General features: G+C 59.5%; 57 protein-coding genes, 1 tRNA gene and 2 pseudogenes (2 of these 60 running past the window's edge). 41 read left to right on the top strand and 19 right to left on the bottom strand.

Annotation, left to right across the window (positions count from 1 at the left end; all coding sequences use genetic code 11):
• Positions 1-446, bottom strand: partial view of an alpha/beta hydrolase gene (locus tag WDN46_22545; protein MEJ0096086.1) — the beginning only. The gene continues 448 nt to the left of window position 1, outside the view; only the first 446 of its 894 coding nucleotides appear in the window; its start codon is at positions 444-446; the stop codon falls past the left edge of the window.
• 47 nt (positions 447-493) lie between these two features.
• Entirely contained in the window at positions 494-1,372 is an 879-nt protein-coding gene (locus tag WDN46_22540; protein ID MEJ0096085.1) for a type 1 glutamine amidotransferase domain-containing protein, read from the bottom strand.
• A 174-nt stretch (positions 1,373-1,546) separates the two neighbouring features.
• On the opposite strand from WDN46_22540, the gene WDN46_22535 reads away from it, so the two are divergent.
• Entirely contained in the window at positions 1,547-2,161 is a 615-nt protein-coding gene (locus WDN46_22535; protein MEJ0096084.1) for a TetR/AcrR family transcriptional regulator, read from the top strand.
• Positions 2,162-2,265: 104 nt separating this feature from the next.
• Here WDN46_22535 and WDN46_22530 read toward each other — a convergent pair whose 3' ends face one another.
• Positions 2,266-2,562 carry a hypothetical protein gene (locus WDN46_22530; GenBank protein MEJ0096083.1) on the bottom strand — a complete coding sequence of 99 codons (297 nt, stop codon included), beginning with the start codon at positions 2,560-2,562 and terminating at the stop codon, positions 2,266-2,268.
• Between the two features lie 337 nt (positions 2,563-2,899).
• Between WDN46_22530 and WDN46_22525 the strand changes: the two genes are divergently transcribed.
• Together WDN46_22525 and WDN46_22520 are read left to right on the top strand one after the other, a co-directional pair.
• Positions 2,900-3,214 carry a hypothetical protein gene (locus WDN46_22525; protein MEJ0096082.1) on the top strand — a complete coding sequence of 105 codons (315 nt, stop codon included), beginning with the start codon at positions 2,900-2,902 and terminating at the stop codon, positions 3,212-3,214.
• A 4-nt stretch (positions 3,215-3,218) separates the two neighbouring features.
• Entirely contained in the window at positions 3,219-3,434 is a 216-nt protein-coding gene (locus WDN46_22520; protein MEJ0096081.1) for a hypothetical protein, read from the top strand.
• Positions 3,435-3,504: 70 nt separating this feature from the next.
• Here the strand turns inward: WDN46_22520 and WDN46_22515 are convergent, their stop codons facing one another.
• Together WDN46_22515 and WDN46_22510 are read right to left on the bottom strand one after the other, a co-directional pair.
• Positions 3,505-3,720, bottom strand: coding sequence for a hypothetical protein (locus tag WDN46_22515; GenBank protein ID MEJ0096080.1), 216 nt, complete (start codon positions 3,718-3,720; stop codon positions 3,505-3,507).
• Between the two features lie 64 nt (positions 3,721-3,784).
• A complete protein-coding gene (locus tag WDN46_22510) occupies positions 3,785-4,438 on the bottom strand; it encodes a cation transporter (GenBank protein MEJ0096079.1) in 654 nt (217 codons plus the stop codon).
• 76 nt (positions 4,439-4,514) lie between these two features.
• Here WDN46_22510 and WDN46_22505 point away from each other — a divergent pair, with 76 nt between their 5' ends.
• The 8 genes and pseudogenes from WDN46_22505 (at position 4,515) to WDN46_22470 (ending at position 10,239) form a co-directional block, all read left to right on the top strand.
• A complete protein-coding gene (locus tag WDN46_22505; GenBank protein ID MEJ0096078.1) occupies positions 4,515-4,916 on the top strand; it encodes a helix-turn-helix domain-containing protein in 402 nt (133 codons plus the stop codon).
• A 90-nt stretch (positions 4,917-5,006) separates the two neighbouring features.
• Positions 5,007-5,177, top strand: a pseudogene (locus WDN46_22500) (transposase).
• Positions 5,144-5,767 carry an IS5 family transposase gene (locus WDN46_22495; GenBank protein ID MEJ0096077.1) on the top strand — a complete coding sequence of 208 codons (624 nt, stop codon included), beginning with the start codon at positions 5,144-5,146 and terminating at the stop codon, positions 5,765-5,767. Before WDN46_22500 ends, WDN46_22495 begins: the two are co-directional and overlap by 34 nt.
• Before the next feature lie 842 nt (positions 5,768-6,609).
• A complete protein-coding gene (locus WDN46_22490; protein ID MEJ0096076.1) occupies positions 6,610-6,825 on the top strand; it encodes a hypothetical protein in 216 nt (71 codons plus the stop codon).
• Positions 6,822-7,085: a hypothetical protein gene (locus tag WDN46_22485; protein MEJ0096075.1), complete on the top strand. Its 264-nt coding sequence runs from the start codon at positions 6,822-6,824 to the stop codon at positions 7,083-7,085. Before WDN46_22490 ends, WDN46_22485 begins: the two co-directional genes overlap by 4 nt.
• A 262-nt stretch (positions 7,086-7,347) precedes the next feature.
• Complete coding sequence (locus tag WDN46_22480) at positions 7,348-7,503, top strand: hypothetical protein (GenBank protein MEJ0096074.1); 156 nt, start codon at positions 7,348-7,350, stop codon at positions 7,501-7,503.
• Positions 7,504-7,843: 340 nt separating this feature from the next.
• Positions 7,844-9,049, top strand: coding sequence for a succinylglutamate desuccinylase/aspartoacylase family protein (locus tag WDN46_22475; protein MEJ0096073.1), 1,206 nt, complete (start codon positions 7,844-7,846; stop codon positions 9,047-9,049).
• 236 nt (positions 9,050-9,285) lie between these two features.
• Positions 9,286-10,239, top strand: coding sequence for a phage portal protein (locus WDN46_22470; GenBank protein ID MEJ0096072.1), 954 nt, complete (start codon positions 9,286-9,288; stop codon positions 10,237-10,239).
• Positions 10,240-10,555: 316 nt separating this feature from the next.
• Here the strand turns inward: WDN46_22470 and WDN46_22465 are convergent, their stop codons facing one another.
• The 3 genes and pseudogenes from WDN46_22465 to WDN46_22455 form a co-directional block, all read right to left on the bottom strand.
• Positions 10,556-11,866, bottom strand: a complete 1,311-nt coding sequence (locus WDN46_22465) for a TAXI family TRAP transporter solute-binding subunit (protein ID MEJ0096071.1) — start codon at positions 11,864-11,866, stop codon at positions 10,556-10,558.
• A gap of 303 nt (positions 11,867-12,169) precedes the next feature.
• Positions 12,170-12,391, bottom strand: coding sequence for a hypothetical protein (locus tag WDN46_22460; protein MEJ0096070.1), 222 nt, complete (start codon positions 12,389-12,391; stop codon positions 12,170-12,172).
• Positions 12,392-12,605: 214 nt separating this feature from the next.
• Positions 12,606-13,293, bottom strand: a pseudogene (locus WDN46_22455) (hypothetical protein).
• Between the two features lie 37 nt (positions 13,294-13,330).
• On the opposite strand from WDN46_22455, the gene WDN46_22450 reads away from it, so the two are divergent.
• The 3 genes from WDN46_22450 (at position 13,331) to WDN46_22440 (ending at position 14,389) form a co-directional block, all read left to right on the top strand.
• The gene (locus WDN46_22450; GenBank protein ID MEJ0096069.1) at positions 13,331-13,546 is read left to right on the top strand and encodes a hypothetical protein; all 216 of its coding nucleotides are present in this window, start codon (positions 13,331-13,333) and stop codon (positions 13,544-13,546) included.
• A gap of 308 nt (positions 13,547-13,854) precedes the next feature.
• A complete protein-coding gene (locus WDN46_22445) occupies positions 13,855-14,088 on the top strand; it encodes a hypothetical protein (protein ID MEJ0096068.1) in 234 nt (77 codons plus the stop codon).
• The gene (locus WDN46_22440; GenBank protein MEJ0096067.1) at positions 14,075-14,389 is read left to right on the top strand and encodes a hypothetical protein; all 315 of its coding nucleotides are present in this window, start codon (positions 14,075-14,077) and stop codon (positions 14,387-14,389) included. The genes WDN46_22445 and WDN46_22440 overlap by 14 nt, the downstream gene beginning before the upstream one ends.
• 154 nt (positions 14,390-14,543) lie before the next feature.
• On the opposite strand, the gene fdhF is transcribed toward WDN46_22440, so the two are convergent.
• The 4 genes from fdhF to WDN46_22420 form a co-directional block, all read right to left on the bottom strand.
• Positions 14,544-17,303 carry a formate dehydrogenase subunit alpha gene (fdhF, locus tag WDN46_22435; GenBank protein MEJ0096066.1) on the bottom strand — a complete coding sequence of 920 codons (2,760 nt, stop codon included), beginning with the start codon at positions 17,301-17,303 and terminating at the stop codon, positions 14,544-14,546.
• Positions 17,300-19,012, bottom strand: coding sequence for an NAD(P)H-dependent oxidoreductase subunit E (locus WDN46_22430; GenBank protein MEJ0096065.1), 1,713 nt, complete (start codon positions 19,010-19,012; stop codon positions 17,300-17,302). The genes fdhF and WDN46_22430 overlap by 4 nt, the downstream gene beginning before the upstream one ends.
• Before the next feature lie 284 nt (positions 19,013-19,296).
• A protein-coding gene (locus tag WDN46_22425; GenBank protein ID MEJ0096064.1) for an IS5 family transposase occupies positions 19,297-20,054 on the bottom strand; the annotation gives its coding sequence in 2 pieces (ribosomal slippage) (positions 19,297-19,715 and positions 19,715-20,054; 759 coding nt in all).
• Positions 20,055-20,936: 882 nt separating this feature from the next.
• Positions 20,937-21,251 carry a hypothetical protein gene (locus WDN46_22420; protein ID MEJ0096063.1) on the bottom strand — a complete coding sequence of 105 codons (315 nt, stop codon included), beginning with the start codon at positions 21,249-21,251 and terminating at the stop codon, positions 20,937-20,939.
• A gap of 105 nt (positions 21,252-21,356) precedes the next feature.
• Between WDN46_22420 and WDN46_22415 the strand changes: the two genes are divergently transcribed.
• Positions 21,357-21,563: a hypothetical protein gene (locus tag WDN46_22415; protein MEJ0096062.1), complete on the top strand. Its 207-nt coding sequence runs from the start codon at positions 21,357-21,359 to the stop codon at positions 21,561-21,563.
• 568 nt (positions 21,564-22,131) lie between these two features.
• Here WDN46_22415 and WDN46_22410 read toward each other — a convergent pair.
• Positions 22,132-22,208, bottom strand: a tRNA-Met gene (locus WDN46_22410).
• A gap of 10 nt (positions 22,209-22,218) precedes the next feature.
• Positions 22,219-22,377 (bottom strand): hypothetical protein, encoded by a 159-nt coding sequence (locus WDN46_22405; GenBank protein ID MEJ0096061.1) that lies wholly within the window; start codon positions 22,375-22,377, stop codon positions 22,219-22,221.
• Between the two features lie 165 nt (positions 22,378-22,542).
• On the opposite strand from WDN46_22405, the gene WDN46_22400 reads away from it, so the two are divergent.
• Positions 22,543-23,427, top strand: a complete 885-nt coding sequence (locus WDN46_22400; protein MEJ0096060.1) for a DUF4436 family protein — start codon at positions 22,543-22,545, stop codon at positions 23,425-23,427.
• A gap of 16 nt (positions 23,428-23,443) precedes the next feature.
• Here the strand turns inward: WDN46_22400 and WDN46_22395 are convergent, their stop codons facing one another.
• Positions 23,444-24,418 carry a D-2-hydroxyacid dehydrogenase family protein gene (locus WDN46_22395; GenBank protein MEJ0096059.1) on the bottom strand — a complete coding sequence of 325 codons (975 nt, stop codon included), beginning with the start codon at positions 24,416-24,418 and terminating at the stop codon, positions 23,444-23,446.
• A gap of 144 nt (positions 24,419-24,562) precedes the next feature.
• On the opposite strand from WDN46_22395, the gene WDN46_22390 reads away from it, so the two are divergent.
• Positions 24,563-25,537 carry a cation diffusion facilitator family transporter gene (locus WDN46_22390; protein MEJ0096058.1) on the top strand — a complete coding sequence of 325 codons (975 nt, stop codon included), beginning with the start codon at positions 24,563-24,565 and terminating at the stop codon, positions 25,535-25,537.
• A 10-nt stretch (positions 25,538-25,547) separates the two neighbouring features.
• On the opposite strand, the gene WDN46_22385 is transcribed toward WDN46_22390, so the two are convergent.
• Positions 25,548-26,225, bottom strand: a complete 678-nt coding sequence (locus tag WDN46_22385; GenBank protein ID MEJ0096057.1) for an HAD family hydrolase — start codon at positions 26,223-26,225, stop codon at positions 25,548-25,550.
• 287 nt (positions 26,226-26,512) lie between these two features.
• Here WDN46_22385 and WDN46_22380 point away from each other — a divergent pair, with 287 nt between their 5' ends.
• Genes WDN46_22380 through WDN46_22370 form a run of 3 tightly spaced genes read left to right on the top strand, consistent with a single transcriptional unit; the run spans position 26,513 to position 28,992 of the window.
• On the top strand, positions 26,513-27,418 hold the full coding sequence (locus WDN46_22380; protein MEJ0096056.1) for a J domain-containing protein: 906 nt from the start codon (positions 26,513-26,515) through the stop codon (positions 27,416-27,418).
• Positions 27,419-27,694 carry a chaperone modulator CbpM gene (locus WDN46_22375; GenBank protein MEJ0096055.1) on the top strand — a complete coding sequence of 92 codons (276 nt, stop codon included), beginning with the start codon at positions 27,419-27,421 and terminating at the stop codon, positions 27,692-27,694.
• Positions 27,691-28,992 carry a TIGR03862 family flavoprotein gene (locus tag WDN46_22370; GenBank protein ID MEJ0096054.1) on the top strand — a complete coding sequence of 434 codons (1,302 nt, stop codon included), beginning with the start codon at positions 27,691-27,693 and terminating at the stop codon, positions 28,990-28,992. Before WDN46_22375 ends, WDN46_22370 begins: the two co-directional genes overlap by 4 nt.
• A 28-nt stretch (positions 28,993-29,020) precedes the next feature.
• Here the strand turns inward: WDN46_22370 and WDN46_22365 are convergent, their stop codons facing one another.
• Positions 29,021-29,887, bottom strand: coding sequence for a prephenate dehydratase (locus WDN46_22365; GenBank protein ID MEJ0096053.1), 867 nt, complete (start codon positions 29,885-29,887; stop codon positions 29,021-29,023).
• A 277-nt stretch (positions 29,888-30,164) separates the two neighbouring features.
• Here WDN46_22365 and WDN46_22360 point away from each other — a divergent pair, with 277 nt between their 5' ends.
• The 11 genes from WDN46_22360 (at position 30,165) to ruvA (ending at position 46,198) form a co-directional block, all read left to right on the top strand.
• Positions 30,165-30,719, top strand: coding sequence for a cytochrome c family protein (locus WDN46_22360; protein MEJ0096052.1), 555 nt, complete (start codon positions 30,165-30,167; stop codon positions 30,717-30,719).
• A gap of 204 nt (positions 30,720-30,923) precedes the next feature.
• Positions 30,924-32,822, top strand: coding sequence for an extracellular solute-binding protein (locus WDN46_22355; protein MEJ0096051.1), 1,899 nt, complete (start codon positions 30,924-30,926; stop codon positions 32,820-32,822).
• Positions 32,823-32,831: 9 nt separating this feature from the next.
• Entirely contained in the window at positions 32,832-33,920 is a 1,089-nt protein-coding gene (locus WDN46_22350) for a microcin C ABC transporter permease YejB (protein MEJ0096050.1), read from the top strand.
• An 18-nt stretch (positions 33,921-33,938) separates the two neighbouring features.
• The gene (locus tag WDN46_22345; GenBank protein MEJ0096049.1) at positions 33,939-35,087 is read left to right on the top strand and encodes an ABC transporter permease; all 1,149 of its coding nucleotides are present in this window, start codon (positions 33,939-33,941) and stop codon (positions 35,085-35,087) included.
• A gap of 34 nt (positions 35,088-35,121) precedes the next feature.
• A complete protein-coding gene (locus WDN46_22340) occupies positions 35,122-36,738 on the top strand; it encodes an ABC transporter ATP-binding protein (protein ID MEJ0096048.1) in 1,617 nt (538 codons plus the stop codon).
• A gap of 166 nt (positions 36,739-36,904) precedes the next feature.
• Complete coding sequence (gene otsA, locus WDN46_22335) at positions 36,905-38,455, top strand: alpha,alpha-trehalose-phosphate synthase (UDP-forming) (GenBank protein ID MEJ0096047.1); 1,551 nt, start codon at positions 36,905-36,907, stop codon at positions 38,453-38,455.
• A 367-nt stretch (positions 38,456-38,822) separates the two neighbouring features.
• Positions 38,823-42,098 (top strand): maltose alpha-D-glucosyltransferase, encoded by a 3,276-nt coding sequence (gene treS, locus WDN46_22330; protein ID MEJ0096046.1) that lies wholly within the window; start codon positions 38,823-38,825, stop codon positions 42,096-42,098.
• Between the two features lie 145 nt (positions 42,099-42,243).
• Positions 42,244-42,510: a 30S ribosomal protein S20 gene (rpsT, locus tag WDN46_22325; GenBank protein ID MEJ0096045.1), complete on the top strand. Its 267-nt coding sequence runs from the start codon at positions 42,244-42,246 to the stop codon at positions 42,508-42,510.
• Between the two features lie 941 nt (positions 42,511-43,451).
• Positions 43,452-44,978, top strand: coding sequence for a chromosomal replication initiator protein DnaA (gene dnaA / locus WDN46_22320; GenBank protein ID MEJ0096044.1), 1,527 nt, complete (start codon positions 43,452-43,454; stop codon positions 44,976-44,978).
• A gap of 75 nt (positions 44,979-45,053) precedes the next feature.
• Complete coding sequence (gene ruvC, locus WDN46_22315) at positions 45,054-45,575, top strand: crossover junction endodeoxyribonuclease RuvC (protein MEJ0096043.1); 522 nt, start codon at positions 45,054-45,056, stop codon at positions 45,573-45,575.
• On the top strand, positions 45,572-46,198 hold the full coding sequence (ruvA, locus tag WDN46_22310) for a Holliday junction branch migration protein RuvA (protein MEJ0096042.1): 627 nt from the start codon (positions 45,572-45,574) through the stop codon (positions 46,196-46,198). Before ruvC ends, ruvA begins: the two co-directional genes overlap by 4 nt.
• Position 46,199: 1 nt before the next feature.
• Here the strand turns inward: ruvA and tsaD are convergent, their stop codons facing one another.
• Entirely contained in the window at positions 46,200-47,258 is a 1,059-nt protein-coding gene (gene tsaD / locus WDN46_22305) for a tRNA (adenosine(37)-N6)-threonylcarbamoyltransferase complex transferase subunit TsaD (GenBank protein ID MEJ0096041.1), read from the bottom strand.
• Between the two features lie 160 nt (positions 47,259-47,418).
• Between tsaD and hemC the strand changes: the two genes are divergently transcribed.
• The 6 genes from hemC to WDN46_22275 all read left to right on the top strand — a co-directional run bounded on the left by hemC (position 47,419) and on the right by WDN46_22275 (position 53,004).
• Complete coding sequence (gene hemC, locus WDN46_22300) at positions 47,419-48,366, top strand: hydroxymethylbilane synthase (GenBank protein MEJ0096040.1); 948 nt, start codon at positions 47,419-47,421, stop codon at positions 48,364-48,366.
• A gap of 6 nt (positions 48,367-48,372) precedes the next feature.
• A complete protein-coding gene (locus tag WDN46_22295; GenBank protein ID MEJ0096039.1) occupies positions 48,373-49,137 on the top strand; it encodes a uroporphyrinogen-III synthase in 765 nt (254 codons plus the stop codon).
• An 81-nt stretch (positions 49,138-49,218) separates the two neighbouring features.
• A complete protein-coding gene (locus WDN46_22290; GenBank protein MEJ0096038.1) occupies positions 49,219-50,388 on the top strand; it encodes an ABC transporter substrate-binding protein in 1,170 nt (389 codons plus the stop codon).
• Positions 50,373-51,371 (top strand): YVTN family beta-propeller repeat protein, encoded by a 999-nt coding sequence (locus WDN46_22285; GenBank protein MEJ0096037.1) that lies wholly within the window; start codon positions 50,373-50,375, stop codon positions 51,369-51,371. The genes WDN46_22290 and WDN46_22285 overlap by 16 nt, the downstream gene beginning before the upstream one ends.
• The gene (locus WDN46_22280) at positions 51,368-52,162 is read left to right on the top strand and encodes an ABC transporter ATP-binding protein (protein MEJ0096036.1); all 795 of its coding nucleotides are present in this window, start codon (positions 51,368-51,370) and stop codon (positions 52,160-52,162) included. The genes WDN46_22285 and WDN46_22280 overlap by 4 nt, the downstream gene beginning before the upstream one ends.
• A complete protein-coding gene (locus tag WDN46_22275) occupies positions 52,159-53,004 on the top strand; it encodes an ABC transporter permease (GenBank protein MEJ0096035.1) in 846 nt (281 codons plus the stop codon). The genes WDN46_22280 and WDN46_22275 overlap by 4 nt, the downstream gene beginning before the upstream one ends.
• A gap of 15 nt (positions 53,005-53,019) precedes the next feature.
• Here WDN46_22275 and WDN46_22270 read toward each other — a convergent pair whose 3' ends face one another.
• Positions 53,020-53,421 carry a cytochrome c family protein gene (locus WDN46_22270; protein MEJ0096034.1) on the bottom strand — a complete coding sequence of 134 codons (402 nt, stop codon included), beginning with the start codon at positions 53,419-53,421 and terminating at the stop codon, positions 53,020-53,022.
• 110 nt (positions 53,422-53,531) lie between these two features.
• On the opposite strand from WDN46_22270, the gene WDN46_22265 reads away from it, so the two are divergent.
• The 4 genes in view from WDN46_22265 to recQ are tightly spaced (at most 9 nt apart) and all read left to right on the top strand, a layout consistent with a single transcriptional unit that may run on beyond the window.
• Positions 53,532-54,632, top strand: coding sequence for an ABC transporter substrate-binding protein (locus tag WDN46_22265; GenBank protein ID MEJ0096033.1), 1,101 nt, complete (start codon positions 53,532-53,534; stop codon positions 54,630-54,632).
• A gap of 9 nt (positions 54,633-54,641) precedes the next feature.
• Positions 54,642-55,376: an ABC transporter permease gene (locus tag WDN46_22260; GenBank protein MEJ0096032.1), complete on the top strand. Its 735-nt coding sequence runs from the start codon at positions 54,642-54,644 to the stop codon at positions 55,374-55,376.
• Positions 55,345-56,076 (top strand): ATP-binding cassette domain-containing protein, encoded by a 732-nt coding sequence (locus WDN46_22255; protein MEJ0096031.1) that lies wholly within the window; start codon positions 55,345-55,347, stop codon positions 56,074-56,076. Before WDN46_22260 ends, WDN46_22255 begins: the two co-directional genes overlap by 32 nt.
• Positions 56,073-56,134 carry the 5' portion of a DNA helicase RecQ gene (recQ, locus tag WDN46_22250; protein ID MEJ0096030.1) on the top strand. It continues 1,870 nt past the right edge of the window, so only the first 62 of its 1,932 coding nucleotides appear in the window; it begins with the start codon at positions 56,073-56,075; its stop codon lies beyond the right edge, outside the window. The genes WDN46_22255 and recQ overlap by 4 nt, the downstream gene beginning before the upstream one ends.

Below are 56,134 nucleotides of genomic sequence, written 5' to 3'. Positions count from 1 at the left end.
GCCCGCTCCACACCCGGCAGATAGTCATAGGGATTGAAGGCGACGACCTGTTTCACGCGATCGCCCAGCACCGCGGCCGTCGTCAATGCCAGTGTGGCGCCCATCGACTCGCCAGCCAGGGTGATGTCGCGCAAGTCGAGCCGTTCGATGAAATTAACGACATGCTCTCGCATCGCCGGTTCCCGATAGTCGGCGCCCGGCACGATTTCCGACCAGCCAAATCCCGGATAGTCGAACGCGTATACGGTGAAGTGATCGGCGAGCTTTGGGATCACCCGTTGAAACAAGTCTAGCTGGGTGCGGATTGAATGCAGCAGGACCAGCGCCGGGCCTTGGCCCGCCCGCAAATAGCGGACCTTTGGACCGCCGGTGGTTAACGACAGGAACTCCGGCTTCTGATCGGGCCACCAGCGGCCCGTATAGTCGAATGCATTTTGGCTAACCATGATCCTCCTCGTTCGTTATGTCTGAAAAATGAGCTGAAGATGCTGCATCATCGTGATCGGTCACGAGGGGCCCTCGCATCGAGCACGTCGGCGAATGTGCGGGCAAAGCTATGGGTGTCGCCGGGCCAGCGCGCCGAGACGTAATTATCATCTCGCACCACCCAGGCGGGGCGATCATTCGTCGCCGTGTCGCGCGCTGTACCGCTCGTCTTGCGCTTGAATTCGGGGTCGCTCTCGGGAACGTCGATGAAATCCGCAGAGCTGGCGAGCGCGCGCGTGACCTCCTGCTGCACGGCCGTATATCCCGCGGGTTGCCCCGCCGTCTCCGTGTAGGTGCGATAATAGTTGCGGTCCCAGAAACGCCCGACATGAGCAAGAGCGCTGCCCTTGCGTTCCAGCGCCCAAGGCAGCGCCGTGGTTTTTCGGCCATGCAGCACGGACCGGCCATCGATCCGCTTGCTGCGGGCGGCCAGCACCACGCCATGACAGATCGCGGCCACCGGCTTTTCGTCGGCGAAGAACTCGGCGGTGATCTGCTGAAGAACAGTGCTTTCGAGATATTGGCGCATGCCGCGCGCCCGATGCCCGCCGCAGAGCAGCAGGGCGTCGAAGTCCTTGGACTTGATCTGGTCCCAGCGCATGGGGCTCTTAAAGGCCGGATCGCGCAGCATCTCGGTATAGGCGTTCCGGGCGTCGGCATTGGCGCTCAGCAGGAGGCCCAGGACACGGATTTTGCGAAGCACCGGGATGCCGCTCCAGGGGTCGAGCCCGATACCGGAGAGCATGATCGGGTCGCAGGCGCCCGGCTTGCCGTCGGGCGTCGCGAAAACGACCCGATGACCACGCTGCGTCAGTATCTTCCAGCTCACAGCGACTTCCGTGGGGTCGAAATCGCGGCTGGGGATCGGCAGTAGAATGCGGCTCATGACGAGAGTCCTTAATCGACGGGAAATGATTGCCTTTAGTAGAACCGCGACCAGGCTTGGGTCGGTGGCGGTTCGGGAGGAGGGCGGCGTTTGTCGCCACGACCCGAACGATGTAATAGCGTATGACATAGCGATAGTTTGACCGCCGTCAAGTCAAATGTTATAGGTAATCACATGAACCCGAAGCCAAGCGGAAAAAAAGCGTCTGACCGGATCAGTTATCATCACGGCGATCTACGGCGGACGCTGGTGCGAATCGCACGCAACCAGATCGTGGAAAGCGGGGCGCAGGCGATGTCGCTCGCCTCTCTCGCGCGGCTTGCCGGCGTAAGCCAGCCAGCTCCCTATCGGCATTTTGCCGACCGTAACGAGTTGCTTGAGGCGGTCACGACGGAAGGGTTCGAGGAGTTTGCCGCTGCGCTGACCGCGGCCGCTGCGGCAGGAGGGCGGGACGGCGCCTTAAAAGCGATGGCTCTCGCCTATGTCGCATTCGGCGAAGCGAATATCGAGCTCTATCGACTGATGTTCGCGTCGCACCTCGTGCCCGAAGCCGGCACGGAGAGCGCCCTGAGAGCCGCTGCCGTGGATTCCTTCAACCGCTTGCGCGAAGCCTTGTCCGTCACGACCCCGGCGGACCGCGTCGAGGATGAAGCTCATCTAATCTGGGCTCAATTGCACGGGCTGGTAATGCTGAAAGCAGACGGGCATATCAGGCGTCCCTTGGCGGAACTGGTTGAAGCGTCGAGGCTGTTTAAACCATCCCGACGGCCGCGATCCCCCAGCGAGTAAGGAAAGCAGGGAAATGGACGGGGCCTTCGTATTTCGACGCCTGGAAACCCTGAGCGACACGATATCCGGGGTCGCGATGACCATGCTCATGCCGAAATGATTCCTTACGCAGTCGACGAGAAAGCCAAGCCGCTAACTTTAGCGCGGGCCGAACTTTTAACGAGAGCGATCGACTGATCGACAATCTCGCGGTAGGCTCTGGTCCAGGGAATTTCGAGCCTATTTGGTTGAACATCGCTCAGATAACTATCAAGCGCATCGTTGGAGACGCCGAATTGAATCCGTTTTCGGAGTCCATCTGCGTATTTCTTAAGGTCCCCGTCTTTCAGATGCGAATGCAAATCCCAGCATTGACGCATGATGACCAAAATCCCATCGTTGAGACTCTTATCGTCAGTCATGATTTTTATTCCCGCTTTCGTAAGACCGGCGTCTGATTATTTTTCGGCGCCGCGCGGGTCGGCCGTCAGCTCCATTTGAGCGTTTAGACGGCCGACTACACATTGGGGCCCCCGCGGCGCTCGACAGGCCGCAGTACCGCCGCTCCATCTCAACGGAGTTCGGCGCGATAACGGCCAGATTCGTCGGCGGGCTCACCAGGTCCGGCCCCATGCCCTGAAACAGATCGATCATAGCGATCCTTTCTACTTGGTGAGATAGGTTTGGCGGCGGTTATGCTTGGGCCTTGGGCGACGCGGAGTTCGACTGGCTCTCCTCAGCGGGAGACGGTTTTTTTCCATGATCCGGCGGATTGGCGGCAATTTCGCCGGACGCCTCGAGGCCGCCGCCACGTCATCCGCCAACACTCTCACCAATTCGGTGCGGCAGGACGTCACGTGTGAACTCGACAAGCTTCATTTGTTTTATCCCTGTAGAAGCAGCTCCGCGTTTGGCCGCGGCGTAATGTCTGCTGCGTGGGCGGCCGCTGGTCACTTAACCGGCGATGCGCTCAAATACTTCGCAGCCGCATGGAACTCGAGCTCGGCGAAACTGTTTATAAGGGGAGCGGCCGGTGTGGCGATTTACAGCCCTGGCCGAATATTGAAGCACTAAAATCATGAACATCTCCAAGCTCTTGTTTGTCGCCGCCCTCGTTGCCGGCTCCGCCAGTTTCGCAGAAGCAAAGCAGGCGAGCCCGTATTCTTACGATCGGCAATATGCACAAGAAGAGAGCATCGTTATGGGCCGCTCTGTCGGCGCCGAGATGCAGAATACGTCACACAGCGCGGTTGAGCAGTTGCGCCCGGCGCGGGGTCCGTTTGAGATCTATTAAGATCGCAGCAAGCGACGGTGTAAGAGGCGGGAATCAGTCCCGCCTTTTTCTTTTTGCACGGAACAATGCTCTAGCCGACCGGCGCTTCAAGCGTGTCGAAGCGGGCAAATACCCCAGCTGGGAAGATGACGGCGGTGTCCGTAGTGGCGTTCGAGAGATGCGGCGTGACGGTAAGCCGGGTGAGGCGGTGAGCGCTGTCGAGCTGAATGCTCGGCGAGGCGAGGTTGCCGGGAAGGTCAAATCCCTGCCCAGGAATATTGGGGTTATCCGCATTGGCGAGCGTCATGCGAGTCCAAAAAATGACCGAGTTCGATGGATCCCAAGAGAAGCTCGATCGCCGCGCTGACCTTTTACTCCGCGGGGGGTTTAACGCCGTGGAGAGGCTTTCCAATTTGCAGTTCGCCGCGCGCCTTTCGCACAATATGCCATCCGCCGCTTATACTCAGGCTTGCCATAAGGGCAGCTACGATTACGTCGGGCCATCCGGTGCGTGTGCCTAATACTCCAGCTGCGGCAGCGAGCACGGCGAGGTTGCCGATCGCATCATTGCGAGAGCAGATCCACACTGAGCGCATGCTCGCATCGCCGCTCCGAAATTGGTACAGCATCAAGGCGACGCCCGCGTTAGCGGTGAGCGCCAGGAAGCCGACTACGCCCATTACCTCGGCGCGAGGCAGCGTGCCCGTGTGGACATGCCAGACGGTCGAGCCGATTACCCATAGGCCAAGCAGGATTAGACCCCAACCTTTCAAAAGTGCGGCGCGCGCTCGCCATCCAAGGCCAAGGCCAGCTACACTCAAGCTTATGGCGTAGTTTGCTGCGTCACCCAGGAAATCGAGCGCGTCCGCCTGCAGCGATGCCGAACCTGCGGCGATGCCGGCGGCGACCTCAGCCGCAAACATCCCGGCGTTGATCGCGAGTGCGATCCAAAGCGCCCGGCGCCAAGCGGGGCTGTTCAAAATTGCGTCTTTAGAGCAGCGTTCGTCGTGGCAGCAGCCAGCCATTAAGGACCCCTTCGGCAGGAATTTGCGATTCGCCAACGACACGCTACGTACACCCTGTAGTCCGTATAGGGTCAAGATGATGATGGAAGTTCTATTGATCGGCGATCTCGCGAGGAGCGCGGGCACTAAAGTTGAGACAATCCGGTACTATGAACGGATCGATCTGCTGCCGGCGCCTGCACGCACAGCGAGCAACTACCGAAGATACAACTCATTGCACCTCGGTCGGCTGAGCTTCATCCGCCGCGCTCGCGACCTTGGTTTTTCGCTTGCGCAGATACGAGATCTGCTCAGCCTTTCCGATCAGAAGGACCGCCCTTGTGAGGCCGTCGATTGCATAGCCCGCGAGCACCTCCGAGAGGTCGAGCGCAAGATCGCTGACCTCAAGGCCTTACACCGCGGCCTTGCTTCGCTGATTGGCCAGTGCAGCCGCGGGACGATCGCTGAGTGTCGCATCATCGATGCCCTCGCCCCTTAGAATTAAATTCCACTGGCCGCGAGAGCTAGGCTCAGGACCTATTAAATTTGCCTGAGATGTGATTCCTGGTCTCCGCATGGGGAGGCTGGGATGAGTGATTTGTTTTTGTTGGGCGAGCGGCAGATGGCGCGGCTTGCGCCGCATTTTCCTCTGTCGCATGGCGTTCCGCGGGTTGACGACCGTCGGGTGGTCAGCGGAATCGTCTATGTGATCCGCAACGGCCTGCAATGGAAAGATGCGCCCAAGGATTACGGGCCGCACAAGACGCTTTACAATCGCTTCATCCGCTGGAGCCGGCTCGGCGTCTTCGACCGCATATTCGCCGCGCTCGCTGGCGAAGGTCCAAAGCCCGAGCGCATCATGATCGACGCCACGCATCTGAAGGCGCATCGCACAGCGGCGAGCCTGCTCAAAAAGGGGCTCTTCCCCGCCGTATCGGGCGCACGAAAGGCGGACTGAACTCGAAGCTCCACGTCGTTTGCGACGGCGCCGGCAAGCCCCTCGTCATGTTGCTCTCGGAGGGCCAGATGAGCGACCACAAGGGCGCGCGGCTGATGCTCAAGGCTTTACCGCCCGCTTCAATGTTGATCGCCGACAGGGGCTACGACAGCAACTGGTTCCGCGCCGCGCTGAAGGCCAGGGGCGTCGAGCCCTGCATCCCGCCAACCAGAAGCCGCAAGCTTCCCATTGCCTATGACAAGACGCTCTACCGCCAGCGTCACAAAATCGAGAACATGTTCGCCAAGCTCAAGGACTGGCGGCGCATCGCAACCCGCTATGATCGATGCGCCCACACCTTCTTCTCCGCCATCTGCATCGCAGCCGCCGTCCTCTTCTATCTCAATCAATGAGTCCTGAGCCTAGCTCGGTCCGACAAGGCCCCAATGCCGAGCTATCTCACCCACTTTCATTCGGCAGCGTGCGGATGTTCTTCGTTTCCTCATCGTCGGACGTAGCGCGCATCGGTCCGGATTGATCGGAATCATCTCGGAATTACGTCGCGCTTGATGGCCGCACACGCATTGCCGCGCAGAAGATAGGCGGCGTTCATTTGCTCCATGAATTCGAACCAATTCTGAACTCGTTTCGGTCGGCGAAAGACTTTGCACAGCGGGTGCGTCGTATTTTGCACTTGAGCCGTCGGACTGACGCCTGAACAGGCGCAGCGTGCAACGGGCGGGTATCCTGCGAGCGGATGGTAACGCAGGCAAAGACGGTCGACACCGCCATCGCCGTGCCCTGGCGATGTTCAGCCCCGTCGTCGAGGGCGTCGAGCCCAGCGTCGGCAGATATCCCATGGCCGGGAGCGTGGCGCCGACGCCTTTCTCTTTTGGCGCGAAGGTCTGTCGGATGCGGGAGATGAGGCTCATTGGCGAGCGTGGCGCCTTTGACTGAAAGCTCAAACTGCAATTCGCGCGGCGCCGCGGCTTATTATCTTAATCGAGCGACCCGCGTGTACTGGTTGCACAACACAGGCGCGCCGCGGCGGATGCCTCCGCAGGCGTGATCCCATTCGGGCGCGACGGGGATTCGGATTCAATCCACGCCAAACAGAGCCGCAAAGTGGCCAGAAACGGCAAGCGTCCGCCGTGAGCGGTACGGTGCAGGAGAGCCCGCAAGACTCAGCGATGCGCTTCGTACGGTCGATTTGTGGCAATCCCCACACCCAGGGTTGCGCATTTATTCGAAAAGGATGTCGGAAGAAATTTCCGGGTTCAATTCGGGGCGAGTCATTTTGGAACCAGAGCACAGCGCTATTGCCATCCTCATGATCGGCGCTATTTCAATGATCGCTTTGAGTCTGGTTGTTTTCGGCCGGGACCGGCACGAGCGATTTGCTATTTTTGCAATCGGAATTATTGCGATCGGATGTCTGCTGGCGATGGTGTGGCTTGGAATTCTCCGATGAACAAAATGGTAGAACGAGTGGCGCGCGCCCTTTGTCGCAAAGACGGCGTGGATCCGGATGCGCCGCGATACAACATGCTCGACGGTGCGATCAGCGGCAAGCAATGGGAGGATTATGCTGACGACGCGCTCGCCGCGATTGATGCTATGAGCGAGCCGACAGATGAAATGATTACCGCAGGCTATGAGGCCTTGGCGTCGGTTTCCTATACGTCGCCTAATATCGTATGGCGCGCTATGATCGATAGGGCGCGCCGGTGACCCCCAATACCCAATGTCCGGATTGTTACGTCGGAAACCATTTTTCTCCAGATGGAAACAAATTTGTCGCCATTAGGATTTTAAGTGCCAGCGACAAAAGACTGTGCCCGCGCCGGAGCCACGTTTTCTCTCTAGCTTCGAATTCGTAACGCGCGGCAGAGGTCAAAGCATTTGAGGACAGCCACCATGCCTGTACGCGTACGCCAGTCGCAAAATCGTTGCTCGATGGCGGGTGCTACACGACCTGATTTCGGAAGTAGAGATGAGCGTTGATGATAATACGGTTGCGATCTTTTTCGTGGTATCCTTCGTTTCGCTTCTTTTGGCATCGGATCTGAGCGAGCGCATTGCCTTCTGGGGAATCCGAATCTTTGGCATTGGCTGGATGCTCGTCATCGTCTGGTTGGTCCTGCAATGAGCAGGATGGTTGAGATCCAAATCCGAATAGAGGCAATTTGGACGAACCCGAGATAGCTCGTAGGAGTTTTATCGTAGCGGGTTGCTAGCCTTTCGAGAGTTCTTGAGCTATTGGTGATCTGAATTGACTGGGCCATCTGACAAGGAAGATTTTGAGGCCTTCCCGTCTTGCCGCCTCCTGTAAATCTCGATCATACTCGCGCCCTCTATGGGCATTGCCGAACGACGCAGCAAAGTCGCAAGCCGCGAGGTCGGCGCTCACGCATGAAGATGAGCAATTTACAATCGACGTGTATGCTGGCGTCCGAAACGTCGTTTTTTACACGGTATGGACCTCGATCATGTCAAACAAGCCAAAAGAACGCTTCGATCGCCGCGACTTCATGATCACATCAGTTGCAACGGTCGGCGTATCGGCTGCTCTCGTGGTCAATGCCGGTTCTGCGAACGCCCAGAACTCAGCGACTTCTTCTGTCAGCCCGGCGCCGGGTGCGCCATCAGCAACGGTCTACACCGGCGACGCAATCCAGGGGAAAAAGGTCGTCAGCGCGCTCGACGTCAACGACCTGGAGCCCGGGCGGAAGCACTTTTTGTATTTTCGGGGCGTTCAGATGCCCACCGGACAGTACTGGTATGTGTCCGTGACGGTTGCTAAGGGGGCAAAGCCGGGCAAGCGCGTCGTTCTGGTCAGCGGCGTGCACGGCGACGAGATGAGTTCCGTGCATACGGTCCAGACCGTGATGAACCAGCTCGATCCCGCGGAGATGTCGGGCACGGTGATGGCGGTCACGGACGTGTCCCGCCCGGCCATGGAAAGCATGCAGCGCAGATGGCCCAATTCGGGCAGAGGCATTGATCTGATCGACATGAATCGGGAATGGCCGGGAAACGAGAACGGCGCCGCCGCGCCCAGCCGACATGCCGGGCTCCTGTTCAACCGGCTGCTGCGGCCGAACGCCGACGCCGCGATCGACTTCCATACCGGGACAACCGGATTCGATGTCACCGCATTCAATATCGCCGGCATGGATGTGCCGGAGATCAGGGCGATGGCGGAACTCTACCCTGTCGGCCAGATCTTCGACAATCACGTGTATCCCGGCGTCCTGCATAATGCGTTTGGCGACGTGGGCATCCCATCTTTCACGCCGGAGATCGGCGCTGCGCGTGTCCTGAACCTTGAGATGATCTCGCTGTTCGTGGAAGGCACAATGAACGTCCTCAAGCATCACGGCATCCTTGCCGGGCCAATGGGGCGCACAGGCAAGGACGTAGGTATCTTTATCGGCAACAGCGCGCTGCCGATCCTTGCGACCCAGGGCGGGCTCGTCGAGCATCTGGTCAAGCTCAATGACAAGGTCGAAGCCGGGCAGAAGGTGGCCATCCAGCGCGACACTTTCGGCGAAGTGGTTGCGGAATATACAAGCAGCGTTGCCGGAGAGGTCACAGGCCAGCGTAGCGACGCGATGTCCGAGCCCGGCAACCCTCTGGCATTCATTCTTTTCCATAAGGCGACGCCAGACGGCGGTGAGACTTATCCCGAGTAGTCCAACACTTGGCGCCAGCGTCTGACGGCGGAGATGATGGTGTCCGGGTCCTTGGCTCAATGGAAGGGCTTTGGCTCGGTATTGGCCTCGGCGAAGAAGCGGTTAATGGCTTCCTGGAGAGAGGCGAAGGAGCGGAAGACGTCGCGTCCAAGCACTGCGTACGAACGGATTCAGATCACCTCTAGCGAAATTTCGAGCGAGATTATCGCGACTTTTGAAGGCCGCTGCAGAAAAGCATGAGCCTCGTCTCCCGCATCCGTCAGGCCTTCGCGCCAAAAGAGAAAGCTGGCGTCGGCGCCGCGCTTCCAGCGATGGGATATCTGCCAACATTGGGCTCGACGCCGTCAACTACGGGGCTGAACATCAGCCAGGGCACGGCGATGGCGGTGTCGACCGTCTACGCCTGCGTCACCATCCGCAGCCAGGATACCGCGCGCTGCACGCCGCGGCTGTTCAGGCGTCAGTCCGACGGCTCTCGCGTGCAAAACACCACGCACCCGCTGTGCAAGGTCTTTCGCCGTCCCAACCGGGTTCAGACCTGGTTTGAGTTTATGGAGCAAATGAACGCCGCCTGTCTTCTACGCGGCAATGCCTATGCGGCGATCAAGCGCGACGGGCGCGGCGTAATTTCCGAGCTCATTCCGGTCAATCCGGACGTCGTTCTCGTACTAGAGGGCTTCGACGGCCAGATCTTCTACAACGTCAATCGGCTCGGCCTCTGGCAAATCGCCATGCTGCGCGAGTTTCCGTCCTCGATCGCCTCGGAGGATATTTTTCATCTGCGCGGCCTGAGCTTGAACGCGCTTATGGCGCTTTCGACGATCGGCGTCGCGCGCGATTCCATCGGCGTCTCCGACGAAAGCCTCGAGATCGACATGGACGAGACGGTACTCCTGCGCGCGGACATCACGACCCGCTACAATTCCGTCCGCGTCGGCATGCTGACCGGCTTTCTTTCGCCAAACGAAGTGCGCGCCGGCGAGAATCTTCCGCCGGTCGAGGGCGGAGACGAAGTCTATCCGCCGCTCAACATGGCCGCCCTGGGTTCTGATGCCACCGGCACTGCGCCCGATGGCGCAGGGCATCCAGCCGCCGGCGAAGGCGATACGCCCGGCGCGGACAACGTCCCGACGCATGGCCCAGACGAGAGAGAAACGCCCAACGGTGGGCAACCGAATGTCAGTTCATGAAATATGGCCTTCAGCGCGCGGATGAACAGCCGCTTCGGGCCCATGTCGGCCGCTCCGCCGAAGTTGGCCGTTCCTCGAAGGCGGACATCATGTCGGGGGTGTTTTCAACCATAACGGGTAGAAAGCGGTCATTCGCTCAAGCCGCCTGAATGATGTCGGTGACGTAAGCAGTCATTCCACGCGATTCGTCTTTGCGATAATCCGCGAGGATCAAGTCCCGGCCAACGACATGCATCATTATTCGCGAATCGCGGTCTGATCGCTCCGAGCCACTTGTTCAATGCGCGCCTCCTGCAAATTTTGAAACAAAACCTTTTCACGGTTCTTTTCGAGGTATGGAGCCTATCTGCCCTTGCCGGAGCGCTTCGCGTTGTTTCTCGATGGAGTGCTGGGCGTGTGTGATGGCGATGGAAAATGCTGTCGCGTCGGCGGTCCCGCTGGCTTGTCTCTTGACGAACCAGGAAATAATCCCGTTGAGTTCCGCCTCCAAGGCTTTGAGTTCGGAAGCTTGCGACACAAGAGCCTCGTCGGCGAGCTCGATCAGGCGATCGATTTGCCGTAGATCGCTTTCGGATTTCTTGCGATTGAGGCGTCCGACGAGGAGCGCGACCGCAGAGCCGGCCATGCTTAGAGCCATGCCGCCCAGATAGAAATATTTTTGGAACTCATCGAAGAAGCTCTGCTCTCCACTGTTGAGATAGGCGGCGACGCCCGGATGAACCGGCAAGACTGGGTTCTTGTCGTCGGGGTCGGGTGCTTCGATCTGACTGGCGAGCGGCGTTTTGGCCACCAGCTGGGCTTTGGTCTTGAAAATGGATCGCGCAATCGCTCCAGCCACGGCGTCGAGCATCGTGTTTGGAGCGACGAAGCGGTAGGTGATGGCGAGGGTTGTCACCGTATCATCGGGGATGGGCGGCCGCCCTTGGAAGGCACCGGCGGGCACGTCGATCGACTCGAGGCCAGGAAAACGCTTGTTGATGGCGACCGCCTCGTCGATGGCGAGGATGTCCGGGGCGCGCTTGGTCGCGAGCTTGATGGCGCCGACAACGTCAACGACCTCGCCTGGCCCCATCGGACCGACGGCGAGAACGGCCACCACATGCTTGTCATGAACTGCCGCCCCGATTTCAGCGAGCGGCAGGAAAACCCGTTTTACCGAATTCGCCGGAATATTGTAATAGCTCAAGATCGAATCGAGGGTCTGCTCGTTGTAAGTTTGCAAGGGCCCTTGAGGGATGCCGATGGTCTTGCCGGTGATGCTTGGGATTTTGTCGATTGGGGATTTGGCCGGCACAACGAAAGCGACGACATCCCGGCGCAGAATGGCGATGGTCTCGCCGTTGGCGGGGATCACAGCGTCGCTGCGCACGATGCCGAGGTCCGTGGCGTGATCTTCGATCGCCTTAGCGCTCGCCGCCAAATCGGCGACTTGGACGAGTTTAATGTGGATCCGCGGATGATTTGCCTCGGTCACCGAAGCGAAGGCCGTGATGAAGCGATAGGCCGTGCTGCCGGGTGGACCGGTCGTTACGCGGAGGTTTGCTTGCGGCGACCAGAAATAGACCGCCGCGGCGAGGGCCGCCACGACGATCAAGAGACCTGCGGTCAGAAGTAGCGCAGGGCGCATAGGAGAAGTCCCTTATTCTGGTTTCTCGCATCGGCGCTAAAGCATTTTTATGTCAAGGCAAACTTGTTTCAGGCCGGAGCGTGCCTGAGCGGCCTAAAGCCATCCCGCGATCGATGCTCCGAACAGCGTCTTCCCCCCTCGCGTGCTCGCCGGTGCATCTGTGGCGCAGCACGCAGGGGGGACAGCAACGGAGAAGTCGCCCGTGTCGAGGCATCAGATAGGTTTCTGTGCCATAGCACGTGCCCACGGGCCGCACCTTGGGCCATCGATATCGAGTCGCAAAGATCCAGTCGAAAAAGCCCGTTAGCGCACGACGCGCCTGTGCACCGCAACAGGTCTGCGCACTACGGCGCGTCTGCGCACGACAACAACCGTCTTCTCCACGATCGCCTCGGCACTCCCGACCGAAGTCGTTGCAAGCGCGCCCGGCGCGATCATCGGCCCGGCAGCATACGTCTCCGAACTCGCAAACGCGAGCGCTGCCACAAGACCTGCGGACAACAGCACCGTGTGTGTCGTTTTCATTATTCGTTTCTCCTCTTCGAAGGATGCCCGGATGATGAACGGTCCGTTCGGAAGGCTGGAACGCGTAGCTCAAGTTAGGCCACAGATAACGCACTTGGCCGACATTCCCCAGCTCGCCATCAGTTCCATTCCGAATCTGCCCCGGCCAAGGGTTTTTGGCAAGCGGATAGGTTTGAATGGAACGTACCTTAATATCCGGGTTGTCTCCCTCCCGTCATCGAGAACTGTGAGCCGAACTTCCGCAAACGTCCGGAAGCTGTCGCCAGTTGTTTGATCCCAGAATGAGGTGACGCGGGTTGATTTTGAAGATTGAAGGATCGGTTGTCCAGGCGTGAGTCATCGCCTCGAACGGCGTTTTCCACCGCAAGGCCTTAAGATGCTTGGCGAAGTTGTAGGCCGCGACGAAGGCGAGGACGTGCGCTTTGAGGCTCTCGATATCCGGGTAGTGGAACAGTTTGAGCGTCGCATCGTTGATGGTGCGGTTCGTGCGTTCGGCTTGACCTCCGCTGGCTTCTCCAACGAGCTTCGCTCGCCGGAGCCTCAAGCCAGCTCCGCCATTGGTCCACGGATGGTAAGGCTTGGTCAGCCGGTGTTCGATGCCATGCTCGATGCAGACTCGGTCGAAAATATGCGGGCCGAGAAATCGGCGGCTGGGGCCGTGGCGGTTTTTGGGCAGGTCGGCGAAGGCCATTCCGTTGTCGGTCAACACCGTGTGGATTTTGTAGGGGAAGGCCGCCGCGACGTTGCGCAGAAAAGCCGCGCCCTCTATCTTGCCGGCGCGGTCGTGGAACTCGACATAGGCGAACTTGGAGACGCGATCGATGGCCAGGGACATGATCAGTGAACATGATCAGTTTGCCGTCCGCATGGCGCAGTTCGCAGCTGTCGATGTGGACATAGCCGGGAGTCCAATCCGGCATTACCACTATTGACGCCACTGTGGCCGGCGCGATCGCCACGATCACCTCACCCGCCGCGGCTAAACTCGCTCAAGATCTGAAGACTCTCGGCATGACCGTTTCTTGTGACGGCGCGGACATTTCGGCGATCGGCGCCGTGGATACCAAGGGAGCGGTCAAAGTATTTTTCGGCAAACTCTACGCCTCTCTGGCGCCTGATTGTTCGAAATTCGGCGGGATGCCGGTCGCTCTCTAAGGGCGGCGTCTGTTCTCGTCAAAGCCGCGATTGTCTTTTTGGTTCTTCAAAATCCAGCACCTCCGCATCGCTGGAAAGAAGTGTTGCGGTACACTGTTGAGATGGAGCGGCGCTACTGCGGCCTGTCGAGCGCCGCGGCGGTCACCCCTCCTCAGATGAGCCGAATCGAAGGGCGCATCTGGATTCACTGCGAGAAATAACTGCTCGCCTCGGCGATCGCGAGCATCGCGCCCGCGGTCATCGCCCCGTCGTCAACACCTGAGGCATCGGCCAATGCGCCGAGCCGCAATCATCCGAGCGAGGTCATAGTGATCCCAGCCCTGATTTTATTTTGCTCCGCAGCGTTGAGCCCGGACGCCTGTACCGAGCAAACGGCCTTCGACGCTGTCAGCCGCGAAGTGTCTCCGTTCGAATGCGCAGTCGGTACCCTGAACGCTCAAATGGAGCTGGTGGCCGACCCGCGCGGCGCCGAAGGAATTTTTGTGAAACTAATTTGCGCCAACCGTTCGGCGGAAGGGAAGACCGATCATGGCAACCAATGAAAACGATCTTTTCAACGCGGTGACCAGCAGCCTCGGGCAATTGCTGGGCGCTGGGAGCATCGGCGCCATCGCTATAATCGTTGTCGCCTTGATTAAAAGGCAACCGCCAATGGCGGTTCTGATCGACGCGCGAATGAAGATTCTGATCGATAGCTATCAGAAGCACATCGATGCATGCGAAAAAATCATCACAGGGTACATGGAGCAAGTCGACGATTTGAAGCATCAAGTCGACGAGCTGGCGGCGACGATCGATCGCTTGAGCAAGGAGCTCGACAAGGCCCGAGATAAGTCCAGATAAATCATATTCATCTGCAAAGACCCAGAGAGTGATCGGACCAATTCACACTTCAGCGATAGGCTGTCCCCAGACAAGCCGCCTCGCGCCGAGGCGCCTTTTCTGAAGCGCCACAAACGTCATCGCCCTTTGATGCGTCAACGCGGGAGATGATCTGCTAGACGCGGGCTTCGGCGCGCGTGATTTTTGCGGCGCAGAACTTGAACTCCGGGATTTTTCCGAACGGGTCGAGAGCGGGATTCGTCAATATGTTAGCGGCCGCCTCAGCGTAACAGAACGGCATGAACACCATGTTTTCCGGCACATCGCGGTCGGAGCGGATTTTGACCTCCACTGCGCCGCGGCGCGTCTCCAATTTTATGAAGTCGCCCGGCCAGAGATCCAGCCGCCGCAGATCCTTCGGCGACAGGAAGGCCACCGCCTCAGGCTCCAGATTGTCGAGCACATTGGCCCGGCGCGTCATTGAGCCGGTGTGCCAATGTTCCAGCACGCGGCCAGTCGATAGCACCATAGGATATTCGGCGTCCGGCACTTCATTCGGGGGCATTACGCTCGCCGGCACGATCTTCGCCCGCCCCGACTCGGTCGGGAAACCTGTAGTGAAAATGATTTCATTGCCAGGAACGTCGGGGCTATCGACGGGATAGGTGACGGCGCCTTCGCGCTCCAGCCGCTCCCAGGTGATGTTGGCGAGAGACGGCATCGAGCTGGCCATTTCGTCAAAAACTTCGCCGACGCCCTGATAGTTCCAGTCGCAGCCCATCCGTTTGGCGATCTGTTCGATGATCCAAATGTCCTGACGCGCATCGCCAGGCGGCGGAACGACCTGCCGCGCGAGCTGCACCCTGCGGTCGGTGTTGGTGAAGCTGCCGACCTTTTCGGCGAAGGCCGAGGCCGGCAGAATGACGTCCGCGTGGAAGGCCGTCTCTGTCACGAACAGATCCTGCACCACGAGGTGGTCCAGCATGGCGAGCGCACCCCGTGCATGTTGCAGATCAGGATCCGACATCGCCGGATTTTCGCCCTCGACATACATGCCGGTGATTTCGCCGGCATGGACGGCGGTCATGATCTCGACGACGGTCAAGCCGCGCTTCGGATCAATCTCATGGTTCCAAAGCTTTTCGAAAGGCTCGCGCAGATCAATGCGATCGACCGGCTGATAATCCGGCAAAAACATCGGAATGAGCCCTGCGTCCGAGGCGCCTTGGACGTTGTTCTGCCCGCGTAGCGGATGCAGTCCCGTGCCGGGGCGCCCGATCTGGCCTGTGATGAGCGCGAGCGCGATCAGACAGCGCGAATTATCGGTGCCGTGCACATGCTGGCTGATGCCCATGCCCCAGAAAATAATCGAGGCTTTGGCTTTCGCGTACATCCGCGCGACTTCGCGCAGCGTTTGCGCGTCGATTCCACAAATCGGCGCCATTTTCTCCGGAGTAAAATCGGCGATGCGGGTCTTCAGATCCTCGAAGCCCTCAGTATAGCCGGCGATATATTGTTGATCGGTCAGACCCTCCGTGATGATCGTGTTCATCATGGCGTTCAGCATGGCGACGTCGCTGCCGGGCTTGAACGCCAGATGATGTTCGGCGTGGCGCGATAATGCTTGTCGCCGCGGATCCATGATGATCAGTTTGGCGCCCTTTTTGGCGGCGTTCTTGATGAACGTCGCAGCAACCGGATGATTGACGGTCGGATTGGCGCCGATGATGATGAGGACTTCGGCGTCAAGCGCTGCCGAGAACGGAGCCGACACGGCGCCCGAATTGATGCCTTCCATCAAAGCGGCGACAGATGAGGCGTGGCAAAGCCGTGTGCAATGATCGACATTGTTCGATCCAAAGCCAGTGCGCACCAGCTTCTGAAACAGATAGGCTTCCTCATTAGAGCCTTTGGCCGAGCCGAAGCCAGCCAATGCTTTGGGACCTTTTTCATCGCGGATGCGGGCAAGACCTCGGGCGGCGACATCGAGCGCCTCTTCCCAGGAAGCCTCGCGGAAATGAGTGAAAGGATTGGCTGGATCGACTTGATCGTTTGGGTCCTTCTTGACATTCGGCAAGCGGATTAGCGGCTTGGTCAAGCGGTGTGGGTGGTTGATGTAATCAAAACCAAAGCGGCCCTTGACGCACAGGCGATTGTGATTGGCGGGACCGTCTTTTCCATCGGCATAGACGATTTTGTCGTCTTTGACCTTATAGGTGACCTGGCAGCCAACGCCACAGAATGGGCAGAGAGAGTCAACTTGCCTATCCGGATAGACGGCGCGGGTCTGATGCTCGTCGAGCAGCGTCGCCGGCATCAAAGCGCCGGTGGGACAAGCTTGAACGCATTCGCCGCAGGCGACGCAGGTCGATTCCCCCATCGGATCGTCGAAATCAAAGACGATCTTGGCGTCATGGTTGCGGTAAGCCATGCCGATGACGTCGTTGACTTGCACTTCGCGACAGGCGCGGACGCAAAGATTGCATTGAATGCAGGCGTCGAGGTTGACCCGCATGGCCGTGTGGCTGTCGTCGCCGATCCAACGCGGCGCCGTCGGGAAGCGGCTTTCGGTGACGCCGATGCGCTCAGCCCAGTTCCAGAATTTGGAATCGGGATCGTGCGAAGTGGCGCGCGCCGGCTGATCGGAGACCAGAAGCTCCATCACCATCTTCTGCGCCTTGGCGGCGCGCTCGCTTGCTGATTTCACCTTCATGCCCGCCGCAGGCATGCGCTTGCAGGAGGCGGCGAGCACGCGCTCTCCCTCGATCTCAACCATGCAGGTGCGGCAATTGCCGTCGGCGCGATAATCGGGCGAGGGCGAATAGCATAGATGCGGTATGTCGGTTCCGCAGCGCTTGGCGACCTGCCAGATGGATTCTCCAGGAGTCGCCTCGACTGCGCGGCCATCGAGTTCGAAACTGATTTTCTCGCTCATTCTGCGGCTTCCTTCGGCGCAAATTCTTCCGGGAAAAACTTGATCACGGATGTCAATGGATTGGACGCGGCCTGACCGAGGCCGCAGATCGAGGCGTCGCGCATGACTTGACTAAGTTCGCCGAGGAGGTCCTGGTTCCAGGCGCCTTTTTCCATCAGCATCGCTGCCTTTTGCGTTCCGACCCGGCATGGCGTGCACTGGCCGCAGCTTTCGTCTTCGAAGAACTTCATGAGGTTCAGCGCCGCCTCCTTGACGTCGTCCTGTTGCGACAGAACGATCACAGCGGCGGACCCGATGAAACAACCGTATTTTTCCAGCGTGCCGAAATCGAGCGGGATATCGTCCATCGATGCGGGCAGAATGCCGCCCGAGGCGCCGCCCGGCAAATAGGCGCGCAATTCGTGACCGTCAGCCATGCCGCCGCAAAATTCGTTGATCAATTCGCGAATGGTGACGCCAGCCGGAGCCAGTTTGACGCCTGGCGATTTAACGCGCCCCGACACCGAATAGCTGCGCAGCCCATGCCGATCATTGCGGCCGTGGCTACTCCACCAATTAGCTCCTTTTTCGACGATGTCGCGGACCCAAAATACGGTCTCAATATTGTTGATGAGAGTAGCCTTGCCAAACAGCCCGACCTGGAACGGATAGGGTGGCTTATGTCGCGGTAATCCGCGCTTGCCCTCGAGGCTCTCAAGCAGGGAGGATTCCTCGCCGCAGATATAAGCGCCAGCGCCGCGCCGCATATGAATGGTTGGGCCGCCTGGGGGTAATTGGGCGATCTCATGTTCGAGGATCGCGCGGGCAGTCGGATATTCGTCGCGCAGATAGATATAAATCTCGGGCGCCTCGACCACATGAGCGCCGATCAGCATGCCTTCAAGGAACCGATGCGGATCGGTTTCAAGATAGAAGCGATCCTTGAATGTGCCGGGCTCGCCTTCATCGCCATTGATCGCCATCAGGCGTGGGCCTGGCTCGCCCAGAACGGCGCGCCATTTGCGCGCGGTGGGAAATCCGGCGCCGCCAAGGCCGCGCAGGCTCGCCTCTTCGAGCGACTTGAGCAGAGCTTCGGTCATCATCGCCCCGGAGCGCACCCGCTTGAGCAGCTGGTAGCCGCCCTGCGCGACATAATCGTCATAACCGACATAGCGCGGAATATGCGGATGCGTCTCTCCGCGCTCCACCGCTGCGAAGACGCTATCTGGCGTCGCATGATCGACGAAATAGTGGCCAATTTCGGCGACGGGCGCCGTATCGCAACGCCCGACGCAAGGCGCGCGGACAACGCGCACATGCGGGCCCGCACCGGCTTTGACCGCGTGCATCAATTCCTCAGCGCCGAACATAGCGCAGGTGAGGGAATCGCAAACTCGGATGGTCAGCGGTGGAATGGGCCGCTCGCCCTCCTTAACAACATCGAAATGGGCGTAAAATGTCGCGGTCTCAAAAACTTCCGCGAAAGAGAGCTTCATCACATCGGCCAGGGCCGCGAGATGCGCCGCGGAGATCTGCCTATACTTGTCTTGGATGAGATGCAGATATTCGATCAGCAGATCACGTTGGCGCGATCCATTGCCAAGAAGCGCCTCGATTTCTTCCAACGCACGCGGATCGACCTGCCGCCCTTTCGGGACTGGCTTTGCGCGCCTGATGCCTTCGCCAGGATGGTCGAAGTGGCGAACGTCTAAATTCGTGTCACCATCCATGTGAAGCAGTTTCCTTCCATCATCGTCCGATCTGCGCTGACAAAGCTGCGACGGCCGTTATGCCTTAAATATCTTACATATAGAGGAAACGAGCCGGCCTCAAGCGAGTGACCTCCGCACCTTAATAGGCCCGATGCAGATCGAACCATTCGCGCCACTTTTTAAGCATTCCAAATAAGCGTGTCGGGATAAAACCTGAAGATCAATCCTGAAAATTCCGTCATCCTATTGAGATTGCCTATAGAAAGCTGACCTGAGACGATGCGTTGAGCTAGGGTCCAGACTCACAACCAGTAGCTGACGGTAACGGCGATGCAGACTGTCGCGAGGAAGTTTATGGCGTTTCGGTCGTAGCGCGTAGCCACGCGCCTGAAGTCTTTCAGGCGGCAGAACATGCGTTCGATGGCGTTGCGGTTTCGATAGAGGAAGGGCGAGAAGCAGTTCTTCCACCTGCGATTGGCCTTGGGCGGGATATTCGGCATAGCTCCGCGCTCCTCGACCTGCCGACGGATCGCATTTGCGTCGTAGCCCTTGTCGCCATGGAGGATTTCGCAAGGAGGAAGTCGCGCGATAAGCTCCGCGCCCGCCGAGCAATCGGCGATTTGGCCGCCGGTGAGCATGAAAGACAGCGGGCGGCAGTCCGCATCGGTCAATGCGTGGATTTTGGTTGTGCGCCCGCCGCGCGAACGGCCGATGGCCTGATTCTTCTCCCCCCTTTGCCGCCACTGGCCGAGCGATGCGCCTTGACCGCCGAGGAGTCGATGAGGACCTGCGCCGGCGGCCCGCCTGCTTGCGCAAGCGCGTGGAACAGATCGATCCAAACGCCCTTAGCAGCCCAGCGAACGTAGCGATTGTAGAGAGTCTTCTTTGGCCCGTACTCCAGCGGCGCGTCAATCCAGCGTCCGCCAGATTTCAGCACATGAATGATCCCGCTGATCACCCGGCGATCATCGACGCGCGCCTTGCCGCGCGTGTCCGTGGGAAGATGCGGCGCGATCTTCGCGAACTGCGCGTCCGTCAGCCAGAATTGATCCCGATTCATAGTCGCTTCCTTTCGGAAGCTGTGAATCACAATCCGCCTGTCACGCCAACCATTTTATGGGTCTGGGCCCTAGCGCGGGCGCGGACAAATCACCAGGGATGAGCTTTGACTTCGGTGGAATCAATTCCAGGCTCGTCGGCCTTTTGCCCTGTTCCCACAATCCGCAATCTTTCGTTCGCCGACGGCCGTTGAAGCGCAATCCCAATGCCGAGATTCGGCGGCGTCGGGAAACCTCAATGCGTCAGGGACAGCTCGCGCTCGCCGTCTGACGCCAAACTTTTAAAAAAACAGATTCTCATCGTGGATTGACATTAGCTATATAATGAAATGTTATATCCATCGCCACCGCTTGTGTAAATATTCATTAAAATTAGCACTCATAGCGTTATATGACGTTCGAATCGTAACAATAGCTGTGTCCTTATAATAATAATTGAGGATATATAATGCGTCTTTTCTATTTTTGCGTATTATCCTTTTTTATATTTTTATCAACGGTCGCAAACGCGACTTGCGTGCGGCATATTTACAATAAATCGGCCCGGCCGTGGACATTCAAAGCAATTCCGCTAAACAATGGGGAAAACATCGGGAATGTTTGGTTTGAAAACATCAAGTGTCTGAATCCAAAAAATGGACCATGCACAATACCGCCGAACGCAGTAGCCGCGATAAAGTATACGACGACTGACGGTCGTGCGTCAGGGATAATGCCGATACAAACCAGCGCGGGCGGCGTCGGAAGGACAGCTAGTTACGACGGATTCGGGTGTCCTTCAGTGCGGCGTGATCCGGCCTTGGCGCCAGCCATACAGATTAACGTCCCGGCAGACGGGGACTTCGTAATTCTGAAGAATTCTTGGTGAAAGGCAACGCGGCTGCCTACTGCGTGTCACTGTGCCATGGCGGCGGCACACGGGCCGAAGGTGCGGCGGGGACGTTGCGCAGCCAAGGAAAAAGCGTCTCCGCGCGTTCGCTGGCCCGTTTTGCAAACATGCGTTGATCGTCGGCAGCTTTTTGGGTGAACGCGATAACCTGATCCTTGGAAACTCCCGCAACGAGCGCGTCGGCGATGTCCTGGAGGGTATTCGCCGCCGCTTGATAATTAATTGCTTGGATCGTCGCCTCGGCTGCTAATTTCTCTGGGGTTTCCTGGCAAACTTCTTGGGCCATCGCCGACGACGCTGAGAGCAGCAAAGCCAGGACGATTGCTCGATTATCCGTTCTACGCATCGCCGAATCTCCTCAAGTAGAGTTTTGGCAAGGCCGTTACATTTCCTCGATGGCGGCCTTGAAGCTCGCATGGCGCAGCAGCTTGTCGGCGGTCCAGCCGCGATAGGCGACTTCGATCCGCAATATTGGGCGCGTCCTGACGGCGCCTGCAACATTGAGGCCATTGATCGGCGGTTGCTCTGCAGCGATTGTGTCGAGTCCTTCTTTCAGCTCACGCCGTCAGAGAATCCCTTTCCGACCCCCGCCGACGTAGCGCAGGCCCTGCGGCTCTTTTGACGCAAGGAGAAGCTTGGCGGCTGATTCTTGCGCGGCCCCAGATGGCTTGTAGCCGATCACGACGAACTCGCCAGACTGCACGCATTTCGTCTTGACCCAATCCTTGCTCCGGCCGGAGCGGTAGCGGCGATCAAGTCGCTTCGAAACGCTTTTCTATCTGGATCCGCCATATTTCGGCACTGAGGATTTTTACGGCGCCGACGCCTTCTCGCGCGGCGATTTCCATCGGCTGGCCGAGCAGCTCGCCGCGATCGCCGGCGGTTTCATCCTCACGGTCAACGATGCGCCGGAGACGCGGAAGATCTTCGAGGCTTTCGATCAGGAAATGGTGGGCGTGACCTATACGGCGGCCGAGGGGGCCGCAAAAAGGACGTCGGAGCTGATCGTCTCGCGCGTTAAGATCAGAGATCAGGCGAAGCTGGCGTTCGATTGATTTCTTTGGGAATCTAGCATGGTCAGAGGAGATCAATTCGCCGCCGGTACGCCAACGTAGACAGACATCTCTCTAACTTGGGCTGCTTTTTGGAAACGCACCGAAAACAACCCATACGAGAGAGTGGGGTTATGGTGGTAGCGGAGGAGGGACTCGAACCCCCGACACAAGGATTATGATTCCTCTGCTCTAGCCAGCTGAGCTACTCCGCCCCAGTTTCACTCAAACGACGCGCGTCGAGGCGCTCGCGATATAGGCAAGGCCGCCATGTGTGTCAAGCAACCGCGGCGGCAAGCGCCCAATGCGGGTGAGCAGGGCCCTCAGAGTAACCGCCGGGCTCTTGGCTGAAATCCGGATGTCGCGCCATTTTTGCAGAATCAAGAGAAACTTTGTGTGCGCCAGCGCGAAATTGACGAGATGTGACCTATTGCGGCGCTTCCGAACTGATCATCGGACGGTCGTTGGAGGCCCCGCGATTGCCGAAGCGAGGCGAGTGGTGAATATTGCCGCCGCGCAGGGTGGCAAGCGCAAGCGAGGGAAGAGGGAATGAGTTTGCGCACGACGGGGCAGGGGTCGCCCATTCGCGCGATCGCGCTGGGGGCGTCCATGCTGGCCGTGGTGATCGCCTATGTGGCGATGGCATATGGGCTTGATGTCGCTTCGGTCCCAACCGAGGTGAAACTGGCTGGCGGCGACCGCCCGGCGGATCTTGGCGTCTATGTTTGGCCGCAATCGATCGATGTCGTAAACGCGACCATGCAGCTGCGCGTCGATTTTACGCCGCAGGATGGGTTGCGCGGCGATCGGATCGATGCGCCGGACCGCGACCTCAGGGTCATGGTGAGCGATGGACGCAACGTCCATGAGGTCGCATTTAAGGCGCAACAGCCCATGGCTTCGCTGTCGACGGACCTGGATTTGGCCTCAGGCGCCTTTGTCTATTATCCATTCGATCGCTATCAGGCGCAATTGCGCATCACGACGGCCGCCGCTCTCGCGGGAGACAGCGCGCCGCCGCCGCTGACGCAGGCGGTGACGGTCTGGCAAGGCATGGCGGGTTTCGTTCTGACCGCCGCGCTCGGAAAATCGGAAGCCGGGACCGGCGAATCCAGTCTGACGATCGACGCGCGGCGGTCCGACGCCATCATATTCTTTGCGCTGGCGGCCTATGGCGCGATGGCGGTGCTTGGACTTGGGTCGTTCGCCATCGGCGCGCTGGTGTTCCTGCGCCGCCGCAAGCTGGACATCCCATTGATCGGCGCGCTGGCGGCGATGGTGTTCGCGGTGCCGGCCCTGCGAACTGCATTGCCTGGGGCCCCGCCGCTTGGCGGCCGGGCGGACATGCTGGTGTTTCTCTGGGCGGTGTTGGCTGCTGTGATCGGGCTGTTGCTGCTCATTGGGACTTGGGCGGCGGAGGGACCCCGGCCGTGAGGGCAAGCCGCTCGCCCTATGCGGTCAAAACGCGAATTGGCGCTTTGTCGAGCCAAGCCTGGATGTTCTCGACAATTTGAGGAAAAGCTGCACGATAAGTGTTCTCGGTGACATAGCCGATGTGCGGCGTGGCGAGAACGTTGGGCAGGAACCGGAAGGGGTGAGCCTGCGGCAATGGCTCCTCGTCGAAGACGTCGAGCGCGGCGCCCGCAATTTTATCCGCCCGAAGCGCCTCGATCAGCGCTTCTTCCGAGACGATCGGTCCGCGCGAGGTGTTGACGAGATAGGCCGTCGGCTTCATGAGTCCGAGTTCGCGCGCGCCGGCTATGCCGCGAGTCCGCTCGCTGAGCTTGAGATGCACGCTGAGCACGTCGGCTTGCTGGAACAATTCATCTTTTCCGACGCGCTCGGCGCCGAATTCGGCGGCCTTTTCCGCTGTGAGGTTTTGACTCCAGGCGATGACGCGCATGCCAAAAACCTTGCCAAAGGCGGCGATTTCCTGGCCGATCTTCCCAAGACCCAGCAAGCTCAAAGTTTTGCCGCTAATGTCCACGCCAAGGCCCACCTGCCAGCCGCCGGCTCTCACGGACGCCGCTTCGCGATAGAGGCCGCGCGTCAGGGCGAGAATGAGCGCAAAGGTCAAAGCCGGGGTTGCATGCGGATCGCCCCCCGTCGTGCCGGCGACGATAACGCCGCGCGCGGTGGCCGCCTCAACGTCGATTGCGGCGTTCGCCATGCCGATCGTGACGATCAGCTTCAGATTTGGAAGCCGGTAGATCAGATCGGCGCCGAACTTTGTCCGCTCGCGCGTCAAAACGACGACGTCGAACGGCTCCAGCCGAGCGACGAGTTGTTCGATGTCGGCGACGTGATCATGATAGAAGACAGTTCGCGCCGCCGGCTGGAGGTTCCGCCAATTCGCAAGCGATTGAGCTACATTCTGATAATCGTCGAGAATTGCGATGCTCGCGATTTTTACGGCTTCCGCCATTTAAAATCTCCTATCTATTCGCGTCGCCTTAAATGCCTTTGCCGGCTTGAATCAACTCGAGGCGTTTATGCTCTAGTCGAAATTGGGGCTTAGAATATGTCGCTATGGCTCAATCAGCTAGTTTCTGACCGATCTACATCTACGATGACCATTTCTAAATCGCCACGCCGCAATTGTCCCAAAACGGTGATTTACGCCGCGATTGTCGGCAATCTTCTCGTCGCCGCGACAAAGTTCGGCGCGGCGGCGTTCACCGGCAGTTCGGCGATGCTCAGTGAAGGAGTTCACTCGCTCGTCGATACGGGAAATGAGCTCTTGCTGCTTTATGGCCTGCGTCGCGCTATGGCTCAACCCGACCTCAATCACCCCCTGGGGTATGGACGCGAACTCTATTTCTGGAGCTTCATCGTCGCTCTGCTCGTCTTTGCGCTCGGAGCGGGCGTTTCGATTTATGAAGGCGTCACCCACATCCTTGATCCGACGCCGATCGAGAACCCCCACGTGAACTACATCGTGCTCGCTCTCTCCGCGATTTTCGATGGCGCTACGTGGTGGATTGCGCTGCGCAATTTCAAGGGCAAGAAGCCTTATTCAGCCTTATTTCAAGCGGTGCGGGAGAGCAAGGATCCGCCATCGTTCATGGTGCTCTTCGAGGATAGCGCAGCACTGCTTGGTCTCCTGATCGCGTTGGTCGGCACTTATCTCTCTGTCAGCCTGAGAATGCCGGCGCTGGATGGCGTCGCCTCGATCTTGATTGGCCTCGTGCTCGCCATCACGGCGACGATTCTAGCGCGAGAAACCAAGGGCCTGCTTATTGGAGAATCAGCCGACGCCGCAATTGTCGAATCAATCCTGCGCCTCGCTGAGGAGATCGATGGGGTGATGCATGCAAATGGAGTTCTGACAATCCATCTGGCGCCGGATCAAATCGTCGCCTTCTTCAGCATCGAATTTGCCGATGAGCTGACGACGCCCATGATAGAAGGGAAGGTCTGCGAACTCGAGGATCGTCTGCGGGCGCTGCATCCTTTCGTCGTGGCTGTTTTCGTAAAGCCGCAAAGCCCTGAATCGTTCAAGAGGACTTTCACGCGTCGTTTCAACCGGCTGCCCGACCAATGAGGTCGAGCCATCATTGCCGGCCTGCGACTTCGTCAATGTGCTCCAACATGTCGGCTGGATCTTCATAGACTCGGTAAGCGCCGGCGCGCTCCAGCTCTTCCTGGCCGTAGCCGCCCGACAACAGGCCAATCCCAAGGGCGCGGGCGCGGCGACTCGCAAGCATGTCCCAAACGCTGTCACCGACCACAGTTGCTCCCTCAATCTCGACGCCGAGCCGCGAAGCGGCGGTCAGGAAGAGGTCAGGATCCGGTTTGGCGTATTTCACTTGATCGCGGGTGACGATCACCACGCGATCGAAGTCGACGCCAAGGGTCTCGAGCACGGGACGCGCGGAGTCCATGCGTCCGCTGGTCGCGATCGCCCATGGGATTGCGGCGTTCGTCAAGTAGGCGAGCAGTTCGCGGGCTCCAGGAAGAGGCTGAACAGCGGCGGATCGGCGTTTGTAGGCCTCGGCGTGAAATTTCTGCAGACGTGCGATTCGTTCGGCGCTGATTTCAAGCCCCGTTTCGCGAAGCAGCATATGCGTGAACAAGCCGCCGCTCATTCCGATCTTGCGATGGATGCGCCATATCGAAAGAGTAATTCCCTCCGCCTCGAGCGCCTCATGCCAAGCGAGAACGTGCTGATACACGCTATCAACGAGCGTGCCGTCGAGATCGAACAGAAAGGATGATTGTGAGCGCGTCATGGTCCGCCTTTATTTTGCCGGCCGGCTTTGAAAATCATAGACGATCCCGTCCCTTTCAAGAAATGGCCGCGATCGTCGGGCGCCTTTTGCCGCTCAGCCTTCATCCCAGGGAGGAGGCGAGATAGGCCTCGCGCTTTGAGATTGTCCGGTTCGAAGGCGCGGCGGCCAGGATTTGCGGCAGTCTCCCGACAGCCTGCAAGGCGCGGTCGACAAGCCTCAAATTTGATGGTGTAAGATTGCCGTGCGGCGCTCTTGGCATCGCCAGGCGCAAAATTCAAGAGGAAGCAGTGAGCAGAGATCCATACGAGGTCCTCGGCGTCCAGCGCAGCGATTCGGCCGCGGATATCCAGAAGGCGTATCGCAAGCTTGTGAAAAGCCTCCACCCCGATCTCAATCCCGGCAACCGCGAAGCCGAGGAGAAATTCAAAGAGGTCGCGTCCGCCTATGATATTTTGGGCGACGCCGCCAAACGAAAGCGCTTCGACGCTGGCGAGATCGACGCTTCCGGAGCGGAGCGTCCGCCCCAGCAATTCTATCGCAATTACGCCAACGCTGGCCCGGAGCAGAACCCTTACGCGAACGAATCGGCCTACGCAGATCTCATGGATGATGATGTTCTGGCGAGCCTGTTCCGCGGCGCGCGCAGGCGCGGACCGGCGCCCGGCAGGGATATGCATTATCGCTTGCCGATTGATTTCTTGACGGCGGTCAACGGCGGGACGAGCCGCGTCAGCCTGCCCGATGGATCGACTCTCGACGTCGCCGTGCCGGCCGGCTCGCGCGAGGGTCAGATTCTCCGCCTGCGCGGCAAAGGCGAGCCCGGCTTTGAGGGCGGCGGTCCCGGCGATGGCCTCGTCGAGCTGGAGGTGCGGCCGCACCCGTTTTTCACGCGCGAGGGCGACGACATTCATCTAACATTGCCGATCAGTCTCTCGGAGGCTGTGCTCGGCGGCGAAGTGACGGCTCCAACGCCAACGGGCTCCGTCAGCATGCGGATTCCGAAAGGCTCCAACACGGGCGCAAAGCTTCGCCTCAAAGGCAAAGGCGTCGCGCGACCCGATGGAAGCCGGGGCGACGAATATGTCACGCTCAAAGTTATGCTGCCGGAGAAGATCGATCCGGAGCTGGAGGCGTTCGCGGCTAATTGGACCGCCGGAAAAGCTCAAAATCCGCGCGCTGGCATGGAGGGGTGAATGATCGATCGGCAGCAATTCTTGATCTACGCTCGCCTTGAAACGCAGACGCTGGAAGCCTGGATCGAAGAGGAATGGTTGATCCCGCGGCGGCATGCGGCAGGCGAGGATTTCTCGGAGACGGATGTCGCGCGGGCGCATCTGATTCACGGGCTGAAGGCGGATCTTGGCGTGAATGACGAGGGAATAGGGGTTATTCTCCATTTGATCGATCAGGTCCACGGCTTGCGCCGAACTATGCGCGATCTACTGCAAAGCGCGCACAAATCAGAGTGACGGCTCCAGTAGAGGAAGCATCGTCAGAAGGTCGGCCCGCCGCGACAGCCCTCGCTCGGGCTCACGTCGTCGTTATCGGCGCCGGGCCGGCCGGACTGATGGCGGCCGAAGTCATTGCGGCCGGGGGAGCCGGCGTCACGGTGTTCGATCGGTTGGCGGCTCCTGGGCGAAAGCTTTTGCTCGCGGGCCGCGGCGGCCTCAATATCACGCACAGCGAAGACTTTGAGGTTATGCTCGCCCGCTACGGCGCCGCGACGCCGCGGCTTCGTCCAGCAAACGAGCGCCTGCCGCCCGCCGCAATCCGGGCCTGGTGCGAGGGGCTTGGCCAGACGACTTTTATCGGGTCGAGCGGCCGCGTCTTTCCGGCTGCTTTCAAGGCTTCGCCGCTTCTGCGCGCGTGGCTGCGGCGTCTTGGGTCGATGGGCGTCGCGTTAAAACTCCGCCATCGCTGGATGGGTTGGGACAAGGACGGCGCTCTTAGTTTTATCACTCCGGATGGGCCCGCCACGGTCCGCGCCGATGCGGTCGTATTGGCGTTGGGCGGTGCGAGCTGGCCGCGTCTTGGTTCCGATGGCGCATGGAGCGCTGCGATGGAGGACGCTGGAATTGGCGTCGCGCCGCTGCGGCCGGCTAATTGCGGCGTTCTGACAAATTGGTCGGACCTTTTCAAAAGCGGGTTCGAGGGCGAACCGTTGAAAGGGATCGAGCTGTCGTTTCGCGATCGGCTTGTGCGCGGCGAGGCGATCATCACGCGGACGGGATTTGAGGGGGGCGCCGTTTACGCGCTGTCCGCTCCCTTGCGCGACGCCATCGAGTCCGAGGGCGAAGCGATGTTGCGGATTGCGCTGCGCCCCGATCTATCTCTCGCCGAATTAGAGCGGCGGATCGATGGGCGATCAGCCAAGCAATCGCTGTCGACCTTCTTGCGCAAGGCTTTGAAATTGACGCCCGCCGCAATCAGTCTGTTGCATGAACTTGCAATCGCATCCGCGACGCCGCTATCCGGCATGACTGCCGCGCAATTGGCGCGGTTCATCAACGCCGCGCCGGTTCGCCTCAATGGCGTTGCGCCTATCGCTCGCGCGATCTCGACCGCGGGGGGAGTGCTGTTTGATGAAATCGATGAGAACTTCATGTTGCGCCGGCGCGAGGGCGTCTTTCTTGCCGGCGAAATGCTGGACTGGGAAGCGCCGACCGGCGGCTATCTGCTGCAAGCCACACTGGCGACGGGGGCCGCCGCCGGCGATGGCGTTTTGCAATGGCTAGGCATCGGCGCGGCCCAGCATCCCGAAAGCTAGGGAGTTTTTTGGCCCCATTCTTTTGCGCCTACGCGGAGTGCGGCCGAAGCGCCAGGCTCTCGATTCGATAGGGGTGCGCCGGATAGACGCCCAAGATCTTCAATTCTTTGCAGAAGAACGCCAGCTCCTCCAGCGCGCGGGCCAGCGCGGGGTCGTCGGGGTGGCCATCGACATCGGCCAAAAACTGCGTAGCGGTGAATTGGCCTTCGACCATATAGCTTTCGAGCTTCGTCATGTTGACGCCATTGGTCGCAAATCCCCCGAGCGCCTTGTACAGCGCAGCCGGCACGTTGCGCACCCTGAATACGAAGCTCGTGACGGTTGGTTCAGAGGAGCGTTCCGCCCAGATCGCGGTTTTGGCCAGCACGACGAAGCGCGTCGTATTATGCGGCTCGTCTTCGATATCGCGGGCCAATACGTCGAGGCCATAAATGTCGGCCGCGAGGCTTGTTGCGATCGAGGCGCGGGTCGGATCGCCCCATTCAGCGACTTCGCGGGCTGAACCGGCGGTGTCGCTGGCGACATGGGCCGAAAGATTCAGCTTGCGAATGATCTTGCGGCATTGGCCGAGCGCGTGAACATGGCTGTACACCGAGCGGATCTTATCCTGCCGCGCGCCTTTGAGGCCAAGCAATTGAAAATGGATAGGAAGAAAATATTCGCCGATGATGAAGAGGCTAGCGCTTGGCAGCAGATGGTGAATGTCGGCGACGCGGCCCGCGATGGAGTTCTCGATTGGGATCATGCCGAGTTCCGCCTCCCCCTCGGTAATGGCGGCAAGCGCGTCCTCGAAGGTATCGCACGCCAGCGGCTCCCAATCCGGATAGACATTTTTGCACGCGATATGGGAATTGGCGCCGGGCTCGCCCTGATACACGATCTTGCGGACGGTCATGTGGGTCTAAAACCTCTTGCATAAAATTGATCGGCCATCGCTATCCCATGTTCTTGAGCCGGACGGAAAGGACTTGCCGCGCATCCCTTCAAAACTTCGGCGCAAAAGCTAGCATTTGGCCCGGCTTCATCGATCATGAGATTGTACAGTAGCGCTTGAAAAGGGTAAGCTCGACCGCAAAGCGGCGAGCTGGCGTTTTGATCCGGGATTGTTTTGGATCTCTGCCATTTTAGCCTAAAATTATGGCCGGATAGGTGGAAGCGCGATCGCTTGACGAATGTGGAGGGCGGAATTGTTTTCCTTCGAATCTAACAAGATCGCCGGCGCTATTCTTGGCTCGCTTCTCTTGGCCATGGGGCTGGGAGTGATCGGGCAAATGATTTTTTCGCACCGAACGCTCGTCAAATCAGCGTATGACCTCCCCACGGTGAGCGAAACCGCAGACGCCAGCGCTGGCGCTGGCGCCGCCGCGGCGCCGGTTGCTGATCGTTTGGCGAAGGCGGATATCAAAAAAGGCGAAGTTGACACAAAAGCGTGTCAAGCCTGTCACAATTTCGAGAAGGGAGGCGGCGTGAAGGTTGGCCCCCCGCTTTACGGCGTACTCGATCGGCCGAAGGGGTCCGTAGCCGGCTTTGCCTATTCTGATGCCATGAAGGCCAAGGGCGGCGAATGGACTTTCGACGATCTTGATCACTTCCTCACCAATCCGAAAGCCTTCATAAGCGGCACGAAGATGAGTTTCGCGGGCGAGCCGGACCCGGCTAAACGGGCGGATATTATCGACTACCTCGATAGTCTGTCGGACAATCCGGTTCCGCTACCGAAGCCGTAACCGCGAGCTTGCTCGTTCAGAAGCGCTGGGTTTCCGCCCGGCGTTTTCGCGCGTATCATAGCCCGTTCGAAGACTGGCGGACGTCATTATAAAACCTACATCAAATGGTCGGTGTCTCCGACCGCACCGCGCTAAGTAGTTGTTCTGAGACAGGGTCTCGTCCTAAAGCCAGCCAATTCCCGAAGCTTTGCCAAAGAGGCGATTTTGACCGCGACGCTCCCTTCACTCCGTCCCTTTCGCTTTTCTCGCCGCTCTGTTCTGAAACTTGCCGCCGGAGGCCTGATTCTGCCGCAGTTCCTCTCCCGCCGGGCGGGGGCGGCGGTCGAAGAGATCGAGACCCATGGTCTTTCGGTGTTTGGCGATCTGGCGCAGCCCGCCGATTTTGCTCACTTTGCTTATGTGAATCCGGACGCGCCAAAGGGCGGCGAGATCGCGTTGCAGGTCAGCTCGACGTCGGGCAATCAGAACTTCACGACCTTCAATACGCTCAACACTTATATTTTAAAGGGCGACGGCGCCGCCGGCATGGGACTTATTTTCGATTCGTTGATGAGCGGCAGCGGCGATGAGCCGGACTCCCTCTATGGTCTCGTCGCCCGCGCGGTGCGGATCTCGCCCGACAAGAACGCCTATCGCTTCCTTCTGCGCAAAGAGGCGCGCTTCCACGATGGTTCGCCATTGCGTGCGCAGGATGTCGCCTTTTCGCTGAATATTCTGCGGACTAAAGGACATCCCTCCATCCGCCAGCCGCTGCGCGATATCGATGCCGTCGAGGTCGAGGCCGATGATGTGATTCTGGTGCGGTTGAAGCCCCATCACAGCCGCGAGGCCGCCTTGATCGTCGCCGGACAGCCGATTTTCAGCGCCGCCTATTATGACGCGCATCCGTTCGACGAGACGACGCTGGAGCCGCCGCTGGGCTCGGGCGCCTATAAGGTTGGGCGCTTCGATCAAGGCCATTTCATCAGCTTCGATCGCGTGCCCGATTATTGGGGCAAGGACCTGCCCGTCAATGTCGGCCAGGCGAATTTCGACCGCATCCGTTTTGAATATTTCGCCGACCGCAAAGTCGCTTTCGAGGCCTTCAAAGCTGCGATTTTCACTTTCCGCGAGGAATTCACCTCTGCCGTTTGGGCGACAGGCTATGATTTTGCAGCCGTGAAGGAAGGCCGGGTCCAGCGCGCGACGCTTCCCGACGCATCGCCGATGGGAACTCAAGGCTGGTTCTTCAACATGCGGCGGGACAAGTTCAAAGACCCCCGCGTCCGCGAGGCGATTGGCCTCGCCTTCGATTTCGAATGGACCAACGCCAATATTATGTATGGGGTCTACGCCCGTACGACATCCTTTTTCCAGAATTCGCCGATGGCCGCGCAGGGAACGCCCTCGCCGGAGGAAGCGGCGCTGCTAGAGCCTTACCGGAGCGAACTGTCGCCAGAGGTCTTTGGAGAAGTCTACACGCCGCCCGCGTCGGATGGCTCGGGGCAAGACCGCGAGCTTTTGCGCCGCGCCAACGCGCTTTTTTCGGCGGCGGGATGCAAACGGCAGGGTTCGAGCTTGATTTCGCCCGACGGCAAACCCTTCGAAATCGAATTTCTCGATTTCGACGGCGCTTTGGAGCCGCACACGGCGCCTTTCATCAAGAACCTGAAGCTGCTCGGGATCGAAGCGCGCTATCGGGTCGTGGACGCCGCCCAATACAAGCGCCGCACCGACGCCTTCGATTATGATGTCGTGACCTCCCGTTTCGGCCTTGGGCTCACGCCAGGGGAGGGCATGCGGGCGGCGTTCGGTTCGGAAGCCGCCGACATGGCGGGTTCGCGAAATGTCTCGGGCATCAAGGACAAGGTCGTCGACGCCTTGATCGAGCAGGCGCTCGTCGTCGAGACGCGCGAGCAATTGACGTTCATCTGCCGGGCGATCGACCGCATTTTGCGGGCTGGCCATTCCTGGGTTCCGATGTGGAACAAGCCCAATCATCTCGTCGCCTTCTGGGATGTCTTCAGCCGCCCGGAGCGCGGCCCGAAATATGACATCGGCGTCCTCTCCACCTGGTGGTATGATGACGCGAAAGCCAAGCGCATCAATTTTGCTGGCCGCTGACGGGGCCTGATGTTCGCCTATATCGCTCGCCGCATTCTTTTGATGATTCCGACGGTCTTCGGGATCCTTCTTATCTCTTTCGCGATCGTGCAATTTGCTCCGGGCGGCCCGGTCGAGCGCATTCTGGCGCAATTGCAGGGGGTTGATTCCGGCGCGACCGCCCATTTTGGCGGCGGCGGCGAGGCCGCTGCCGGCGGCGGCGGCGATTTCTCCTCAAAATATCGCGGCGCCCAGGGGCTCGATCCAAAGTTCATCGCCGAGCTCGAAAAGCAATTCGGCTTCGACAAGCCGGCCTATGAGCGCTTCTTCTTGATGCTCAAGAATTATTCGACCTTCCAGTTCGGGCGATCCTATTTTCGCGATGTCCCGGTGTTGCAACTGATTGCGGAGAAGCTTCCGGTTTCGATCTCGCTGGGGCTTTGGATGACGCTCCTCTCCTATGCGATTTCAATTCCGCTCGGCATCAAGAAGGCGGTGACCGACGGGTCGCGCTTTGACGTCTGGACCTCGGCGGTGGTTATCACCGGCTACGCCATCCCGAGTTTTCTATTCGCGATCCTGCTGATCGTGCTGTTTTGCGGCGGCTCATTCTGGCAGATTTTTCCGCTGCGCGGCCTCACCTCGGAGAACTGGGCGCAGCTCTCATGGCCCGGCAAAATCGGCGACTATCTCTGGCACATCGCTCTGCCGGTGACCTCGATGACGCTCGGCGCCTTTGCGACGGCGACCTTTTTGACCAAGAATTCGTTCCTCGACGAGATCCGTAAGCAATATGTGCAGACAGCGCGCATGAAGGGCCTCAGCGAAAGGCGCGTGCTTTACGGTCATGTGTTTCGCAACGCCATGATGATTGTCGTCGCCGGATTCCCGGGCGCCTTCATCGCCGCATTTCTTGGCGGCTCCCTTCTGATCGAGACGATCTTTTCGCTGGACGGTCTTGGCCTCCTGTCTTTCGAATCGATCGTCAACCGCGATTATCCTGTTGTTTTCGCTAACCTTTATATTCTCTCGCTGCTCGGCCTCGTGGTCAACCTCCTGTCAGATCTGACCTATATGTGGATCGATCCGCGCATCGATTTCTTAACGCGGGAGGTCTAGGCCGTGAGCGCACCCGCGATCGAGGGCGATCTCGCGACGGCTCCCAGCGCGGAGCGCGAGTGGTTCCGCTTGAGCCCGATCAATCAGCGCCGGCTGGCCAATTTCAAAAGCCATCGGCGCGGCTATTGGTCGTTCTGGATTTTTATGGTCCTGTTTATTCTATCACTTTTCGCGGAAGTCATCGCCAATGACCGGCCCATTCTCGTCGTCTACAAAGGCGAGGTTCTTTTGCCGATTCTCCATGATTATCCGGAGGAAAAATTCGGCGGCTTTCTGGCGCGGACCGATTATCGCGATGAGGTCATCGCCAAGGAAATCGACGCCAATGGCTTCATAATTTGGCCCCCGATTCGCTATTCCTACCGCACCATCAACCGCCAACTGCCAACGCCGGCGCCATCGCCGCCGACATGGATGCTGAGCAAAGCCCAGTGCGAGGCGGCCGCGAAGCGATTCAACAAATCCGATCCGGGCGGGGGCTGCGGTGCAATCGAGTGGAATTGGCTCGGCACAGACGACCAGGGCCGCGATGTTCTCGCCCGGTTGATCTATGGCTTCCGGCTTTCGTTGCTGTTCGGCCTGACCTTGGCGGGCGTTTCTTCGGTCATCGGCATCGCCGCCGGCGCGGTGCAAGGCTATTTCGGCGGCTGGACCGATCTCGTGTTTCAGCGCTTCATCGAAATCTGGTCTTCTCTGCCGCATCTTTATCTATTGATCATCATGTCCTCGATCATCACGCCGAGCTTCTTTGTGCTGCTTGGCATATTGCTGCTGTTTTCCTGGGTTTCGCTGGTGCATGTCGTGCGGGCCGAATGCCTGCGCACGCGCAATTTCGAATATGTCAACGCGGCGAGGGCGCTTGGGCTCGGCAATGCCGCGATCATCCTCAAGCATGTCCTACCTAACGCGACTGTCGCGACGCTGACCTTCTTGCCGTTCGTGCTCAACGGCTCGATCACGACCTTGACGGCGCTGGATTTTCTCGGCTTTGGCTTGCCGCCTGGCTCGCCTTCGCTCGGCGAACTTCTCCTACAGGGAAAGTCGAATCTGCAGGCCCCGTGGCTCGGCTTGACGGGCTTCATCATCATTGCGGCCATGCTCTCGCTGTTGGTCTTCATCGGGGAGGCGGTGCGCGACGCTTTCGATCCCAGAAAGACGCTGCGGTAGGGGTATGGTATTAGCTTGAATGAGGACGCCGCCAGTGCCTGAGCCATCCCTCCTCGACGTTCGCGATCTTATCGTTTCCTTTCGTCACGGCGACGATGAGGCGCCTGCGGTGGCCGGCGTGTCGTTCACGCTTGAGCGGGGCCGCACCTTGGCGCTTGTCGGCGAGTCGGGTTCCGGCAAATCCGTGACTGCGCTCTCGATCGTGCGCCTGCTTCCCCCAGGGATTTCTCCGCGCGGGCAGGCGCTGTTCAACGGCGAGGATCTCCTGACTTGCAGCGAGGCGCGCCTGCGCGCCATACGCGGCGCCAAGATCACCATGGTCTTTCAGGAGCCGATGACCTCGCTCAATCCCTTGCACACGATTCAGCGCCAGATCGGCGAAATTCTTGAACTGCATGGCGCGCGGGGCGCGGATAGAATCCGCGCGCGGGTCATCGAGCTTCTGGAGGAGGTCGGAATCCCCGATTCCGGCGAACGGCTCGGCGCTTTCCCGCACCAATTGTCAGGCGGCCAGCGGCAACGCGTGATGATCGCCATGGCGCTCGCCAACCGGCCCGATCTTTTCATCGCCGATGAACCGACGACCGCGCTCGACGTCACCGTGCAGGCGCAGATTCTCGATCTTCTGAAGCAATTGCAGGCCCGCCACGGCATGGCGATGCTGTTCATCACGCATGATCTCAGCATCGTTCGCAAAATCGCCGATGATGTGGCGGTGATGCAGAAGGGCAAAATCGTGGAGGCCGGCGATGTCGTGAAGGTTTTTGCCGCGCCGCGCCATCCCTATACTCAGGCGCTGATCGCCGCCGAGCCCAAGGGACTGCCGCCGACAGTCAACGCCGCGGCAAAACCCATTCTGAGCGCGGAAGACATTCGGGTCTGGTTTCCGATCAAGCGAGGTTTTTTTCGCAAGACCATAGGCTTCGTCAAGGCCGTGGACGGCGTCGCGCTGACGGTCCGTGAAGGCGAGACGATCGGCGTCGTCGGAGAGTCCGGCTCCGGGAAAACTACGCTCGGGCTGGCGCTGCTGCGGCTGATTTCCTCAAAGGGGCCGATCGTCTTTCTCGGCCAGCGGATCGACGGGCTGCGCTTCAAAGCGCTGCGACCGCTCCGGCGCGACATGCAGATCGTGTTTCAGGACCCCTTTGGCTCGCTGTCGCCGCGGCTTTCGGTGGCCGATATTGTCGCCGAAGGGCTTGGCGTACAGAACAAAGCTCTGTCTTCGGGGCAAAAACGCGCCATCGTCGCGCAGGCCTTGCGCGACACCGGCCTCGATCCCGCTGTGATGGACCGCTACCCGCACGAATTTTCCGGCGGCCAGAGGCAGCGGATCGCCATCGCGCGGGCGATCGTTCTCGAACCCAAATTCATAGTCCTCGACGAGCCGACCTCAGCGCTCGACATGTCGGTGCAGGCGCAAATCGTCGATCTGCTGCGCGATCTACAAAAACGTCGCGGCTTGGCCTATCTCTTCATCAGTCACGACCTCAGAGTGGTTCGCGCCTTAGCTAGCGAGATCATCGTGATGCGGCATGGCAAAGTCGTCGAGGCGGGGCCTGCAGCCGAGCTTTTGAACCAGCCGAAGACCGCCTATACGCGCGCGCTGTTTTCCGCGGCTTTCGACATCAAGGTGGAGGCCGGCGCGGTCTGAGCGTAAGCTAAGAGATTGGCTCGAGCCTCACCTTTGCCATTGTTTATCCTTAATAATGATAAGAACGCGTAGTTAATAGAGTAGGTGTCCGACGCAATGCAACGATTTCGTGGCCCCGGCGTTGCTACGGCGAAGATCTGTCTAGAACAGGGAGATGATCGCGCCCATGGTTAGTCTCGAGCTCCTCTACAAACCCGTCTCTGTAAGTTGCAGTGGGGAAGAAGCTAGACTAGTTATTGTATCCAACCGCGTGCCGATGCCCGTGTCTTCAGGAGCGCCTGCAGCTGGCGGGCTCGCGGTGGCTCTCCAGGCCGCGTTGCGTTCGCGCGGAGGCATCTGGTTCGGCTGGTCAGGTAAAATCTCGCCGGATGTCGAGCCGCCCGAGCATATTCAGGCTTTCGGGCCGATTACTTTTGCCGTCTCAGATCTCAATCGCCGCGATATAGAGGAATATTATCACGGCTTCGCCAATCGAGCGCTTTGGCCGATTTGCCACTATCGCCTCGATCTCGCTAATCTCTCGGAGCGAGACGCAGCGGGTTATTTTCGCGTAAACGAATTTTTCGCCCGTCGACTGGCGAAGATGTTGCGGCCGGACGACATCGTCTGGGTGCATGATTACCATTTCATCCCGATGGCGAGCTTTCTGCGACAGATGGGCTGCGCCAACCGGATTGGCTATTTCCATCATATTCCCTGGCCTGGGCCAGACATCGCCTCCGCTATTCCCAATTACATTCGCATTCTGCGGTCGTTCAGCGCTTATGACGTCGTCGGCTTTCAGACTCCTTCAGATGGGGATAATTTCCGCGATTGCCTCGTTCAAGCCGCCACGGGACGGATTTGCGAGGAGAATTGGTGCGAGGTCGACGGCCGTAGATTCCAGGTCGATGCGTTTCCGATCAGCATCGACGCCGATGCTTTCGCTCTCGAAGCGCGTCACGCCGAAAAGAACACCGTGGCTAAACGAATGCTCGCAAGCCTCAACGGCCGCGACATGATCATCGGCGTCGATCGGCTCGATTATTCGAAGGGCATAAAAAACCGCATTGATGCCTTTTCCACATTTCTCGAACGTTCGCCGCAAGCGACAAAGTCGCGCGTGACGCTATTGCAGATCACGCCGAAATCTCGCTCGGAGGTTCCAGAATACGCGAAGATTCAGTGCGAGGTCGCCGAACAGGTAGGCCAAGTCAACGGCAGATTAGGCGATGTCGATTGGACGCCGGTGCGCTACGTCAATAAGGCGATGAGCCAGCCGGCTCTCGCAGGTCTCTATCGCATGGCTCGCGTCGGGCTCGTAACCCCGTTGCGGGACGGCATGAACCTGGTTGCAAAGGAATATGTCGCCGCGCAACGACCAGAAAATCCGGGAGTGCTGATCTTATCGCAATTCGCCGGAGCCGCGCAGGAGTTAAAGAGCGCCCTGATTGTTAATCCTTATGACATTGAGGCGACCGCCGCCGCCATCGACCGCGCGCTCGACATGTCTCTCGAGGAGCGCAAAGACCGTTGGAATGACATGATCGCGGCGCTGCGCGCTAACAGCATCGATAATTGGACAAACCGATTTCTTCAGATGTTGAACGGCGAGAGCGAAGGCGTTGAGCTTGAGCGTTCGATGCATCCAGCTGGCGCGGTCATCAAATCCGGCGTCATCGCAAAAGCAGAGCCCTGGCTAGCTGCAGCGCCGATTTGGACCAGCTTGGGATATTGAATTTCACAGGGGCGTGATCGGTTCGGCTTGAATCGATTATGCTCTGACCCCAAGAAATCTCCCAAAATTGAATGTTTCCTAAGCAGGCTTGCGCGTATATTGAGCAGGGCTGTAAAGTTGGACGCGGGTATCGCTTCGGATGGTCGTGCAAGACAAGCGACAACTTCGCATTACGCTGGAAAATAACGCGCGGTGGTTGGCGTTTCCATTCTATGACCGTTCATTCATCACTTTAGCTCGCTTCGATCTGAGCAAATTGCATCTTTGACGCTTGCCGGGCATTTGAGCGGAAAGGGCGAAAGAGCTAGACCTGCGCAATTGGGTCAGTACGGATCAGCCCGCCGCCGGTTCCCTGGAAAGTTCCATCATGATCGACCGCAATGACGTGCGTTGGTATCGCGACGCTATCATTTACCAACTGCATTTAAAGTCGTTCTACGATTGCGATAATGACGGCATCGGCGATTTTCGCGGCCTCACGCTAAAGCTCGATTATGTCAAGGAGCTTGGAGCCACCGCGATCTGGGTGATGCCTTTCTATCCGTCGCCGTTGCGCGATGACGGTTACGACATCTCCAACTATCGCGACATCAATCCAGCCTATGGTTCGCTGCGCGATTTCAAGCATTTCGTGCGCGAGGCGCATGAGCGCGGCCTGCGCGTCATCACCGAACTCGTCATCAATCACACCTCGGATCAGCACCCTTGGTTCCAGCGCGCGCGCGCTGCAAAACCGGGCTCGGCGGCCCGCAATTTTTATGTCTGGTCCGACAGTGATCAAGGCTATGGGGATGCGCCGATCATTTTCCTCGACACGGAGAAATCGAACTGGACCTATGACAACGAAGCCAAAGCCTTTTACTGGCATCGTTTCTACGCCCACCAGCCAGACCTCAACTTCGACAATCCCCGCGTCGTCGAAGCAGTGCTTGACGTCATGCGTTTCTGGCTCGACATGGGCGTCGACGGACTGCGGCTCGATGCTATCCCATATCTGATCGAGCGCGAGGGCACGGCCTGCGAAAACCTTGCCGAGACCCACGCGATCATCAAGAAAATCCGCGCGGCGGTCGACGCCGACTATCCAGATCGAATGCTGCTCGCCGAAGCCAATGTCTGGCCGGAAGAGGCGGCGCGCTATTTCGGAGAGGGCGATGAATGCCACATGGCGTTCCATTTTCCTCTTATGCCGCGCATTTATATGGCGCTGGCGCAGGAGGATCGCCACCCGATCACAGACATCATGCGCCAGACGCCAGAGATTCCCGATGGCAGCCAATGGGCGATTTTTCTGCGCAACCATGACGAGATGACGCTCGCGATGGTATCCGATAAGGAGCGCGATTACCTTTGGTCGTTCTACGCCGCCGATCGGCGGGCGCGGATCAACCTTGGCATCCGCCGCCGTCTCGCGCCGCTGCTCGAAAACGACCGGCGCAAAATCGAGCTCCTGAACTCGCTGCTGTTTTCCATGCCTGGGACGCCGGTCGTTTACTACGGCGACGAGATCGGCATGGGCGACAATATATATCTTGGCGATCGCGACGGCGTGCGCACGCCCATGCAATGGTCGGTTGACCGCAATGGCGGCTTCAGCCGCGCCGATCCGGCGAAGCTTTTCCTGCCGGCGATCCAGGACCCGGTCTACGGCTTCAGCGCCGTCAATGTCGAGGCTCAACTCGCCAGCCCATCGAGCCTACTAACCTGGATGCGGCGCATGATCGCCGTGCGCCGATCGCATCTCGCGTTTGGACGCGGCGGCCTCCGCTTTCTTTATCCTTCGAACCGAAAGGTCTTGGCGTATTTGCGCGAGACCGAGTCGGAGCGCATCCTTTGCGTCGTCAATGTGTCGCGGGCGCCCCAAGCGGTCGAACTCGACCTCGGCGAGTTCAAAGACGCCGTTCCGGTGGAGCTGACCGCGGGCAGCCTGTTTCCCCCCATCGGCGCGCTGCCCTATCTTTTGACTTTGCCCGCCTATGGTTTCTTCTGGTTCAGGCTGGAAACAGTCGATGTCGACAATCAAGGCCCGCAGTTTGTGCCGGAGCTGTTCACTCTCGTCGCCACCGGCAAGCTCGAAACCATTTTGTCGGGACGCGAGCTGACTGCCTTCGAGAGAAACATCGCGCCGCGATTTCTGACCTCGCGACGCTGGTTCCACGCCCAGGGAACGCCCATCCACAGCGTGTCGGTGAAAGATTTCGCCGTGCTTCGCGACGGCCAGAGCGGCCGATTCGTTCTGCCGATGCTCGAGGTCAATCTCGCCGGAGGCCGAGTCGAAACTTACTTCACGCCTTTTGCAGCCGAGCACGAGCGCGAGGGGCCGCCGGCAGTTGCTGTCGCCGTGGCGACGCTGCGCCGCGCCGCGCAGATGGGCGTGCTTTATGACGTCGACGGATGCCCGCCGTTTGGCGCCGCCATGCTCGCGGCTCTTCGGCGCGGCCTTCAGATTGAAAGCGCCCAAGGCGGCAGAATTGTTTTTGCGCCTGCGCTCCGGCTGGAAGACGAGCCGGAAATCGACTCCGCCGATGTGCATCCACTCGAGGTCGAACAGCGCAATTCGACGATCGTTCTCGGCAGCCGCATGGCGCTTAAGATCTATCGCCGTTTGCAGGCTGGCGAGCATCCGGAAGTCGAGATCAAGCGGTTTCTGACCGAGGCAGCGCAATTCGCCAATACGCCGCCCTTGCTCGGCGTTGTGGAGCATATCGACGCCGGAGGAAGTCGCGCGACGCTGGCGGTGCTGCAGACTTTCGTGCGTTGTCAGGGCGACGCCTGGACCTGGACGCTGGAAGCCTTGAAGCGCACTCTCGAGGCGCTGGCGATGACGCCCGCTGAGACGGATCATACGGCCCCCGCAAGTTTCTCGACATATGTGCCGCATATGCAGAGGCTGGGGCTGCGCACGGCGCAAATGCATCAGGCGCTGGCGACCCCGACGGATGACGCCGCCTTCCAGGCGGAGACCTTAACCCTTGCAGATATGCGGCAGAGCGTCGCGGAAACCGAAGACGCTGCGGAACGCGCTTTTGCGCGGCTGCTCGCCGTCGCGGAGACGGCGGGCGATGAAGCGCGAGCGGGGATCAACCGGCTGCTTGCTCGGCGCGGCGAATGTTTCCATTTGATTCGCAGCCTGGCGCAGGAGCCGGAGGGCGCGATCAAAATCCGCATTCATGGCGATTATCATCTTGGCCGAGCGCTCGTCGTCAAGGATGACGTCATTATTGTCGGCTTTGAAGGCGGCCCAGCCGATTCGTTCGAGCAAATGCGCAGCAAAACCTCGCCTTTGCGCGATGTTGCGAGTATGCTGCGGTCTTTCGCTTACGTTGTCGCCGCAGCTAAACGGGGCATAGCGAAACTGGTGCCGGACCCTTTGATGGCGGCGACCAGATTGAGCGAGCAGCTTATTGAGTTTTCAGAGATTTTTATTGAGGCCTATATGGAGGCGACGCGGGGTAGCTCGATCTGGATCGAGGACGAGGCGACGCGGCGGCGGCTGCTCCGCCTCTACCTGCTCGCCAAGGCGTTCCAGGAAATCAACTGCGAGGCGAGCCGCCAGCCGGACTGGATCGAAATTCCGGTGGAATGCATCAACGGTGTTTTGGATCGCGCGGCGAAGAGCAGGCAGGAGGCCGGCGAAGCGTGAGCGCTGCGCTGCGGCGAAGCGCTTATCGCGCCTTCGGCGTTGACGGGCCGCAACGTTCATGATTATAAGCACTGCTTACCGGCCACCTGCTGCTCGCCTTTTTCGGCGACGTTGCTGTTAGTTGGCCCCGTCCAGGAAATTTTTAATGGCGAATACACTTTCGGCCAAGAAGGCCGTCCGTCAGATCGAGCGTCGCACTGAGATCAACAAATCGCGCCGCAGCCAGATGCGCACTTACGTGCGTAAGGTTGAAGAGGCGATTGCATCGGGCGATGCGCAGGCGGCGTTCACAGCTCTGCGCGCCGCTGAGCCGCTCGTAATGCGTGCAGCTCAAAAAGGAATCGTCCATAAGAATACTGCGTCGAGGAAAGTCTCGCGGCTGACTGCGCGCGTCAATGCTTTGGGAAAATAAAAATCCCGCTTGACGAATGCGTTTCCTATTTATGTAGAAGCCCAGCGTAAGCTGGGCTTCTACTTTTTAGTGACCAATCAAAACGCTATGCGCTCGACAAGTTGCCTGCACGACATTGATTTTCCGCCGCACATCTATTTTCCATGCATTCCAATAGCTTGCGGCTAAAGGCCGGACTTTTGACCCGGACGGGGCATGGCGCGGGAGTATTCCTCGTAATTCACGACAGTTTTTTGACTCTTTGTTGATGGTCGCGACGTTAAGGTTCGATCTCTTTGCTGAGCGATGGACCGACGCAGAATCAGGCCTTTAGTTGAACCAAAATGCCGGCATCGTGAAAGACCGGCGCAAACGGGCGGCGCTGACACAAATTTTTTTGGCGAACGACGCCTTGCGGAGCCTCTAGCCTATGCTAAGGTCTTACTGCGGTGGGGACGCACCAGCCCAAGAGCTGAATGCATATCCCCGATGCGTTCTCCGGCTTGTTCTTTTGCAGGGCGCGTGGAAGCGTAGGGGTTTCTTATGCTGAATTGGGTTATACATCGTTGTATAAGGTCACATGCGCGCTTCGCTCAGAAAGACTTTGCTATTTTAAGACCGGAGACCTCGGCATCGGGTTTTTTCTGGAGTTAGTCTGAAAGTTTATTTTGGTTTCGGAAGTAAAAGTGCGCTATATACGTTACGACGCGAGGGGGGTTACGTGGTCGTGAATCTGCTTCTCCAACATCAGCTTCAGCCCTTGTGTCGATCGCTAGACTCGCAGTCCAGCCTTGATAAAAAAGCGCTCAGGACTCCAACGCGGCGTCGCCGTCGGTTTCGCGAATAAGTTTCGCGGTTATCCCTTCGCAATTTAACAACCTTTTTGGCGCCGCAAGCCAATGCGGGGCATTTTCTTTATCTCGATTTTCGGAAGAAAACCGATGCTGGATTGGCGCGCGCAAATGAACAAGCCTCGAGACCGGGTTGAGATGACCTCCCCACAAAATGGCGCAACCAAGGAAGAAGCTTGGATGCGGATCTGCCGGCGCCTGCGAGGCGAACTCGGCGACGATGTTTTTTCATCCTGGTTCGGCCGTCTCGAACTCGATGCCGTGACAGGCGCGAACGCCTATCTCTCGGTGCCGACGAAGTTCCTGAAGAGCTGGATTCAATCGCATTACGCGGAAAAGATTCTGCCGGCGCTCTCAGCCGAGTTCCCTGACATAAAGCGCCTATCGGTCAGCGTTCGATCTTCGACGCGCGCCGCAACGGGCCTTGCGAGCGCCAATGGCGATTTCGCGGCAGGCGGCGCATCTTCGCAACGCGATCAAGGCGATGCGAGAAACGGCTCCGCGCACGCCGTTCCGCAAGCCGCAAAATTCTTAGCCGCGCAACGATCGCGCGAGCCCGGCGCCAAATTGTCGGCAGATCTCGGCGAGACCGACGTCATCGCCGGTTCGCCGCTCGATGGCCGTCTGAATTTCTCGAATTTTTTGGTCGGCCGGTCCAATCAGCTAGCTTATGCGGCTGCGCAGCGCGTCGCTTTCGCGGCGGCTGATGAGCCGCTTCTTTATAATCCGCTCTACCTGCATGCCTCGGTGGGATTGGGAAAGACGCATCTTCTGCAGGCTGTCGCTCATACGGCCTCGGCGACGCGGCGCGTCATCTATCTGACCGCGGAGCGTTTCATGTATGGGTTCGTCTCCGCCCTCAAGGCGCAAACGGCGATCGCCTTCAAGGAAAAGCTCCGAGGCATTGATGTCCTCGTCATCGACGACATCCAATTCCTGCAAGGCAAATCGATCCAGCAAGAGTTCTGCCATACCTTGAACGCTTTGATTGACGCTCGGCGGCAGATAATCATCGCCGCCGATCGTCCCCCAAGCGACCTCGACAGCCTCGACGAAAGAGTTCGCTCGCGTCTGGCGGGTGGGCTTTGCGTCGAAATGGGATCGCTTGACGAAGCGCTGCGACTCAAGATTCTGGAAGGACGCATTGCAGCGGCCAAACATGTGCATCCCAATTTCGAAGTCCCGCCCGCGGTCACGGCCTATGTGGCCAGCGTTATTCAGACCAATGGCCGCGACCTTGATGGAGCCGTCAATCGGCTGCTTGCGCATGCATCATTGAATGGGGCTCCGCTTGGAGTGGAGGTCGCTGAACTTGCGATCAGGGATCTGGTGCGCGCGCACGAGCCCAAACGGGTCAAGATCGAGGATATTCAAAAACTGGTCGCGAGCCATTTCAACGTCAGCCGCGCTGACATTCTTTCCTCGCGTCGAACCGCCAATGTGGTCCGTCCGCGCCAGATCGCCATGTATCTCTCCAAAACGCTGACTTTGCGGTCTTTGCCGGAGATCGGTCGACGCTTTGGTGGACGCGATCATACGACGGTGCTTCACGCCGTGCGTAAGATTGACGCCCTGGCGACCAGCGATGGAGCATTGTCGGAAGAGATCGAGCTGTTGAAGCGCATGTTGATGGAGTAGCGAGCGCGACCGCAAAATTGCGAACTCTGCGGACAGCAGGGTTGGATGCGGCCGAAAATGCTCTAGACTCGGCCGATGAGTTCAGTAGCGATTCGCATCATTGGCATTGACCCTGGTCTCCGCAACTTGGGTTGGGGAGTCATTGACGTCTCCGGCTCGCGGCTCGTTTACATCGCCAGCGGCCGCGTTCAGTCCAGCGTCAAAGCGACCTTGGCGCAGCGACTTTGCGAACTGCATGAAGGCTTGCGCGCGGTCATCCTGGATCTCGCGCCGATGGAGGCGGCGGTCGAGGAGACCTTCGTCAATTGCGATCCGCAATCGGCGTTGAAGCTCGGCCAGGCGCGCGGCATCGCATTGGTCGTGCCGGGGCTCGTCGGCCTGCCGGTCGCCGAATATGCCGCCAATCTCATCAAAAAGACCGTCGTCGGCAGTGGCCATGCGGAAAAAACGCAGATTGCAATGATGGTCAAACATTTGCTGCCGAAGAGCGACGTTAAAAGCGCCGACGCGGCCGATGCGCTTGCGGTGGCGATCACTCATGCGCAGCTTCGCATAAGCCGCGCCTTGGCGAGGTCCGTGGAGCTTTCGGCGCGATGATCGGCAAACTCAAAGGCGTCATCGATTCGCATGGCGATGATTTCGTGGTCCTCGATGTCCACGGCGTCGGCTATGTCGTGCATTGCTCCGCCCGCACTTTGCAGTCCTTGCCTCGGCCGGGCGAGGCCGCGACGCTCGCCATCGAAACGCAGGTGCGGGAAGATTCCATCCGGCTGTTTGGCTTTTCCTCGAACGTTGAGCGCGATTGGTTTCGGCTGCTGCAATCCGTGCAAGGCGTCGGCGCGAAGGTTGCGCTCGCGGTGCAAAGCATCCTCAGTCCGACCGAATTGACGACCGCCATCGCCTGCCAGGACAAGGCCGCTTTCGCCCAGGCTGTTGGCGTCGGACCGAAGCTTGCGGCCCGCATCGCGGCGGAATTGAAGGACAAGGCGCCCGTCTATGGCGCCGCCGATCTTTCATTTGCGCAACGGGGCGCCCCTGACGGCGGCCAACTCGCTCCCCCCGCCGCCAATGACGCCGTTTCCGCCCTTGTCAATCTCGGCTACGGCCGCTCGCAGGCAGCGGTCGCGGTGGCGGCTTCGATCAAGGCGCTCGGAGAAGACGCGCCCGCAGCCGATCTGATCAGGCGCGGCCTCAAAGAACTGGCGCAGCAGACGCCATGACCTAGGCTTTGCCGTGATGGGCGGCTTCGGCGTTGTTGTCCAGCGGCCAGCGCGGCTTGGCGGCGAAGGTCATGTCGTCGACGAGCCCGAGGGAGAGCCTCTCAATGCCGGCCCAGGCGATCATCGCGCCATTATCGGTGCAAAGATGCGGCGGCGGCAGAACGAGGCGCAGACCGCTTTCGCCGCAAAATCGCATCAACGCCCGGCGGATAGCCCCGTTTGCGCCGACGCCGCCAGCGACGACCATGGCGTTGGATTGGCCAACCGTTTCGCGAAATAGCCGCAGGCCGGCGCGCGAGCGATCGATGACCGTATCGACGACGGCGGCCTGGAACGAGGCGCAAAGATCGGCGATATCGGTCTGGCTTGGCGCGAGAATGCGCTGCGCCTCGAGTCGGACCGCCGTCTTGAGACCTGATAGCGAAAAATCCGGCTTCGCCCTGCCGAGCATGGGACGCGGAAAGTCAAACCGCGTCGGGTCGCCTTGCGCGGCGAATATCTCCACCTGGGGTCCGCCGGGATAGGGCAGGCCAAGCATTTTGGCGACTTTATCGAAGGCCTCCCCGACGGCGTCATCGACGGTCGAGCCGAGCCGGAGATAATCGCCGACCCCTTTGACCGCGACGAGTTGGGTGTGGCCCCCCGAGACGAGAAGCAGCAGATAGGGAAATTCCAGCTCGTCGGTCAAACGCGCGGTCAGGGCATGGGCTTCGAGATGATTGACCGCAATGAACGGCTTGCGGCTGGCCAAAGCCAGCGCCTTGGCCGTGGTCAGGCCGACGATGACGCCGCCGACGAGGCCGGGGCCGGCCGCCGCCGCGACGCCGTCGAGATCGGCGAGTTTGACCCCGGCGCGGTCGAGCGCGCGCAGGATCAGCCGGTCGAGCACTTCTATATGCGCCCTGGCCGCTATCTCCGGCACGACGCCGCCATAGGCGGCGTGTTCCGCGATTTGACTCATCACCTCATTCGAGAGAATTTCACCGGCGCCTCCCGGCTGCAGACGCACGACGGCGGCGGCGGTTTCGTCGCACGTGGTTTCAATGCCGAGAACGCGCATGGCCATCCTTCAATGCTTTTGCCGCCCCGCGCATTTTTGCCATTACGGGCGCGGCAAAATGGTCTAATCCTATCGGCTCCGGGAGCCAAATTGGCGTAAAACTTCGGCCAAGCTAGCCTTCATCCTATAGAACCAACTGGTCCATTAAGGAAATCTGCCGATCCTTCCTTCAAGCGCTCCACCCGCATTCGCGCCAAAGCTCAAAATCGGAACAAGGGGAAGCCCCCTGGCGCTGGCGCAGGCGCATGAACTGAGAAATCGTCTCGCCCTTGCGCATCAGATCGCGGCGGACTCGATGGAGATCGTGACGATCAAGACCAGCGGCGACGCCATTGCGGATCGGCCGCTCAGCGAAGCCGGCGGCAAGGGGCTATTCACCAAAGAACTTGATCTCGCCCTGATTCGCGGCGAAGTGACAATCGCCGTGCATTCGGCCAAGGACCTGCCCACGTTGCTGCCGGAGGACATAGTCATTCTCGGCTACCTTCCGCGCGAGGATGTCCGCGATGCATGGATTTCGCCGCGCGCCGCGCATCCGCGGGGCCTTGCTCCCGGTAGCGTCGTCGGCACGGCTTCGCTGCGCCGCAGCGCGATGGTGCGGCGCCTGCGCCCTGATCTCTCCGTCGTGCTGCTGCGCGGCAATGTGCAGACGCGGCTGGCGAAACTCGCGGCGGGGGAGGTCGACGCGACTTTGCTGGCGCTTGCAGGGCTGAGACGGCTTGGTCTTGAAGCGAAAGCCAGCGCGCTGCTCGACGTTGACGAATTCGTTCCAGCGGCGGGGCAGGGAGCCATCGCCATCACCGCTCGCGCGTCGGATCTTGCGGCGCAGGCCGCTCTCGCGCCAATTCTCGATCACGCGACAGGGCTTGCGCTAGCCGCCGAGCGGTCTTTGCTTCATGTCCTCGACGGTTCATGCAAAACGCCAATCGGCGCGAACGCTCGCCTTGTGGGCGGCGATCTCCAACTTCACGCTATTGTGTTACGGCCGGACGGCTCGCAGTTTTTCGAGACGCGCTCGAGCGGGCGGCCGGACGAGGCGGCGGCGATCGGCGAGGCTGCCGGGCGCGACCTTCTCGCCCGCATCCCAGCCGACCTTTTCAAGGATTAGACCGATATGCTGGTGTTGCTCACACGCGCTATGGACGAAGCCATGCGCACGGCGACTAAGCTCAACGCCATAGGTCATCACGCAATTTTGTCCCCCGTTCTCGAGATGGTGCCGACCGGAGCGCAATGGCCAGATGGCGTGGTTGACGGCGTGCTGGCGAGCAGCGCCCATGCCTTCGAGTTGTTTTCCGATTCGCCCGACTGGCCGTCGCCGGAGGCGCGCCGCCTGCTGCCTCTGCATGTCGTTGGGGCGCGGACGCAACAGGCGGCGCGCGAACGCGGCTTTGAGGGCCGCGCGATGATCGCCTTCGACGCCAAATCGCTCGCCGTCAGCGTCTGCACGGGCCTCGCTTCGCCCTCTCGCCTCGTTTACCTCGCCGGACGCGACCGCAAGCCAGACCTTGAAACCGAGCTCGCGAGGGCTGGACATGTGGTTGAAACGATTGAAGTCTATGCGGCGCAGCGCGCGGAAGCCTTGGATGAGGAAGCCGCGGCCCTTATCGAAGGGGGCCAGATCGGCGCAGTCTTGCATTTTTCCCGGCGGAGCGCGGAGATCTTCCTCGATCTTGCGCATGAAGCCGGCCTCGACGTCGCGAGCCTCACCCACATCGCCATTTCATCGGATGCGGCGCAGCCGCTAAAGGATGCCGGAATCGACGCCGTTCATGTCGCCGAGCAGCCGAACGAAGCTGCGATGCTCGCGCTGGTTGGCTCCCTCGGGGCGGCATTGTTTTCGCCGCAACGCCGCTCGACGTCTCCATCGAAGCCTTGATTAGAGCGTTGCTAGGGACCATCATGAGAGCATGGTTTTGAACGTAAGAGCATAATTTTGAAGCAAGGACTCCGTGCGGGTTTGCTTGCCGCAGCCTTTGCGGCGTCGCTTATCTCGGCTCCCGCCCGCGCGGCCGTCGACGTCAAGGTCGGCTATATCTGCGCGCCGCATTTGCATGAGACCATCTCAATTCTCGATATACCCGCCGCCGATGACGGATTGGCGGGCGCGAAGCTCGCTATCGAAGACAATAATACGACCGGAAAGTTTTTAGGTCAGACATTCGAGATCGAGGACGTTCGGCTGAAGGCCGGCGATGATCCGGTCAAAGCGCTCGAGAGCCTTGAGGCCAAAGGCGTTGGCCTCGTGCTCGTCGATCTTCCGGCGGCGGACGTGCTGGCCCTCGCGGACGCGGCAAAAGACAAAGGCGTGTTGCTCTTTAACGTCAGCGCGCAGGAAGATTCGCTACGCGAGGAAAATTGCCGCGCCGACGTCATTCACGTCGCGCCGACCTATTCAATGCTCGCCGACGGTCTCGCCCAATATCTCATCTGGAAGCAATGGCGGCGCTGGTTCATGATCAGGGGCTCGCATCCGCAGGACGAGCTTTTCGCCGAGGCTTTGCGGCGCTCGGCGAAAAAATTCGGCGGCAAGATTGTCGAGGAGCGGACCTATGAGGATACCGGCGGCGGACGGCGCTCCGACTCTGGCAGCGTGCAGACGCAAAGGCTGATCCCCGCCGCGACGCAAAGCGCGCCGGCCTATGACGTGCTCCTCGCGGCCGACGAGTCTGAGGTTTTCGCCAATTATCTTCCCTATCGCACGTTTGATCCGCGTCCGGTCGCAGGCTCGGCGGGGCTTGAGCCGTTGAGCTGGGACGGCAGCCACGAGCAATGGGGCGCCTTTCAGTTGCAGAACAGGTTCTTCAAGCTCGCATCGCGGCGCATGAACCAGCGCGACAATCAAGCCTGGGTCGCGATGCGCATGATCGGCGAGGCGGTTAACCGCACAGGTTCGGGCGACCCAAAAACTCTGCGCGAGTATATTATCGGCCCGGATTTTTCCATCGCCGCGTTCAAAGGCCAGAAGCAGACCGTGCGGCGTTGGAATCAGCAGTTGCGCCAACCTATTCTGCTCGGAGACGGTCGCATGATCGTCTCGGTTTCGCCGCAAGAAGGCTTTTTGCATCAAACCTCCGAGCTGGATACCTTGGGCTTCGATCAACCGGAGACAAAATGCAAACTGCAATGATCTTCCGAAGCCTTGGAGCAGTTTTTTTGGTTGCGCTTGGCGCGCTGACCCTCGCCGCAAGCTCGCCGACGGTCGCCGGCACGGCCTATGTTTCTAACGAAAAAGGCAATTCGATCTCGGTCATCGATACCGACAAACTGGTCGTCACCAAGACAGTGGCCGTCGGCCAGCGCCCGCGCGGCATCGTCCTTAGCAAGGATGGCGGCCAACTGTACATTTGCGCGGGCGATGACGATACGATCCAGATTCTTGACACCAAGACTTTGACAGTCGTCGGCGATCTGCAGTCGGGGCCCGATCCCGAGTTGCTCATTCTCAGCCCGGACGGAAAGCTTCTCTACACATCTAACGAGAACGACAATCTCGTGTCGGTGATCGATCTCTCGACGCGGAAAACGATCGAGGAAATCCCGGTCGGCGTCGAGCCGGAAGGAATGGCGCTGAGCCCCGATGGCAAAGTGCTGGTCAATACGTCTGAAACGACGAATATGGCGCATCTGATCGACACGGCGACTCGCAAGATTTTCGCCAATGTTCTTGTCGATGCGCGGCCGCGCTCGGCGCAGTTTACGCCGGATGGCAAGGAATTGTGGGTATCGTCTGAAGTTGGCGGCACGGTCAGCGTGATCGACGCCGCCAATCCCAAGGTGCTTCAGAAAATTTCCTTCGAAATTCCAGGCCTTGTAAAAGAAGCCGTGCAGCCGGTCGGCATCAGATTTAGCCCCGACGGGGCGAGGGCCTTCGTGGCGCTTGGCCCCGCCAATCGCGTCGCTGTGATCGATGTCGCGACCAGAAAGGTCGAAAAATACCTCCTCGTCGGGCAACGCGTTTGGCAATTGGCCTTTACGCCGGATTTCAAATATCTCTACACCACCAACGGCGTCTCGAATGATGTTTCGGTCATCGACGTCGCCAGTCTCAAGGTCGTGAAATCGATTCCGGTCGGATCATTCCCTTGGGGCGTTGCGATCTCCGCGCAATGATTTCCATCGCGCCAAAGACGCCGACGGCGAGCGAGCAAAACGGAGCCGCCGCACTCGATGTCGTCGGCGTCAGCCATAATTACGGCAAGCGCAAAGCGCTCGATGACGTCTCCTTCAGCGTCAAGCCGGCAAGCTTCACTGTTTTGCTCGGCCTCAATGGCGCGGGCAAGAGCACGCTGTTTTCCCTGATTACGCGGCTCTATGGCGTGCGCTCCGGCGCGATCTCAATTTTCGGCTGGGATGTCGTTCGTACGCCAGGCGAGGCATTGCGCCGGCTTGGCGTTGTGTTTCAGGCGCGGACGCTCGACCTTGATCTCTCGGTGGAGCAAAATCTTATGTATCATGCGGCGCTGCATGGCATTGGCGCAGCCGAGACCAAAGCGCGATCCAAGATTGTTCTGACGCAGGTCGACATGCAGGATCGCGTGCGCGAGAAAGTGCGTGCGCTGTCTGGCGGCCAGATGCGCCGCGTCGAGATTGCCCGCGCGCTTCTGCATCGTCCCCGCATGTTGTTGCTTGATGAGGCGACCGTTGGGCTCGACGTCAAGGCCCGCGCGGAGATTCTGTCTCATGTGCGCGGCTTGGTCGAGCGGGAGAGAATCGGCGTGCTGTGGGCGACGCATCTCATCGATGAAGTCGAGCCCGGCGATGATGTCGTCGTCTTGCATCGCGGCCGGCTGCTCGACAAAGGCAATGTCGCAGAAGTCGCGGCGCGCGCCGGAGCCGCCGACATGGGAGCCGCCTTCAACGCATTGACCGGCGCAGATCGGCTAGAGGCCGAATCGAAATGAGCGCTCAGGATTTATCCGCAGAGCCCCTCACCAGAGGGTTCAGCCTTCTCCAGTACGCCATCTGCCTCAAAGGCATTGTTTGGCGCGAGGCTCTGCGCTTTTTGCATCAGCGCGAGCGCTTTGTTTCGGCGTTGGTGCGGCCGCTCGTCTGGCTGTTTATTTTCGCGGCGGGTTTTCGCTCGGTCCTCGGCGTGTCAATCATCCCGCCCTATGACACTTATGTGCTGTATGATGTTTACATCACGCCTGGACTCATCGCGATGATCCAGCTTTTCAACGGAATGCAATCCTCGCTCTCCATGGTCTATGACCGCGAGATGGGAAATATGCGGACGTTGCTGGTGAGCCCTTTGCCGCGCGCGTTCCTGCTGACCTCGAAACTGATCGCCGGGACGTCGGTCTCGATCCTGCAAGTGTATGCGTTTTTGCTGGTCGCCTATTTTTGGGAGATCGAGCCGCCGACGCTTTGGGGCTATGTCACCATCCTGCCGGCGCTTATTCTATCAGGGCTGATGTTCGGCGCTTTCGGCATGCTTTTGTCGTCGCTGATCAAGCAGTTAGAAAATTTCGCGGGGGTGATGAACTTCGTCATTTTCCCGATGTTTTTTGCCTCAAGCGCGCTCTATCCGCTTTGGCGCGTCAGGGAGGGCAGCCCGTGGCTCGCATTCGTTTGCGAGATCAATCCATTCACTCACGCCGTGGAGCTGATTCGCTTCGCCTTTTACGGCCAGATCAACCCCTTAGCGTTGGCGGTCGTGCTCGGCGCGACGATCGTATTCCTCGCCGCCGCGATCATCGCATATGATCCCTCGCGCGGCATGTTAATGCGGCGCGAGGGGTAGTACGCGTAAAGACGCTTATTGCTTCGAACCGTCGGCCTTGAACTGCGAGACGTAGGCGATGATGTTATCGCGATCCGATTCTTTCGGCAGGCCGGGGAAAATCATTTTCGTGCCGGCGATCATGGCCTTCGGATTGGTGAGCCAAGTTTGAAGCTTATCCGCATCCCAATCGAAGCCGGCGTTCTTGAGGCCATCGGAATAGCTGTATCCTGCGATCGAGCCGGCCTTGCGTCCGATGACGCCATCAAGCTCCGGTCCGACGAAGTTCACCGCGCCCGGCCCAATCTTGTGGCAGACAGCGCACTTTTGCTTGAAAAGCGTTTCGCCGGCGGTGGGGTCGCCGTCAGCGGCCCAAGCTCCGGCGGCGGGCGCTATCCAAGCGAGCGTCGCGATCATGCAAGCATATTTAAGGTTCATTTCCGGTTTCCTTCCCTAAAGCGAGGGGCGCTGGATATAGTCCTGCGGGCCCACCTTCGACCATGGCCAGAGCTTCGCGATCCTCGAGATTATGGCTCGCGCGGAAAAGCATGTATCCTGATGGCATGAAAAAAGGCAACCCAAAGACAAAAGGAAGCCCGGCGATCTCAAACTCGGCCCGTCAGAAACGCCATTGGAGGCGGGGCAGCCTTAAGGCCAGCCGAGGCGTTGTCCTGGCGGTGATATTTTGTCTCACCCTGCCGATGGCGGTCGCCAACAGAGCCGCGGCTGAAACATTGCGTCTTGGCGTGCAGAAAACCGGGACGTTCGCGCTGGAGCTCGCCATCATCAAGGCGAACGGCCTTGATGCCGCAGCCGGTCTCGACATTGTGATTTCCGAACTCGCTTCTCCAGAAGCCGGTAAGATTGCCTTGATCGGCGGATCGGTCGATCTAATGCTGACCGATTGGCTGTGGGTGGCGAGAGAGCGCGCCCTCGGCGCTAAGTATGTTTTCGCGCCTTATTCGAGCGCGCTTGGAGCCGTGATGGTTCCGGCCGCATCGCCGATCCGGAAGCTCGATGATCTGCGCGGCAAGACGCTCGCGGTGGCGGGCGGCCAGCTCGACAAGAGCTGGCTGTTGTTGCGGGCTCTGGCCGAGACCGCGAATCTCGACCTGAAGGCGCAGGCGAACATCGTCTATGGCGCGCCCGCGCTTCTCTATGCGAAGACCGCCGACGGCGAGATTGACGCCAGCCTCAACTATTGGAATTTCTGCGTCGCTCTCGAGGCGCGGGGATTTCGCCGGCTGATTGGCATGGACGAAGTGGAGCGGCGCCTCGGCGCGAAGGGACCTGTGGCGATGGTCGGCTATGTCTTCGATGAGAAGCTGGCGCAAAATCACGCTGCGGCGCTCGCCAGCTTTTTCAAAATTGTTCGCGACGCCAAGGATAGTCTCGCTCATTCCGACGCGGACTGGGTGAAGATTGGACGCGAGATCAACGTCAGCGATCCGAAAGAGTTGGAACTCTATCGCAAGGCCTATGTCGAGGGAATCCCGCGCAGATCGATCGAAGCCGAGGCGGAAGATGCGAGCGCGCTCTATCGCGTTCTGGCGAAGATAGGCGGCCCCGAACTCGTCGGACCCGCTTTGACGCTTGATCCCAGCGTGTTCTATCGGGGCGCGGCTCCGCAAGCGCCAGCGGAAAACTGAATCGTGGCCTTGCGGTTATTCTCACTGCTGCTTCTGCTGCTGATCTGGGAGATCGGGTCGAGCTTCGCCGGGCCTCGCATGTTGCCGGGGCCGGCGGCTGTCCTGCTGGTCATCGGCGCTGAGGCCCGCTCCGGCGCGCTTTTCTTCAATCTCGGGATGACGCTGGCTCGCGTCGCCGCCTCCTTCACGATGGCGATGGCGTTGGGCTCGGCGCTGGGTTTAATTATGGGCCGCAACAAAGCGGCGGACCGGATCTGCGATCCCTGGCTCATCGTATTGTTGAATCTGCCGGCGCTCGTCATCATCGTGCTCGCTTACATCTGGGTTGGTCTTAACGAGGTTGCCGCTATCGGCGCCGTGGCGCTGAATAAATTGCCGAATACGACGGCGACCGTGCGCGAGGGCGCTCGCGCGCTCGATCGCGGCCTCGATGAAATGGCGGAAGTTTTCGTCATGCCATTTGGGAAGCGGCTAAGGCACGTTGTCCTGCCGCAATTGGCGCCCTATCTCGCGGCGGCGACGCGATCGGGGCTGTCGCTGGTCTGGAAGATCGTTCTCGTCGTTGAACTGCTTGGCCGCTCCAATGGCGTTGGTTTCGAGATCGGCACCGCCTTTCAACTCTTCGACGTTTCCCGACTTCTCGCCTACGCGCTTCCTTTTGTCGGCTTGATGCTGGCGATCGAGACCTTCCTTGTGCAACCGATTGAGCGACATGTCTCCCGCTGGCGACGACAAAACGCTTGAAGTCGCGGTTGCGCGCAAGACCTTGCGGATCGCTGCGGGCGAGAGCCGCGTCGTGTTGCGCGATATCGCTTTCAGCCTCAAGGCTGGCGAGGTTTGCGCAGTGCTCGGGCCCTCGGGCAGCGGCAAAACCACTTTGCTGCGGATCATCGCTGGCCTTGATCATGACTTTGAAGGTCAAGTCTCTTTGCCCTCGCCGCACAAGATCGGGATGGTTTTTCAGGAGCCGCGGCTGTTGCCTTGGCGCACCGTCGCGCAAAATCTGCTTCTTGCCGGCGCATCGAGCGCGACGGGCCTTGACGAGATCGTCGCTGCGCTCGGCCTTGCTGAGCACCTTAATCATTTTCCGGGCGAATTGTCGCTCGGCCTCGCCCGGCGCGCCGCGATCGCGAGGGCCTTCGCCATCAGGCCAGACCTTCTTTTGCTTGATGAGCCTTTCGTCTCGCTTGACGCCGCCCTAGCCCTGCGGCTCCGGGCCGAGCTTGTGGCCCTCGTCGATAGCCGCAAAGCGACGACGCTGCTGGTCACTCATGACGTGGAGGAGGCGATTGCGCTTGCCGATCGCATCATTATTTTGTCGCGGCCTCCTGGACGCATGGTCGCCGATAAAAGCATCGAGACGCCGCGTCTGGCGCTGACGCCGGCCGCCGCCGCGAAGGCCAAAACCGAAGTCGAAGCGTTGATCAGCGTGGCTTCGGCATGACCGCCAAGATCCGAGCATCTGAAGGCGTCGTCGATGCGGAAATGATCGAGGCCAAAGC

It is taken from the genome of Methylocella sp., assembly GCA_037200525.1.
In the GTDB taxonomy this organism is placed as follows: Bacteria; Pseudomonadota; Alphaproteobacteria; order Rhizobiales; family Beijerinckiaceae; genus Methylocapsa.
This window is presented reverse-complemented; position numbering and strand designations above follow the sequence as displayed.

Coding starts and splice junctions, on each gene's coding strand:
- treS (MEJ0096046.1), top strand. CDS start 38,823: ATGATCGACCGCAATGACGTGCGTTGGTATCGCGACGCTATCATTTAC.
- WDN46_22495 (MEJ0096077.1), top strand. CDS start 5,144: ATGGAAAGATGCGCCCAAGGATTACGGGCCGCACAAGACGCTTTACAA.
- WDN46_22475 (MEJ0096073.1), top strand. CDS start 7,844: ATGTCAAACAAGCCAAAAGAACGCTTCGATCGCCGCGACTTCATGATC.
- WDN46_22265 (MEJ0096033.1), top strand. CDS start 53,532: ATGTATCCTGATGGCATGAAAAAAGGCAACCCAAAGACAAAAGGAAGC.
- dnaA (MEJ0096044.1), top strand. CDS start 43,452: ATGAACAAGCCTCGAGACCGGGTTGAGATGACCTCCCCACAAAATGGC.
- WDN46_22490 (MEJ0096076.1), top strand. CDS start 6,610: ATGTCGGAAGAAATTTCCGGGTTCAATTCGGGGCGAGTCATTTTGGAA.
- WDN46_22275 (MEJ0096035.1), top strand. CDS start 52,159: ATGAGCGCTCAGGATTTATCCGCAGAGCCCCTCACCAGAGGGTTCAGC.
- fdhF (MEJ0096066.1), bottom strand. CDS start 17,303: ATGAGCGAGAAAATCAGTTTCGAACTCGATGGCCGCGCAGTCGAGGCG.
- rpsT (MEJ0096045.1), top strand. CDS start 42,244: ATGGCGAATACACTTTCGGCCAAGAAGGCCGTCCGTCAGATCGAGCGT.
- WDN46_22480 (MEJ0096074.1), top strand. CDS start 7,348: ATGAGCGTTGATGATAATACGGTTGCGATCTTTTTCGTGGTATCCTTC.
- WDN46_22385 (MEJ0096057.1), bottom strand. CDS start 26,225: ATGACGCGCTCACAATCATCCTTTCTGTTCGATCTCGACGGCACGCTC.
- WDN46_22350 (MEJ0096050.1), top strand. CDS start 32,832: ATGTTCGCCTATATCGCTCGCCGCATTCTTTTGATGATTCCGACGGTC.
- WDN46_22280 (MEJ0096036.1), top strand. CDS start 51,368: ATGATTTCCATCGCGCCAAAGACGCCGACGGCGAGCGAGCAAAACGGA.
- WDN46_22470 (MEJ0096072.1), top strand. CDS start 9,286: ATGAGCCTCGTCTCCCGCATCCGTCAGGCCTTCGCGCCAAAAGAGAAA.
- WDN46_22535 (MEJ0096084.1), top strand. CDS start 1,547: ATGAACCCGAAGCCAAGCGGAAAAAAAGCGTCTGACCGGATCAGTTAT.
- WDN46_22415 (MEJ0096062.1), top strand. CDS start 21,357: ATGGCGCAGCAGCTTGTCGGCGGTCCAGCCGCGATAGGCGACTTCGAT.
- WDN46_22510 (MEJ0096079.1), bottom strand. CDS start 4,438: ATGGCTGGCTGCTGCCACGACGAACGCTGCTCTAAAGACGCAATTTTG.
- ruvA (MEJ0096042.1), top strand. CDS start 45,572: ATGATCGGCAAACTCAAAGGCGTCATCGATTCGCATGGCGATGATTTC.
- WDN46_22525 (MEJ0096082.1), top strand. CDS start 2,900: ATGATCCGGCGGATTGGCGGCAATTTCGCCGGACGCCTCGAGGCCGCC.
- WDN46_22390 (MEJ0096058.1), top strand. CDS start 24,563: ATGACCATTTCTAAATCGCCACGCCGCAATTGTCCCAAAACGGTGATT.
- WDN46_22360 (MEJ0096052.1), top strand. CDS start 30,165: ATGTGGAGGGCGGAATTGTTTTCCTTCGAATCTAACAAGATCGCCGGC.
- WDN46_22395 (MEJ0096059.1), bottom strand. CDS start 24,418: ATGGCGGAAGCCGTAAAAATCGCGAGCATCGCAATTCTCGACGATTAT.
- WDN46_22485 (MEJ0096075.1), top strand. CDS start 6,822: ATGAACAAAATGGTAGAACGAGTGGCGCGCGCCCTTTGTCGCAAAGAC.
- WDN46_22520 (MEJ0096081.1), top strand. CDS start 3,219: ATGAACATCTCCAAGCTCTTGTTTGTCGCCGCCCTCGTTGCCGGCTCC.
- WDN46_22465 (MEJ0096071.1), bottom strand. CDS start 11,866: ATGCGCCCTGCGCTACTTCTGACCGCAGGTCTCTTGATCGTCGTGGCG.
- WDN46_22460 (MEJ0096070.1), bottom strand. CDS start 12,391: ATGAAAACGACACACACGGTGCTGTTGTCCGCAGGTCTTGTGGCAGCG.
- WDN46_22400 (MEJ0096060.1), top strand. CDS start 22,543: ATGAGTTTGCGCACGACGGGGCAGGGGTCGCCCATTCGCGCGATCGCG.
- WDN46_22295 (MEJ0096039.1), top strand. CDS start 48,373: ATGCTGGTGTTGCTCACACGCGCTATGGACGAAGCCATGCGCACGGCG.
- WDN46_22430 (MEJ0096065.1), bottom strand. CDS start 19,012: ATGGATGGTGACACGAATTTAGACGTTCGCCACTTCGACCATCCTGGC.
- WDN46_22270 (MEJ0096034.1), bottom strand. CDS start 53,421: ATGAACCTTAAATATGCTTGCATGATCGCGACGCTCGCTTGGATAGCG.
- WDN46_22530 (MEJ0096083.1), bottom strand. CDS start 2,562: ATGACTGACGATAAGAGTCTCAACGATGGGATTTTGGTCATCATGCGT.
- WDN46_22515 (MEJ0096080.1), bottom strand. CDS start 3,720: ATGACGCTCGCCAATGCGGATAACCCCAATATTCCTGGGCAGGGATTT.
- WDN46_22505 (MEJ0096078.1), top strand. CDS start 4,515: ATGATGATGGAAGTTCTATTGATCGGCGATCTCGCGAGGAGCGCGGGC.
- WDN46_22285 (MEJ0096037.1), top strand. CDS start 50,373: ATGCAAACTGCAATGATCTTCCGAAGCCTTGGAGCAGTTTTTTTGGTT.
- WDN46_22365 (MEJ0096053.1), bottom strand. CDS start 29,887: ATGACCGTCCGCAAGATCGTGTATCAGGGCGAGCCCGGCGCCAATTCC.
- otsA (MEJ0096047.1), top strand. CDS start 36,905: ATGGTTAGTCTCGAGCTCCTCTACAAACCCGTCTCTGTAAGTTGCAGT.
- ruvC (MEJ0096043.1), top strand. CDS start 45,054: ATGAGTTCAGTAGCGATTCGCATCATTGGCATTGACCCTGGTCTCCGC.
- tsaD (MEJ0096041.1), bottom strand. CDS start 47,258: ATGCGCGTTCTCGGCATTGAAACCACGTGCGACGAAACCGCCGCCGCC.
- WDN46_22255 (MEJ0096031.1), top strand. CDS start 55,345: ATGTCTCCCGCTGGCGACGACAAAACGCTTGAAGTCGCGGTTGCGCGC.
- WDN46_22440 (MEJ0096067.1), top strand. CDS start 14,075: ATGGCAACCAATGAAAACGATCTTTTCAACGCGGTGACCAGCAGCCTC.
- WDN46_22540 (MEJ0096085.1), bottom strand. CDS start 1,372: ATGAGCCGCATTCTACTGCCGATCCCCAGCCGCGATTTCGACCCCACG.
- WDN46_22375 (MEJ0096055.1), top strand. CDS start 27,419: ATGATCGATCGGCAGCAATTCTTGATCTACGCTCGCCTTGAAACGCAG.